A 57,671-nucleotide genomic window follows, 5' to 3' on the forward strand; every position below is an offset into this window, starting at 1 on the left:
CATTGCGATTGTCTTCATCACCCTGTTCCTCACCGGAGCCGGTATTCTGCAGGTGTACCTGCAGCGTGTGGCGGAGAATCCGCAGCCGTTCATCGCGGTGCAGGAGCAGCTTTCACTGTTCTACTGGTTGCGTGAGATTGCCGGCGTGATGTTCCTGATCGGTCTGGTGGTGTATATCGCCAGCTTCTTCATCGGTCAGGATGAGGCCGAGGCGGTCGCTTCGGACGCCTAACCGACATCCTCTGGAGGTTTTCCCCCTCCTCCTTAAGGCCGGCTCAATGAGCCGGCCTTTTTTTATGTCCAGGGAGGGACGTATGCCGCGGAGGCCAGGAGGAGTGGTACAGGGATGCACCGTTTACGGAGCCGAGGATGCCATGGTCGGGAGCGGCGATGCCAGGGAGGGTATGCGTTCCCACGCAGAGCGTGGGAACGAAAAAAATCCGGGTGGACACGGGGCCAATCCCCGCAAACCACTACTCAATGACTGGACACAATCGTTTACTTGACCAAAATAGTTGGATATTTTTCTCACTATTTAACATTTATCAATTCGCCACCCACCCTGTTTCTGGTAACTTAACAACCAATACGCATTAACTACCTGATTTAAAAGACCTATTGAATATTTTCATGCGAGGTCGGAAGGATCACCCAACGGAATTAAATTGATGACACAGGCCGTAGACGCACTCACGCTTGAACAACCCAACCACTACCCGCCCGGGGATTTGGCGATCTGGATATTTATCCTCGCCGAACTGTCGGTGTTCGCCGCTTTTTTTGGCGCTTACGCCTTCACCCGGATGAATAACGTCGCGCTATTTAACGAATTCCAACTCCACCTGAATCGTGAAGCGGCCCTGGTCAACACCCTCGCCCTGATCACCAGCTCCTACTTCGTGGTACGGGCCGTCGCGGCGATCAAAGAGAACCACAGCGCCGCCTGTTACCGCTGGCTGATTGCCGCCATGGGCATGGGCGCCCTATTCCTGGTCGTCAAGGTCGGTGAATACAGTCACCATTTTGCATTGGGCGTGAACCTCAGCACCAATACCTTTTATATGTTTTACCTCTCCCTCACCGTGTTCCATTTCATGCACGTGATTATGGGGATGGTGATCCTGGCTGCTATCGCCATCAAAACGAAACGGGGCGGGTATAGCGCACAAGAGCATACCGGTGTTGAAACCGGCGCGTCCTACTGGCATATGGTGGATCTGGTATGGTTGATCCTGTTTCCACTTGTCTACGTCATGCGCTGAGGTGATGATATGAGTAATAAACCTTTTCTTGGCCTACGCCCGTATACTTGGGTTTTCGTCACCTTGGTCACCCTGACCTTTGTTACTTTTTATATCGGAGAGAAGGGATTGGGTGGTCTCACCGTCGCCCTGTTCGTGCTGGGCATCGCCATGATCAAGGGCCATCTGGTTGGCGCCTATTTCATGGGCCTGGGCAATTTGCGTGGACTGTGGCGCTGGCCCGTTTCGATCTGGCTGATCATCCCTGGCAGCTTGATTACCACGGCCTTTATCTTATCTAACTGAACCTTGACCAATAACGGGATAGACCGCATGAGCAACGCTCCCCTGACTGCAGAACAAACCGTGCCCGAAATGCCCTTCTATAAGCCCCAGGGTAATGAAGTGGAGCTGTTCGAACACGCCTACAAGCATCAACTACCGATGCTGATTAAGGGCCCTACCGGCTGTGGCAAAACCCGCTTTATCAACTATATGGCCGCTCGCCTGGGCAGGCCGGTTTACACCGTGGCTTGCCATGATGATTTGACCGCGGCCGACCTGGTGGGCCGCCACCTGATTGGCGACAGTGGCACCTACTGGAGCGACGGCCCCCTAACCCGTGCCGTCCGGGAAGGCGCCATCTGTTATCTGGACGAAGTAGTGGAAGCCCGCAAGGACACCACCGTCGTGCTGCACCCACTGACGGACGACCGGCGCATCTTACCGATCGAACGCACCGGTGAAATCTTGCATGCCCCGGCGGAGTTTATGCTGGTGGTCTCTTACAATCCCGGTTACCAGAACCTGCTCAAAGGCATGAAGCCGAGTACCCGGCAGCGCTTCGTCGCCGCGCGCTTCGATTTCCCCAACGCCGAGCTGGAGCAACAGGTGATCATCGGGGAAACCGGCATCGATCCGCTGATGGCAAAGCGCCTGGTCAACTTGGCCAACAGCCTGCGCGCCCTCAAGGATCACGACCTGGAAGAGGCCGCATCCACTCGTTTGCTGGTCTACACGGCCACCCTGATTCTCGGTGGCTATGCGCCGGTTGAGGCTTGCCGTGCCGCGATGGTGGAACCGCTCACCGATGACGATGAAACCACCCGTGCATTGATGGAAGTGGTTGATATCGCTTTTGGGAACTGATCCGGTATGGGTCTGATCAAGCGTGCCACCAAACTGCAGAAAAACCGGTTCTGGTTTCAGGCCGGATTTTTTACCCTGTTTGTACTGGCGCCCCCGCTCGATCTGTTTCGGTTTGACCTGACACAGAACCATTTTTTCTTCCTGGGACAACACTGGACGCTGGGACTGGATGCCTTTATCGCCGGAGAGATCGGACCCGGGCAAGCGGCGTTTAATCTGATCTTTCGCGGATTTTTACCCATCGCACTGGTTGGAGGCGGTTTGATCTGGACCGCCTGGCGCTATGGGCGACTCTATTGTGGCTGGCTCTGCCCCCACTTCTCGGTGGTGGAGACCATTAACAAACTGATGGTTAAGGCCAGCGGTAAACCCAGTGTCTGGGAGAAAAATCCACTGCCTGAGCTGCAGCCGAACGGTACCATCCAGAAACCGGACCGGCGCCTGTGGCCGGTGACGGTACTGGCCGCACTCTTCTTCGCCTTTCTCTGGGCGCTGTCGCTACTGACTTATCTGCTGCCGCCGTTTGAGATCTACCACAATCTGCTGACCGCCTCCCTGACACCCAACCAGATGCGCTTCCTGGGTGTGGGCACAGGGCTGCTGTTCATCGAATTCATGTTTGCACGGCACCTGTTTTGCCGTTTCGGCTGTGCGGTCGGTCTGTTCCAGAGCTTGGCCTGGATGGCGAACGACAAGGGCATGGTGGTCGGTTTCGACCGCAAGCGGGCGAGTCTCTGTGCCGACTGTAACAACGCCTGCGATAACGCCTGCCCCATGCGATTGAAGCCGCGCTCAATCAAGCGAAAAATGTTTACCTGCACCGAGTGCGCCCAATGTATATCGGCCTGCGATCAGGTTCAGGCGCAGCAGGCAGGTCCCGGGCTGCTTAAATGGGTGGAAGACCTTGAGGCGCTCCCTGTCGTGACAGGGCGCGATGCCAATGGCAAGAAACCATCCCCGGCAGCACCGCCAGTCCGGTTGCGGCAACCTCAAGCCGTCACCCCGGCAAACTACCGGGAGCTATAGAGATGGAAGAGAAGGTCGGCGAACTGTGGCACCGTATGATCACCCGCATGGCGGATACCCGCTATCCGGAAGCAGCCGTGCATCTGGAAGAGATCGAGCTGACTATGGGGATCATATTCCGTGCGCTCGGCGGTGACGGCGGCCTGGAAGTCGCCGCGGCCAACGCCACGGAGCATGGAGCACGCCGTGGATTGCTGCAGCGTATCGCCGGCAGCAACAAACGTGTTGAGCTGGCCTGGCGGGACGAGCAGTCGCTGAGACTGCCGGCCGTCATCGATTATTTTCCGGACAAAATCCTCAACCACTATCTTTACACTTGGCTGGCCGCCCTGGCGGTGGGCGACCACCAGCAGGAAGAGCCCTGGATTAACAAGAATCAGCGCCTCACCCTAAAGACCCTGCACGACTATCCCGGAATAGGCCAACGTTATCGACGGTTGGTGGATGCCCACTTGGCCGAACGGATGCCACTGGAGAAGCTGTCCGACGCGGAGGCAGCCCAGGAACAAGCCATACGCCATGCCCTGCTGCATCCGGGAAGCGTCGAGCAATTGCCCGCCGCCAAGCGGCCACCGCAACCGGTCCCGCTCTGGCTGCACCCCTTTCCACCGATCTCCACCGCGTCCGCTGGTAGTTCGGGGGACGAAGAGGGTGAACGCGGCAGCGGCGAAACCAAAGAGATAGAGGACATGCAACGACACAAGTCGGAGCGTGCCAAGAAACCGGACAAGGAAGACCAGGGACTGATCACGATCCGCATGGAGAATATCTTCACCTGGGGCGAGTTCATGAATATGGACCGCGGCTCCGAGGAGAACGAAGATCTGGACAGTGCAGCAGATGCACTGAAAGATATGGACAATCTCAGCGTTAGCCGTGATGCCAAGGCATCCGCCGGCAAGCTGCGCTTTGATCTGGACCTGCCCTCAGAGGCCAATGACGATCTGGTGCTGGGAGAAGGCATCCTGCTGCCGGAGTGGGACTTCAAGAAACAGAAACTGATTCAGGATCACTGTCGCATACTGCCCATGATGGCCGCCGACGCACCCCCGCGTACATTGCCGGAGAATCTGTGCAAAACGGCCAAAAAGCTGCGCGCCCAATTTCAGCACTTGACACCGGCACGCATCTGGCACCGGGGACAGCAGGATGGCTGCGAAATCGACCTTGATGCTTACCTACGCTATGCCAGTGATCGCGCCGCCGGTCACACCTCATCCAGCGACGGCCTCTATAAAGACCTGCGTGTGGGTGCCCGGGATCTGGCCTGTCTGCTGTTGGCAGACCTCTCACTCTCCACCGATACCTGGGTAAACAATCACGCACGGGTGATCGACGTCATCCGCGACTCTCTGTTTCTGTTTGCCGAAAGTCTGGCCGCCACCGGCGATCAATTTGCCATGTATGGGTTCTCATCCCGTAAGCGGGATCCGGTAAGGGTTCATCAGTTGAAGACCTTTGATGAAAACTACTCGGCCACGGTGCGTGGGCGTATCGACGCGATCAAACCCGGGTATTACACCCGCATGGGCGCCGCCATCCGTCACGCCAGCAACCTCCTCAAAGAACGGCCCGCCGGCCGGCGCTTGCTACTCATTCTTACCGACGGCAAACCCAATGATCTGGATAAATACGAAGGCCGCTACGGTATTGAAGATACCCGCCGCGCCATCCATGAAGCGCGTCAACTGGGCTTGCAACCGTTCTGTGTGACCATTGATGCGCAGGCTAATGACTACCTGCCCCACCTGTTCGGTACCGGAAGTTATGTGGTGATCCATAAACCCTCACAACTGCCTCGTGAACTGCCGCTGCTGTATGCCAAACTGACAGCCTGAAAAAGTGTTCAAAAAGGGGGAAAACACCATTCAATTTTCTGATTGCAGCCCAGCAAATATCAATACCCAATAAACTCCTATTATAGAGCCAGAATATTCTCTTAAATATCAAATAGATAGAAGATAACCAAGCAATCTACACATACATTTTCAGACTGTCGTATCCGTATAGTGGAAAACCACTACCCGCTTTGCAAACACCCCCAATATCCCGTACTATCGTTGTGAATAATAAAAAGAAATTCTGTGCTTAGAGAGACATAAGAAACGGGATTCAAGCACTGCCAAACAGACAGGGAACCTGGTCAATAACAAAAATTTATCTATCCCTGCTCACGTATTCCGGCATGCATTAATCAAGATCCACTTTTTAAGTTCATAGAGAGTTTGAGGGTTGTGTATGACAGGCGGTTCCAACAGCGGAAGCACCTCGAGAAAAAAAACCATCATCATCCTCGTGCTGGTTTTCTCCGCCGGTGTACTCTTCACCGGACTGTTCAACATGGGTCTATCCTCCACCAATGAAATGGAGTTCTGCACTTCGTGCCATTCCATGAAAACCAACTTTGAGGAGTATAAAGAGACGATCCATTATCAAAATACATCGGGCGTTCGCGCCGTCTGCTCCGATTGCCATGTTCCTAAGGAGTTTGGCCCCAAGATGGTAGCCAAGATCCTGGCTTACAAAGATGTGCTGCATGAAATACTCGGCACGCTGGACACTAAAGAGAAGTATGAAGCCCATCGTTGGGAAATGGCTAGCCGGGTATGGGCCAAAATGAAAGCCTCCAATTCACGTGAGTGCAGAAGCTGTCATGACTTTGACCAGATGGATCTTAGCGAACAGAGCCGAATGGCCCGTAAGCGCCACTCCAAAGCAGTAGATGAAGGGCTTACCTGTATTGACTGCCATAAAGGTATCGCCCATACAGAACCCGATGAACCCGAAGAGAATACCGATAACAAGGGTTGATCATATTTCACGGTTCAATATAGGGAGACGGTAAAGATCATGAAGCAGAGTTGGATCTTCGCCATACTGTTAAACCTGATTGTTGTCGCTCCGGCGATGGCGGGAGATAGCGCCAAGGAGGCTGAATATCGTCTGGCGGCGAGTATTGGCGACATCGATACAGTCACCCGCCTGCTGAATGAAGGGGTAGACGTAAACAGTGCCAATCAATTCGGCGTCACCGCATTGATGATGGCCATCCAGAATGACAATTTCGAAACCACCGCCTACCTGTTAACCCGGGGTGCCAATGTGAACGCCAAGGCATCCGCCGGCTGCACGGCCCTGACCTTTGCCGCGGAGAACGGTCATTCAGCATTGACCGCCATGCTGTTGGAGCGCGGAGCCGATCTGAATGCCAGGACCCGTGCCGGCTGGGACTCATTGGCAATAGCCGCACGCTATGGCTTGACTGATATGGTCGAGCAACTGCTGTATAAGGGCGCCAATCCAAATCTGGGCGATCGGGATGGGCGCACCGCACTGATGCATGCGGCTGAAAAGGGGCATTCTGAAACCGCCGACAAACTGATCGAGCGCGGAGCCGACCTAGAGGCGCGTGACATACATGGCAGTTCTGCGCTGATTATTGCCGCCGATAAGGGAAACCTGGATGTTATGGAGGTATTGCTTGAAAAGGGCGCCAACGTGAATGCCAAAGACCAGGACGGTGCCACAGCGCTGATCTGGGCAGTGGGACAGGGACACCTTAAGGCGGTTGAACTCTTGTTAAGGCGCCAAGCAGATGTCAACAGCGCCGACAATGACGGCATCACAGCGCTGATGGAGGCCGCTACCCTGCGGGATGAGGCATTGGTCAAGTTGCTGTTGATCAATGGAGCAGATATCGCGCAAAAAGATAAAAATGGAAACACGGCGGCGGATATCGCTAAAAAGAAAAGAAATAAAAAAGTGATTTCATTGCTCAAGGGTGAATCCTAGACGGAGAATGATTTATAACAGCTTTGTATCCGGCATGCCGGTACATACAGACATGAAAGCGCCAGCCACCATCAGTCGTAGCACATCACGCCGGACAGCTGGGGAATCGAACTCTTTCGACTCTGCAAAGTGCAGTGTATTCAATTACACTGACGATCAGTATCGAAAAATCAACTAGGTTCTCCATAGCAACGGTGAAGTTGTCCTAAGCTGCCGGGTTGTTGAGGCCATGTCTATTAATGGATGCACGAGACGCCCAATCACTGGCTATCCTGCATCGTAAAAAAAAGGGGCATTTGAAGCCTCTTTATTGAAAAAAGCCTGAAAACCAAAGGAGGTATCATGGCGTATAAGACATTAACGAGGGCCACATTGGTCGCTAGTCTCGCGGTTGGCGCCGCATTCTCAGCGTCCGCAGCCGATAAACCCAAATTGATGATGGGTGCAGATGCGGCCATGTTGGCCAACACCTGTGCCGGTTGTCACGGTTCCAACGGTAGCAGCATGGGGCCGGCCTCCCCCACCATCGCCGGACTCTCCCCTACCTATTTCGAAGAGACCATGGCCGGTTTTGCCAGCGGTGAGATCCCTTCGACCATTATGGGTCGCATTGCCAAGGGTTACACCGAAGAAGAGATAAAGGCCATCGCCAAATACTATGCTGGAAAACCTTTCAACAAGGGAAAGCAATCCTTTGATGCGGACCTGGCGGCAAAAGGAGCCAAGCTGCATGACAAATACTGCGAGAAATGCCACGCCGATGGCGGTACGTCGGCAGAAGACGATGCCGGTGTATTGGCGGGACAGTGGACACCCTATTTAACCTGGACCATGGCTGACTTCAAAGCCGGTGATCGGGAAGCCACAAAGAAAATGAAGAAGAAGCTATCGGCATTGCTGGAGCGCGAGGGCAACGAGGGCCTCAACGCCCTTATTAACTACTATGCAAGCCAGCAGCAATAAGATAGGGGACAAATGAATATGAAGATTACACGTCGAGGATTTATTCAAACCGCCGGTGTAGCTACCGCTGCCGGCATGATAGGTATGCCCTTTATCGCGCTGGGTGCGTCAAAGAAAGTGGTCGTGGTCGGCGGTGGTACTGCCGGTGCCACAGCGGCCAAATATATCCGCCTGGCTGATCCCAGCACGGATGTCACGCTGATAGAGGCCAACAGCAACTACTACACCTGTTACATGAGTAACGAGGTACTGGGTGGCGATCGCTCCATGGATTCCATCAAGTTCGGTTACAGCGGGCTGGGCAAACATGGCGTCAAGGTGGTACATGCCAAAGTCACGGATATCGATGCCAAAGGCCGCATGGTAAAAACGGAGGACGGCAATACTTATCCCTATGATCGTTGTATCGTGGCCCCGGGTATCGACTTCCGCTGGGACAAGATTGAAGGTTATGACGCAAAAGTCGCCGAGACCATTCCCCACGCCTGGAAGGCTGGCCCGCAAACCGCGCTGCTGCGTAAGCAGTTGGAAGCGATGAAGGATGGCGGCACTGTCGTGATCGCCGCTCCACCCAATCCATTCCGTTGCCCACCCGGACCTTATGAGCGTGCCAGCCAGATCGCCATGTATCTGAAAGAGCACAAACCCAAGTCAAAGGTGCTGATCTTTGATCCCAAACCCAAATTCTCCAAGATGGGACTGTTTACCGGCGCCTGGAAAAAACTGTATAGCTACCAAAGCGACAACGCGATGATCGAATGGCACGGCCAGCAGGAGGAAGCCGGCGTGGTGAAGGTAAATGCCGCCAACAACTCCGTCATCACCGCTTTTGGAGACGAAATCAAGGCCGACGTGCTAAATGTCATTCCGCCCCAAAAAGCCGGTGCCATCGCCTTTGCGGCGGGCCTGACCAACGACAGTGGCTGGTGCCCGATAGATTTGGGTACGTTTGAATCGAAAATTCATCCCAACATTCATGTCATCGGCGATGCCAGTATCGCCACCGGGATGCCAAAGTCGGGCTACTCCGGCAATTCACAGGCCAAAGTCTGCGCCGCCGCTATTGTGGCCATGATGAATGGACACGAGCCCGGCACGCCTTCCTATGTCAACACCTGCTACTCCATTGCCGGCCGGGACTACGGGTTCTCGGTAGCCGCCGTCTATCGCTTGGCCGAAGACCGTTCGAAAATCACCTCGGTTTCCGGCGGTTTGACACCTGGAGACGCCAGCCCAGAGACGCTCAAACGTGAAGTACTCTATGCCCACAGCTGGTACAACAATATCACCCACGATATCTTTGGTTGATAACCTACCCTGAGAAAAATATAACGGGGCCAGATGGCCCCGTTATATTTTCTGTCCTAATACTTGCGCTGATTGAATAGCCGATTCAGGCCGGCTACCAACAGGTGATCAGGCTCTCGCCTTACCGCGCCATTTGATAGGCGGGAAGCGTCCGCCAGGAGTGGCGAACAAAATCGGGAAAGTCGGGATTCTGCCAACCGGGCTTTGCCAGTTTCTCTTCCGCCGGTCTGATCCGCGACACATAATCCAGCACAGCCAATTCATCACGCGATGTAAAGCGCTGGATCTGTTTAACCATTTTACTGTCGGCATTTCGGCGTTTACCGGAACGTATCCAATCAAACTGGCGGATCAGATAAAAGTAGTTCTGCCCCTGGATCAGCGGGATGTGGTCATCCTTATCGCCCTCACCGACCGGTCCGTGGCATTCACTACACTCATCCTTGAAAACCCGCTCACCCAATTCGAGGTCAAAGCCCGGACCGGTCATATGATTGGGATTCATCGGCAAGGCGGAGATATAGGCCGCTACATCGGCAATCTCTTGCGCCCCACCCAACAAGCGTGGTGAGGTAAAGGGCAACATGGTGGGGTTGTCCCGGTTCCTGGCCCGGATATCCGCCAGCTGTTTGATCAGCACACTGGCCTGCTGACCGGCGATCTGTGGAAACATTCCATCCGGACTCGCCCAACCTTCCGGACCGTGACAGACAGTGCAGACCATAAACACCTTCTTGCCATTCTCCACATCAGGAGTCAGGTGCAGGGCTTTTTCCACCTCGGCCGCGGCCTCTTCCGGGCCTTGAGCCATCACCCCGCCTGTACCGATCACCAACAGCACGAACACGATGAATTGTGCGCTTTGTTTAATCATTCCCGCTTCCCTCACGGCACTCTTCCAGAACCGCCTCATGGTGTTGTCCCGACGTTACGACGCAAACTGGGCATTGAAGATTAACTGTATAAAACTTTCCACATCAATTGGGTATTTCCCTTAACAGCGATTTCAATCACCCGATCAAACCTGCTTATCGTTTTTTCGGGCAGCCATGACCTCCAGCCAATCTGAATGTACACTACCACTTCCCGAACCCGGCCCCGGATCTAGCCGCACGATGAACATCCGCTGGAAACTTTTCACTACCATTACTGCCGCATTGGTCATCAATCTGGCAGTCGGCTATTACGCCTTCATCAGTTTCCGGCAAGCCACAGCGGATGCCACCCGGATCGCCGAGCACACCTTCAGTGTCGTCACCGAAAGCCTCACCACGCAGGTCCACTTTAAAAAACAGGTACAAGAGTGGAAGAATATTCTGATCCGGGGACAACAGCCCGAACTCTACACCCGCTATTTCACACAGTTCCAACTCGAAGAGCGATTGACGCAACAGAGCATCAAGAAACTGCTCAAGCTCCTGCAACCGGAGACGGCATCCTGGCAAGCCGCCAACGCCTTTCAGCAGGCCCACGAAACCCTGGGAAAGCAGTACCGGCAGGCATTGGACAACTATCGCCCCATTACCAGTCTCTCCTACATTGAGATCGATCGGGAAGTGCGGGGGATCGACCGGCAACCGACAGAACTGATGGATCAAGTGGTCAATAGTGCCGTCACTTACAAAGCGGCCCGGCTGGCTGAGATCACCCAACATCAGTCGGCCATAGAGCAACGCATCCTGTTTGCCGTCATCGGACTCCTGACGCTTACCGTCATGGTCCTGGTCTGGTTCGCCGATCGCACCATCGCCCATCCCATTGTGGAGGCCACCGATGTAGCCAGGCGCATCTCCAAAGGGAATCTTGACGGGGCCATCCCGGAACGGGGTAACGATGAAGCCGGCGAACTGTTGCAGGCGATGAAAACCATGCAGGAGAGTCTTGCCATCTCCCAGGGAAAGCTCAAACAGGAGCAGTCGCGGCTGGCCGAACGGGTAGAACGGCGAACCCGGGACCTGAATATCGCCAATGCCGAACTGGCCCGTGCCGCCAAGACCAAGGATATGTTTCTGGCCACCATGAGCCATGAACTGCGCACTCCCCTGACCACAATCATGGGATTAACCGAGATGCTGCAGGACCAGCTCTACGGCCCGGTGAACAGCGGCCAGAGCCGATCACTCGCCACTATTCAGGAGAGCTCCCGCCATCTGCTGACCCTCATCAACGATATCCTGGATGTGGCCAAGGTGGAATCGGGCAAGATGGTGTTGAAATGGGATTACCTGCCAATCGACCAATTGGTGGAAGCCAGCCTGCGCATGGTCCGGCAACCCGCCAACGGCAAGCGACACCAACTGATTCAGCACATCGACCCGGCGGTGAAGCTTATCCATGGCGATGGCCGCCGATTGAAACAGCTCCTGGTGAATCTGTTGGGCAATGCCATCAAATTCACCCCGGAACAGGGAACTATCGGTCTCGATATTACCGCCCTGGCGGCAGATCACGGCGTCGAGATTAGCGTCTGGGATAACGGCATCGGGATCGAAATGGAACAGCAACAGCACTTGTTCGAACCTTTTGTCCAACTGGACAATGAATCGACCCGACGTTACAGCGGCACGGGACTCGGGCTGACACTGGTCAAAAGAATGGCCGAATTGCACGGCGGCGAGGTTCGTGTCGAAAGCACTCCCGGCCAGGGGAGCCGCTTTACCGTCACACTCCCCTGGAGCAGCACAGACAATACCGCCCATCAGCAAAAGTTGGATCAGGAAGAGAATGCGGAATCCCTGCAACCGAAACAGGCACGGCAGGAGACCACGCTTATGTTGGTGGAAGATAACGCCGCCAACCGGGCGATGGTGAGTGACTTCCTGCACCTGCAGGGATTCAATGTCATCAGCGCCAGCAGCGGTATGGAATCCCTGAAACTGGCCTATGAGCATTTGCCCGACATCATCCTGATGGATATACAGCTCAGTGATATGGATGGATTGGAGGTGACGCGTCAGCTACGCCACCACCCGGTCCTCGCCAAGACCCCCATCATCGCCCTCACCGCACTGGCCATGCCCGGCGATCGCGAACGTTGCCTGGAGGCCGGTATGGATGACTATCTGAGCAAACCCGCCGGACTGAAGGAGATCTACCACAGAATACTGACCCACCTTTGAGTCGGCTGATTGCGGTCTCAATGATCGTTCAGGAAGCGGGTTTTGCCGCCAGGTGTTCGGCCACCAGCTCGGTAAGGCCGATCACGTCCACATCCATATCCCGGTCTTCAATACCCTCTTCAAGCACGATGCGACAGTTGGCGCAGGCTGTGACCAGGGTTTTTACGCCCAAGGCTTCGATCTGCTGCTGTTTTCGATCAAACACCTTCAGACGTAATCCGTCCGCCCGTTCGTTGGCGCTGACACCGCCACCCCCGCCACAACACCAGTTCATATCACCGTGGTCACCCATCTCGACAAAGTTGGCGGCCACTTTCGCTAGTAGATCTCGCGGCGGCTCAATGACGCCGCCGCGCCGTACAATCTGACAAGGATCGTGAAAAGTCAGGGGTATATCAGTACTGCCGGATAGCGACAGACGTCCGGCTTTTTGTAACTGATCAAGCAGCTCCAGGATATGGATAATCTCAAACTTGTACGGCCGACCGATGAGATTCGGTCCCTCCCAGCGAATTGCCGTATAGGCGTGTCCGCACTCCGGACTGATGACGTATTTAACACCGAGTGATTCGGCGGCATTGACCACCCGGCTGACCAACTCCTTGGCCGCTTCCGAGCTGCCGATCTGGATACCGCTGTTGGTCGCCTCAAAGGCTTGGCTGCTGATCGTCCAGGAGACTTGGGCGGCATCAAAGATACGCGCCACGCTCTCGATATATTCGGGGAAATTTACCACCTCCATGGAGGAGAACAGGGTCATGTAGTCGGCGCCCGGTTGATCCATCGGAATTTTCAGTCCGGTGTTCTTTTCCACATGGCTCAGTGCCGCCTGCAGGGTTTTCAGGGTAATACCCATCGGGCTGCCGATAGTCAGGGCACGGTGTGTCGCCTCCTGCAGTCCGGGAGGCGAATAGCCGGCGACCGAGAAACCCTCCCGCTCCTTGCGGATCATGTAGGTGATATCGTTACCTACCGGACAAACCATGGAACAGCGGCCACACAGGGTGCAACTGTCATATACCAACTCCTCCCAGTCAGCGAAATCCTGCTCCGTCAACGGTTTGCTTAACCCCAGTTTGATGGCGAACTTTCCCCAGAAGGTGTGCTTCTCCTTCCACAGGCGACGCATCGGTTCCAGCTTATAGATCGGGGTGTAACGGGGATCGTTGGTCTCGGTATAGAACAGGCACGCTTCGGCGCACAGACCGCAGTGGACACAGGAGGAGAAGTAGGCGGCGATTCTGGAATCGATCTGCCTATCCAACGCGGCTACCCCTTTGGCGAAATCATGACCCATGGTCTCTCCCTAGCTCAAGCATTGACACCCTTACGCCCCATGATGGCGCCGGTATAGCCACGGCTGAATACAAAGGTAAAGGAGTGCATCAGATTACTGAATGGGAAATAAATCAGCAGCAGTTCGGCAAGAAACAGGTGCAGCAACCGCAACGGCTCAAAAGCCTGGGCAAGCGCCAGACAGCCGGTCAACATAACCAGGAAAACCAGACTACTGCCGATATAGTCATCCAACGACGAGAGCAGGCGCGTTACCGGATGTAACAGACGATGCAACCAAAGCAGCAACAGTCCAATAAAGGCGATTTCCGCACTGACAATGAAGGCCCAATACGGTAGGGCCGGCCAATCGAAGCCGGTAATCCGTTCGGCGAAAAAATCCACGTGGGGGCGGGCAAAGAAGAGCAGTGCAAACAGCCCCAGATGAAACAGGTAACCGGCAACCAGGGTCAACCTACCTCGATTGGCCACATCCCGCCGCGGTATAAAGCGGCTAAACAAATTGCGTACAGCTCCGCTTGCCCCGCTGGACCGGGGTGACGCCAAATCCCGCTTGATACCGGCACGCAGGATTGAGAAGAGGCGAAACAACACACCGATACAGAATACAGCCAGTGCAAAATACCACAGCGGACCATCGATAAACTGACCTATCATTGCCCGACCTCCTGCACACCCGGCGGCGAGGCTTGCGCCATTCGCTCACCACGCAATCGGGCCACTTCGGACTCGGTCAGGACTTCACCCTCCTGCTCGCAACGAGCCGCCCATTCGGCATGATGTTCGCGGGCCCAGTTCAAATCACAGTACCCGGTGGTCATACCATCTAAGGCGCCTTCCATACCGACCGAACCGATATAGATGTGTCCCAGGATCACGGCGATCATCAGCAAGGTGGTGATGGCATGGGAGACATGGGACAATTCCATCGTCATACGCGCTTGCCCAAACACCGGGAAGACCAGGATCAGGCCGGAGCCGACGATGACCGCCCCCACCAGCACCAGAATCCAGAACATGCTCTTCTCACCCATATTGAAAAAATGGGACGGCACATGTCCCTTGCCGACAATCCCCCCGCCTTTCAGTAACCAGGTCAGATCACCTTTCTGATAGATGTTGCGCCGGACAAAACGGATAAACACCAGAAGCAGTGCCACGGCAAACACCGGACCAAACAGGTTATGGCCCTCCTTGCAGGCGGAGGCGAGCAGTGAAAAATACGCTTGCCCCATCACAGGAATCAGTAGGGAACGGCCAAACAGCAGAACCAACCCGGTTATCGCCAGAAACAGAAAAACAGACGCGATGAACCAATGGATCATCCGCTCATACAGGGTATAGCGGAACAGTTTCTTATCACCCAGCCCGGCGTTGACTTTGACCTTGCCGCGTACGGCATAAAACAGTGCGAGCAATATCAATACACCGGCCAGAAAATAACCTCCGTAAGGGATCAACTGACTCATTCGGAATTCACGCCATTGCTGTCCGTAAGGATTTATCAGCGTGCCGCTATCCACTCCCTTGACTTGCGATTTGCCCGAGATGAGAGCCTCTCTCTGACGCACTTCGCGCCATAAATCGGCGCTTGGATTGGGTATCTGTATCGCTTGTGATTTTTCCCCGGTTTCGGCTCCGGCAGGGAAAGCCGTGCACATCAGCAGCAGTGCAACCATCAGGCCAAGCATAAAAACACCTGAGAAGTTTACTGCCTTACATCCTGCAGATGAAAAACATGCCCGTCTCATCAATCTCTCCTAAAAAACCATCTGATAGGGTAAGGCTGCTGCGGCCACTATCCCTTATCCCTGCCGGCCAGTTGCCTCCAAACGGAGCACAACTGACCAGGCAAAGTGACTGAGCCACCGGCGGCTATTTCTTGATACTGCTCTTTCCCTCCATGCCGCGTGACGCACGGAATGCCGCATTCTGATAAGAGACGCCGCGATTGAGGACGCTGGCCCCACGGTTGATCACCCGTTCGCGGTATATATTTGAGATCACGTTCGCATCACCGGCCAGCAGTGCTTTGGTAGAGCACATCTCGGCACAGAGCGGCAACTTGCCATCGGCCAAGCGGTTGGAACCGTATTTGCGCCGCTCATCGACGCTGTGATCCTCCTCGGGACCGCCGGCACAGAAGGTGCATTTGTCCATCTTGCCGCGCGAGCCAAAGGCCCCCTCCTGCGGGAACTGAGGCGCACCAAACGGACAGGCGTAGAAGCAGTAACCACAACCGATGCAGATATCCTTGTTATGCAGCACCACCCCGTCGAGGGTGTCGTAGATACAGTCGACGGGGCAGACAGCAATACAGGGGGCATCCGAGCAGTGCATACAGGCCACCGAGAGCGAACGCTCACCCGGCTCACCATCCTTGATGGTCACCACCCGGCGACGGTTCACCCCCCAAGGCACTTCGTTTTCGTTTTTACAGGCGGTGACACAAGCGTTGCACTCGATGCAGCGTTCAGCGTCACAATAGAATTTCATTCGAGCCATTATATTTTCCTCTTGTTTACGCTTTGCTGATCTTGCAGAGGCTACACTTGGTCTCCTGCATCTGGGTAACCGAGTCATAACCGTAGGTCATGGCCGTATTCGCGGCCTCGCCCAAGATGTAGGGATCGGCACCTTCCGGATATTTGGAGCGCAGATCCTTGCCTTCAAAGTGCCCGCCAAAGTGGAACGGCATAAAGGCCACACCGGCGGCGACACGGCGCGTCACCAACGCTTTCACCTTCAACCTGGCCCCCTCGGCTCCCTCCACCCAGACATCGTCGCCATCCCGCACACCGGCGTTATTGGCATCGCGCGGGTGGAGCTCCACGAACATCTCCTGCTGCAGCTCGGCCAGCCAGGGATTGGAGCGGGTCTCATCACCGCCGCCCTCGTACTCCACCAAACGTCCGGAGGTGAGGATGATGGGATAATCCTTGGAGTAATCCTTGGCCTGGATCGATCCATAGCGGGTCGGTAGCCGATAGAACGACTTGCGGTCCTCGTAAGTGGGATATTTTTCCACCAGGTCACGCCGACTGGTGTAGAGCGGTTCACGGTGTATCGGCACCGGATCCGGGAAAGTCCAGACCAGGGTGCGCGCCTTGGCATTGCCGAACGGGGCACAACCATGCTTGATCGCCACCCGCTGGATGCCACCGGACAGATCGGTTTTCCAGTTTTTGCCTTCCGCCATCTTCTGCTCTTCCGGCGACAGATCTTTCCACCAACCCAGTTTTTTCAGCAGTTTATCGGTAAATTCCGGATAACCATCCTTGATCTCGGAACCCTTGGAGTAGGAACCGTCGGCCAGCAAACTTTCACCATTCCGTTCCACACCGAAGCGGGCACGGAAGGTAAGACCGCCATCGGCCACCGCTTTGCTGGGGTCGTACAGATTCGGTGTACCCGGATGCCCCATTTCAGCTGTTCCCCAGCAGGGCCAGGGAAGTCCGTAGTACTCGCCGTCACAGGCGCCACCTTCGGCGCGCAGTGAATCGTAGTCAAAGGTGCCCCAGTTCTGCTGCTGTTGCTTCATCCTTTCGGGGCTCTGGCCGGTATAACCGATGGTCCACATCCCCTTATTGAACTCCCGGGTGATATCTTCAATCAGTGGCTCTTCGCCATTCACCTTGATGTTTTTCAGCAACTGTTCTGCAAAGCCCAGCTTCTTGGCCATCTTGTACATGATGGTGTGGTCAGGCAGTGATTCAAACAGCGGATCGATTACCTTGTCACGCCACTGCAGTGACCGGTTGGAGGCGGTCACCGACCCATAGGTCTCAAACTGGGTCGCCGCCGGCAACAGATAGACGCCGTCAGTGCGATCGTGCATCACGGCAGAGACGGTCGGATAGGGGTCGATAATGACCAGCAGATCCAGCTTCTCCATCGCGCTCTTCATCTCTTTGCCACGGGTTTGACTGTTGGGCGCATGGCCCCAGAACACCATCGCCTTCACATTATCCTTTTGCGCGATGTTCTTCTTGTCTTCCAGTACCCCGTCGATCCAGCGTGACACCGGGATGCCGTTGGTGTGCATGGTGCTGATATCCTTGCCACCCTTCTGCTCATAGCTGGCCGGATCAAAGCGCCCCTTCACCCATTCAAAATCCACATCCCAGACTTTGGACCAATGTTTCCAGGCACCGGCCGACAGGCCATAGTAACCCGGCAGGGTATGGGACAGCACACCGAAGTCGGTCGCTCCCTGAACATTGTCATGACCGCGGAAAATGTTGGTTCCACCGCCGGAAACCCCGACATTACCCAGGGCCAATTGGAAGGCGCAGTAGGCGCGGGTATTGTTATTGCCGATAGTGTGTTGGGTTCCCCCCATACACCAAATGAAGGTGCCGGGGCGGTTGTCCGCCATCGCCTTGGCGGCAGCAAGAACCTGGTGCTCCGGCACGCCGGTTACCCGTTCCACTTCGTCCGGTGTCCATTTGGCCACCTCTTTTTTCACCTCATCCAGTCCATATACCCGCTGGCTGATGTACTCCTTGTCCTCCCAGCCATTCTTGAAGATATGCCAGAGCATGCCCCAGATGATCGGCACATCGGTACCGGGGCGGATTTGCAGAAAATGGTCTGCATGCGCAGCGGTACGAGTGAAGCGCGGATCGATCACGATCACCGGCGCATTGTTCCGCTCCTTGGCCCGGAAGATATGCTGTAGCGCCACCGGGTGCGCCTCGGCCGGATTGCTGCCGATCAACAGGATCGCCTGGGAGTGGTGAATATCGTTGTAGGAGTTGGTCATCGCCCCGTAGCCCCAGGTGTTGGCGACACCGGCTACGGTGGTGGAGTGACAAATGCGAGCCTGATGGTCGACATTGTTGGTACCCCACATAGCGGCAAATTTGCGAAACAGATACGCCTGCTCATTATTATGTTTGGCAGAGCCGAGCCAATATACCGAATCCGGTCCCGAGCTTTCACGGAGCTGCAGCATCTTGTCGCCGATCTCGTTAATCGCCTCATCCCAGCTGACCCGCTTCCATTTACCGCCCACCAATTTCGTGGGGTACTTCAGACGCCGTTCTCCATGGCCGTGCTCGCGTACCGAAGCGCCCTTGGCACAATGGGAGCCACGATTGAACGGATGATCGAACGCCGGCTCCTGGCCGGTCCAAACACCGTTCTCCACTTCCGCCACAATACCGCAGCCGACCGAACAGTGGGTGCAGATCGTCTTCACCTGTTGTGAGGTACCGCTTGCCGCGGGCGTATTGGCCTCGACCCGCTTGATCATACCGGGCGTGTAACCACCGGCTAACACCGCACCACCCGCCATCAGGCTGGAATTGCGCAGAAAGGCACGGCGGCTGATGGCGTTGCCAGCGGACGGATTGGTCCGGCTCCGCTCATCTACCGGTTGCTGAGTGGTCTGATCAGATCTTTTTGTCAGTTTCATTGCATTCCCCCTGATGGGCTACGGGCGCCGATCAGCTAGCCGTGGTTTTGTAGTATTCAAGAATGTGCGCTGTCAGACGGTAGCCTTGCTGCACTTTTGTCTGTGCCGAGGAAGTCTCTTCCGCCGCCATTACCGTGCCTGGTAAGACGGCAGCGGTTGCCACTCCCACACCCGTCACTAACGAACCGCGAATGAATTCGCGGCGACCGCTATCGAGGGTTTTATTTGAATCGTCTTTCATTACATCTCCTCCCATCGAGGGCAAAAGTAGTATGTCCATTAAACCTGCATTGCCAGGTATCGCGTCTCCAACTCGATAAACGCAATGCCAAACCGGCCCACCGCTCGATAAAACACGGCAGATCTTGCCTCACTCAGATCAATAAAAAAGCGCTTCAGCCAACCGGCCATATGCGCGTTGAAGAAATGTGCTTGACGTTCATGCGCGAGCGCATCGGAAATCAGCAGCTGCATCACCTCACAAAGTGCTGCGACATGATCTTCCGGCTCGTGCACATCAGGATCACGCTGAAAACCCAGTGTCGCCAGATCATCCCGCAAACGTCCTAGCGGCCGCTCCATCAAAAACCCGGTGAGATACCAGGAGCCATAGGGCACCAGCTCACCCCGGCCCAAACCGATAAACAGCTCATGATATTCATCACTGATGGCTTCCGGCTGACAGGTGGTGGCGGCCAACCCAAGCATGGACATGGCGAGCGTCATATCGTTATCGGTCTGAGCGACCGAGGTAAAACCAGACACCCGATCAAGCATCGACTGATCCGGCGGGCGAACCAGCAGTGAAGCCAACAAACCATAGGCACCGGCGCGGTATTGCTGCTCCGGAGAGAGCCGGCCGTCACCGGCTGCGACCGCCGCACCGCCCGACTTGGTTTGTTGTTCTAATAGCTGGGTCTGCATAGCTTCAACCTGATTCACCATCAACGCTTCCTCGTATTAGCTATGAGCAATGAGCGGGCCAACAGACCCGGTAAAAAAATGACCAAAAAGGAGCAAATACACTAAGCCAACCGCACTACTGGAGTGTTTTACCCGAGATCCCCTGGGCCATGGCCTCCGTATCCTGGGCAATATCCACCACCCGGCAATCTTCACACAGGGTCAAGCGCTGCCGTGCCCGCCCGTCCTGGAACATCCAGTGCCCTTCCAGCTTCTTCAGCATGTTTTCGATCACCGACCGGGTCGCGAACGGTTTGCCACAGCCGGTACAACAGAAGGGGGGCTCGTGATGCAACAGACGCGTCTGGTTGCGCTGCTCACGATCGAACAACAGCCGCGGTGTAATCCAAATCGCATCTTCCGGGCAGGTCCGGGTACAGATGCCGCACTGCAGACAATTGGCCTCGATAAAACGCAATTGCGGCTCATCCTGACCGGACAGCAGCGCCTTGCCGGGACAGGCGCCGACACAGGCCAGGCAGAGGGTGCAGGTATTAGCATCCACTTGTGCGGTACCGAACGGCGCCCCCACGGTGAGGCTCGCCATCGGTCGTGAGCGGGGGGCCTGTTCATACAGGTGATCGATCGCCATATAGGCCACTTGTCTTTTGCTGCCGTTGGCAGAGAAATTGGCCGGCGAAACGGTTATTTTCGCCCCATCCGATTCAGCCCCTTGATCGGCGTCGCGTACCCGCCGAATCGCACTGTCGGGATAACCCATGGCAGACAAGATCTCGCCCGCGGTCAGCAGCTGTTGTTGCAGAGCGGACGCGACAGAAGGCGGCGTATCTCCCCGATCCCACAGCAGCACCGACTCAGCCCCGTAAGCCAAAGCCGTGAGCCAGACTTCCAGGCCGACGCTGGCCAGCTCTTCGACCTGCAGCGGCAGAGTGTTGGCGGGAAACCCGTACAACGCCCCTGCTACATCGGTCGTGATAACCAGCACCGGCTGGCTTCCCCCAGACTGCCGATACGTCTTCAAAAGCAGACGCACCTGTTCCAAGGTGTCCCGGGGTTGTGGATAGCTGTAACGTATCGCGCCGCTGGGACAGACCGTGGCACAGACACCACCCCCCTGGCAGCGGTGGGCATCCACGCTGATCCGTTCCAGCAGTGAACTGATCGCCTCGGCCGGACAGGCGTCCATACAGCGGGTACAGGCAATATGTCCGGCCCGGCCATGGGCACAGATCGAAGCGTCGTAGCTGAAGTAGCGCGGTTTATCGAAGGTCCCTACCAATTCGCGTAACGACTTGATGGCACCACCCAGACTGGTCTCATCGATGCCACTGTGCAGATAACCCGGCGGCTTCATCGGCATGCCCAGTTGCGGAACGGCCCCCAAATCCAGGACCAGATCCGCGGTGAGCGTCTCGGCGTTGGGTTTGCCCGGTTCACCCAGCTGCAGGCGGAAAGCCCCCAGATGTCCGAAGATCTGCAGTGGCCGGCCGGCCTGTGAAATGACCGGCACCCCGGGCAGCTCTTCACCCTCGGTCAGCAACACCTGCGCCCGCAAGGGCGCTTCCAACCGGGGCGCGAACTCCAGCGCCTCGGCACCGCCGATGATCACCACCCGCCCCTGGGATTGGAATTCGATCAGATCGGTAGAATCGACAGGCACGCCCTTGAGCGCGGCCAAGGCCACCTCCCGGGCACGCTGGTTACGTATTTCGGTTGAATCGGTTATCTGTTCGTTCATATTGCTGTTCTGTCATCCGCTGTGAGATTAGGTGTGCCGGGGCGCCGCGCGGACACGATTCAGGTCGGTGCCGTATCATCCCGATCCGTTTCCTCAGGTGCCGCCTGCTCGACGACCGGCGGGACATCGCTATTCGCCGATACGGGATCGTCCGTAGCCGACAGGTCGGCCGTGCTATCGGAATCCAAGGCGGCCGTTAACTTCTCTTTGGCTAACGCCAGTTGGTGCCGCATATCCGCGGTCACGATGTCTCCCAGGGCGGCAAAACTGGTGAAATCACCGGCATAATCATCCAAACCGTCGCAGACATTGAATGCCTCGCTGTGGAACAACTTCCTCAGCGCCTGGCGGCGCAAGGCTTCGCTGACCTTTTCCGACAGGAAGCCGGTGTAATCGGAGGTTTCATCCAGGGAGTCGATGGGTGGCATATCTGCATCGGTCGGCAACCGGGTCTCCTTTTCCGCCTCCACCGGAGCGGGAGGCGATGCCTCCTGGTTACCCGCCGGCGTTTGCGCTGAAGCGCGTTTCAGGCGGGACCAGCGAGAGACAAAGTCATCGGTCGCTACCACAGGTGTCGGCTTTTTGGGTTCGCCGCTCATGGCCTGACGCCCCCGTCCGCCTCTTTGCGCCAGTCGGTCAAGTGACGCTTTTTCTTCTTTTCCGGTACATAGTGGTTCAGTACGAAAAGTTCACACCAACGATAGAGTTCAGGCGGCATGGCAACCGTATAGACCTCTTCATCCCCCTCCTGATAGGCATTCGCTTCATCAAAACTGAGGCTGACCAAAAAAGGTACGGGCACGCCCTCGCCGTTGTTATTGGCAATGACGAAACAGTGTGGGTCGGGTGCGCACAGGTTGTGGTAATAACTTTCGCACTCATCGGCATACAGCCGCAGCCGGAATCCGGGATAGAGATACTGCCGGATCTCACCCTGCTCATGCACCAGCGAGACCGATTCAGCCTTGCCGGCCAGATCCCAGCGCTTAGCGGTAACACCGATAGCCTCCCAGCGATCGTCCTGCCAGGGGCTGGCCGAAGGCGAGCGCTGCATCAACACGGATAGCGAGAAATCGGTGGGGACCGCTCCATCCAGATCGTTGGCGGGTCTATTTGTCATGGCGTCGCCTTTTTCCAGCATTCATTGACAACTGCTTCGCAAAGAACATACCAGCCGCGACGCTGCCGCGCCGACCAACCTACCAAGGCCCTGGCGACGACCAGCAGGAATTAAACGCCCTGAAAATTGCGGCAAAATGTCACAACTAAATATGGAAGATGGGACAAATGACACCAGTTACCGCCTGACTCGCTCCCACCTGGTTGCGACAATCTGTTCAGAAGCTGGGAATTTAATAACCCTAGTAAATAGGTATGGTTTTTGCGGACAGCTGCCTCTAAACTTTGCGTTGAGGAGCAGCTATGGAAGATCAGCACAACATCACCACCCACAATCCATCCGCGAGCCAGCGGCTGATTGACCGATTTGGCAGAGAGATCAAATATCTGAGGATATCGGTAACCGATCGGTGCGACCTGCGCTGTGTCTACTGCATGTCGGAAGAGATGCAGTTTGTCCCCCGCTCCCAACTGCTGACTTTGGAAGAGCTCTACCGCATCGGCAAGACATTTGTGGAACTTGGGGTCAACAAGATACGCATCACCGGCGGTGAGCCGCTGACCCGGCGCAACATCATCCAGCTGTTTCAGTCTCTTGGCCAACTGGGCGGACTGCGCGATTTTACCCTGACTACCAATGGCACCCAGTTACCGCAACACGCCGCAGCACTTAAGGCGGCCGGCGTTACCCGAATCAATATCAGTCTGGATACCCTACAGCCGGACCGTTTTCACGCCATCACCCGCACCGGTGAATTGCAGCGGACCCTGGCCGGTATCGACGCGGCACTGGATGCCGGCTTCCAGCGAATCAAGATCAATGCCGTGATCCTCAAACATCGGAATCACGATGAAGTGGTCGATTTGGTCCGTTTCTGCCAGGAACGGGGCATGGACATCAGCTTTATTGAGGAGATGCCCCTGGGGGTCATCAACGAGCACGACCGGGCCGAAGCTTACTATTCAAGTGATCAGATTCTGCATGACTTGCAGCAGGTGTATTCGCTGCTGCCCACCACCGAGACCACGGGCGGACCCTCGCGTTATTATCAAATCTGCGGCAGCGATACCCGGGTCGGTTTTATCTCGCCCCACAGTCACAACTTCTGCGACAGCTGCAACCGGGTACGGATGACGGCGGAGGGCCGGCTACTGCTCTGTCTGGGTCAGGAACACTCCATGGATCTGCGTCGCGTGTTGCGCGCCCACCCGCTGGACGACGAACCGTTGCGAGCGGCCATTATCGAGTCCATGAATATTAAGCCTAAAGGACACGATTTCGACTTGACCAGCCAACCGGTTTTGTTCCGGCACATGAACGCCACCGGAGGCTAACTCATAAGATCCGTCAACCGTCCCACGCAACACCCAACCGCCTGATGTGCATCAACGCAATGACGGCGGTCATCTGCGATAGTTAACATTGGAGAGAAACTAACGGGAGGGATCGTATCATGCTAACCCTTGAAGATTGTCTCGGCCTCTGTGAACTGGATGAAGAGGAGATCATGGCGATTGCCGAGCATGAACATATCCCCGAGATTGTTGCGCTTGAACTGGCCCAGTATCTGGTCCATCTACCGGAAGGAACGGTGGTAATCAAACGCATGATTCTGGACGATATCGATCACGCTAAAAGCTGCCAGAATTTTGCTCATGCGCAGGCACTGGAGAACGCGCTGAAGCATTTTGTTGCCAGCCACCCGGAGTTCACGGTTCGCCAGTAACCCGAAGCGGGATTAACAGATGAATTGGCCTCCGCCACCGGGGAGACTAAGGAGCAGGGGTTGTTATATTTTGCTCTTCCACCATCCGGTCAATCAGTTCCATTACCTGGTCACTCGACGCTTCTGCCGACTCAAAGGCCGTTAATATCTGATCCTTGACGGCTTGATCCTGCTCCCAATCCTGGCCGATATGCTGCATCGCCTGATGGATAGCTTGGTGTACGCCGGCATGGTGCGGCTCGAGTGCCTTGAAAGCCGCTGTGTGGGCAAATTTCTCCCGTCCTTCCCCCGCGTCATACCATTTACCCAAGCGGCAGTTGTGATGGTCGACCTGCACCACCAAAGCCTCATCGGCCTCGGCACCCTTATTGACGGCCATGTAGGCATTCTGCTTGTACACCAGATGGTCCAGTTTCACCAAAGAGGCAAAATTGACCGACTGGGCGTAACTGATCTTCTGCAATGTCGCTTGAGAGGATTCAGCAAAGCCGGAGTATTTTTGCTTGAAATCGATCAGCTCACTCTGGGAGTCATGGGCCATGGCGCCCATCTGCTCCGCATCCACCAACATTTTCTCGGTGTCTGCAGTGATCGTGGAGATCATCTGGGTAATCTCATCCGTTGCCTTTTTTGTGTTCGCCGCAAGATTTCTCACTTCATCGGCCACGACCGCAAAGCCACGCCCATGCTCCCCGGCCCGTGCCGCCTCAATGGCCGCATTCAGCGCCAGCAGATTGGTTTGATCCGCCACCCCGGCAATCAGGGTGATCATCCCCGTCATCTCGGCACTCCGTTCATTCAGTTTCCGAATCGCCTCACCGGTCAGATCGACTCGGCTCATAATACCGTCCAGTACATCGGTAATCCTCGTCAACGCCTGCTGCGCCTCGGCAGCCACCTCGCTGTTTTGCGCGGCGATATCCACCACCCCACTCATCTGTTCGGTGATGTTGAGCATATCCTGCTGATTGAGCTTTAGATTCATCAGCATTTTTTCCGTATTGAGCGTACTTAACCGTGAAAGCAACTCATTACGGTTCACATAGCGGGCATCCGATTCCATAGCCTGCAGTGATTCATTGATACGAATAAGCGACTGCTTGAACTCCCCATGCAGCCCGTCCGGTTGTGTCTTACGATAAAACTTCCCCGCCACGGCATAACTGAACGCCGTATCCACCTCTCTGAAGAACGGCTCCATCTGGTCCAACATGTCATTGATATGCCATGACAGGTCATGCAACTCCCGCGTCGCCGGTGCACCGGTTATGCGGCGGGTAAACTGCCCCTTGGCGGCATCCTCCAAAACCGCCGTCAACGCCTCTACCAGCCGGAATGGTTCCCTTATCGAGACCAGTGCATACACGCCAAACAGGCTGGCGACAACCCAGAAACCGAGATACCAGATATTGAATCCATGCTGGATAAAGAGCGTGACCAATAGCGAGAAAAGCAGAAAGTTGAAACCGTGGATCAGCAGTTTTAATTTAGATTGCAAGGATAAATTCTTCATAACTCACCCCCTTGCTGTTCAATGCATCCACCAGGAAACGGATAGAGTGATCCATCTGCTCCTTTACCGGGTGCTGTTTTTCGATACTGAGCATCTGCTGATAGATGGGTTCGATAATACCGATAGCCTCTCGACGCGGCTTACGCCGCACCGAGAGGTAGCTGGTCATGTTGCCGGCCGCATCCCTATCCGGGGTAATATTGGCGAAAACCCAATAATATTGACCGTCTTTGGCGAGATTCTTGACGTAAGCGAACACCTCCTGGCCCTGAGCAATGGTGTCCCATACCAGCTTGAACGCTCCCCGCGGCATATCAGGATGGCGGATAAGATTATGCTGAACACCCAATAATTCCGACTCTTCATAGCGGGCGATATCCATGAAGATGCGGTTGGCGTAGGTAATCCTGCCCTTTAGATCGGTCTTGGAAACAATGTAGGAGTCGTCAGGAAGCTGTCGTTCCTGGTCCAGCGGTTGAACGGTATATTTCACCTTGCCCCCTTCCCGGAAATCCTGAAATAAATGACCGTATCAGGAAATATTTTTCTGCCTATAACTCTAGTAGTTTATTCGGCCAACTTTTCCATTACTTGAGATCAAGTCTAGAAGCAGATCTAAGCAAATAAAGGGGAAAGAGAAATACTACTTTCAGTCTCACTCCATCAATAATGATTCACGCAAAGCGAAATTGTCAGCTACATATAGATGTCTGCCTTGGCCGCTTGCGCAATCGGCCGTACCGGTTCGGCGCGGATGACAAATCGCTCCCTGCCGCCCGGTATCAAGGCATCGAAGGGGTAACAGGTAATCAACGTCAAGCGCGACGCATCCTGATTCAATAACCAAACATCGTCCTGCGAATGCACCTCCCTGCGGATAACGGCATAGATCAGCGACCTGCCGTTGGCCGGTGTCAGCTCTATCCAGTCTCCCGGTTGCAGATCCCGGAGAAAGCGAAAATGGGTATCCCGGTGCCCGCTCAGCACAACGTTGCCGGACTCCCCGGGCGCGGCGGTTCCTGCGATATGCCCCGGCCCAAAGGCCAGGTTGCGACCACTGGCACCGGACAACACAATCTGGTCAATACCGAGCCGCTTTACCCGTAGGCGGGCAACCGGCCAGGTATCGGCCCAGGGCCAGGGATATGTCCGTTCCCCGCCTGTCAACGTAGTGTCCCAAGCGGACTGCAGCAACTGCTGCGCCAGCCACGCCTTCGCTTTGATATAGCCACCCTCCGCTATCTGCCAGGTACCAACCAGCACGCACAGGATAATCAGCAAGCGGATGAGATAGCCCCTTGACCGGTTCATGTTCGATACCCCCTCCCCGGTCCGGCAAAGGAGGTCGATGGCGACAGCCACCTAATATGGCGAAAGCGCGACAGCAAACCGGCTCCAATCAACAGCAGCATCCCAAGCAGCAGATTCAACTCGGCCGCCGTCGCGGTTTGCGGCAGGTGGCCAAACACTTTTCCGGCACTCCAGCCGTGCGGCAGGTTAGTCGGCATCGCTTTTTCTGCCAGCCCCTCCGTTTGCGGTCTTGAAGGGGTCTTATCCACAGCGACCAGACTGGTATAACGGCTGACCAGTTGGTGGGTCAACGCCACATCCAGTACCGCCTGGCGCACCTCGGACTCGGCAACACCCTGTGCCTTGCGATCCATCAATTCGGCTATTTTCCGCCGCGCCCAGAGCTGATGCACGCCGGCGCGAGCCGCCCCACCGTGTAAAGTGACCTGTTGCTGCCAGGTGTTACCCGCCGCTTCCCCGGTCAACCTCAGCTGCAGATTGGGCTGGGACATTTTCAGTGCCACCAGAACCGGTTCGCCCTGATAAAGATCGGGTATTCGCGCCGGCCACATCTCCACCTGCTGATCGGCCGGCCAATGCAGTTTTATTTCAGTCAAACGCGGGGTTTCCAGTTTGGCAAACAGCGCCGCCATCTTTTCCCCCACTTCGGACACCTTGCCGATGTAGGTGAACGTACCCCGCCCAAACTGGGCAGCACGGGTCATAAAGAAGCTGTTGGGTGCCGAACCGATGCCCACCGTGAACAACCGGCTGTTACCCAGCCGTTGATGGATCAGCTCAAACAGCGCCTGCTCATTACCCACGCTGCCATCGGTGAGGAAGATGATCTGGCGCAATACACCTTGCTCGGCCTGTCGACTGAGGGCCTGTTGCAGGGCCGGCAGCATTTCGGTTCCGCCATCCGCTACCAGGCCATCCACATATTGTCGGGCCCGCTGCAAATTGCCGGGAGTGGCCGCCACCGCCTGCGGAAAAAGGGTGTGAGTTTGGTGATTGAACTGGATGACATTGAAGCGATCGGCCGACGTCAACCGTTGCAGCGCCAACTTGAGTGCAGCACGGGCCTGGAGAATGGAATTTCCATGCATCGATCCCGATGTATCAATCACGTAGATCGCTTCCCGGGGAATGCGTTGCGTTTGGGTCGGTGCTGCGACCGGTGGCACCAGCATCAGCAGCGCGTATTCATCACCTTGCCACGATTCACTGAACAGTGCCGCCTGCGGAGCGGCGCCTGTCTTGGGCACCCACAACAGTTCAAAGTCCCGATCCGCCGGCACCTGGCTATCTTTCAGAGCAAGATGGATAACACCCTGTGCATCCTGCTCTTGGGTCACGGCATGGTAACTACTCTCCAGGCGAGCCAACGGCATACCCGCATCGAGCCGGATGCTTATTGTTACCGGGTTATTCGAACCTTCCTGCGGATCCACCACCGGCGGCGTGATGCGGGAAGCATCGGTTACCTGATCGGTATTCTCCGCCCATCCGCTGCCCTGGAATGCCACCACCTCGGAACGGCCGACGGGATTCCCCGGGATATAGCGGGGTGCCACCACCAGTGGGAAACGCAACCTGAACTGACCCTGGTCGTAGGGGATGCTCTGCTGGTACTCGATCTCCACCTGCACCGTCTCACCGGGAGCAATATTGGCTATCGCCGTGGTAAAGATGTTGGGTCGTTCCTGACTTAACAAGCTCGCTTTCTTGCCCGCCCGCTTAGCCGACTCGTAATGTTTTCTAGCCTCTTCCTTCTCTTTGATTTCACCTTCGATCACACGCTCCCCGATACGTAACCGCATGCGGTCTACCGCCGCGCTTTCCGGCAGTGGGAAGACATAGGTCCCTTCGACCCACTCCGTACCGGGATTCTTAAAACGCTGCCGAACCTTGACCCGCGCCAGCATACCGCTGACCTGCATCGCCACATCGGTATGCAGCATCGGCGCATCTAACACCGCACCGCCGCTGGCCAATCTGAGCAGCAACGAACCGTGCTGCACCGAATCAGGCCGGATTACCGAAGACGTCTCCATCGGAACCGTCTCCGCCGCCTCCACCGGGGCAATAAAAAAGAACACCAGCAATCCCATCAGGATGGCGGTGAGCACCCCGGCCAACAGCGAGGCGAGGGAGGTAAACCAGACATCCTTCATCAAATAATTAATCGGTTTTTGATTTGCCATGACGTTCCCCTTTAGTTTTTTTCTGATTCTGGTCATAGTCGGTCCGCGGATTCGGACTGAGTCGGTAAAGCTCCCGGTTCATCGCCTCCGGAGAGCAGTAGAGAAAGTGCTCACTGAGCGGTTGCATCAAGCGGTTCATGGCACCTCCCGGTACTGCATACGGATAACCACTTGCCGGTCGTAACCCAGACCCTCCGGATCGTCCGCCGGATAACGGGCGGCATCTTCACCGTGTGCCAACTTGACCAGGCGCCCGGCCGTTACACCGTGCCGAATCAGCGGACGTATCACGGCCTCGGCACGGGCTTCACTCAAACGTTGATTTTGCTCAGTCCGTCCCCGACGATCCGCGTAGGCGTCCAACGTCAGGACTAGATAGGGGAGAGGAGCCAGGGCCTGCGCGAGCTGCTCCAGGTCATGTTGCGCTTCCGGTTCCATGACAGACTGTCCAGTTCGAAAGCGAATGCGGAAAACAAAGCCGTCGGCGAGCGCCTTTAACTGCCCTCGATAATGCTCCCGCTCGGCGCTCAATTGACGGCTGAGTGATTCACGCTGCACAGACGCTTCACGCTGTTGCCGTGCCAGCCGCTCCACCTCCTGCCGCGCGGTGTGCAGATCGGATTCCAGACCCGCATTCTGCTCGACCAGCACACCGCCTGCGGCACCGACAATAAATCCGGGCGGACCACCCAGCAGGGCGCCAACGATCGCGCCGATGCCGACACCACGCCAGGGTGGTGGAGAACGATCGGCGTCTTGCGCCGCGCCACCACCTTGCCACTGCTCCAGCCCTAATTCGGCCCCTGGCCCCATCGCCGGGGAAGCGCCGACAGTGGCTGTCAGTACCATGCCGGCGACCAGAGATATTGCTGTTGTCTTGTTCATGTCCGACTCCTGCTTGGCCCAGCGCACCGTCCCTGGTGAGAGCGTCTTCCTGACTGGCGCCGGTTGCTTGTTGTGTTGCAGGCATTAAACAGGAACAGAATGGCAGGCAGCTTTCACGCATCGGGCGATGCCGTGACAGATTCGGGCAAAAATGTGGCAATTTGTCCAAATGACTTGTCCACGGTGGGACAAATCGGACCAGCCCCGTTACCGTGGCGGTACGATTTGACACAGTCAGGGTTGATCGCTTGAGCGCTAGAGCGGCAGAGTGGGAGAACCGGGGTTACGGTATGAATTTTGCCTGATTAACCAGGATCCAGTAGGCAGCGCAAGAGAATTCACAGATGGCAGCCGTTATGTCAGCCCATAGCGATGTATTCATGAGTGTCAAACAGGTGGCCGAATACCTGCACCTGAATGAAAAAAAGATCTACGCCCTGGTCAATGAAGGCGGTATCCCCGCTACCAAGATCACCGGCAAGTGGATGTTTCCACGCGAACTGGTGGATCGCTGGATGCTGGACTCCACGCATGGCGGACTACTGACCGACAGATTGGTCATATCGGGCGGCGACGATCCCCTACTGTTTCACCTGATCCAGGATTTTGCGCGCGAGACCGGTGCGCATGCCCTGATCAGCTATACCCCGACCAGTACCCGCCTGGGACTCGATCTGCTGCAAGCCAACCGGGTGGATGCCTGCGGGGTCCATTGGGGCCCGGATGCCGAGAGTCATATGCGCCATCCGGCTCTGTTGAGCCAATATTCCCAACATCGTCAATGGGTGCTGATTCGCGCCTTTAAGCGGGAACAGGGATTGATCACCACACCCTCGCTCGCGCGGGAAATCGAGGATCCTCAGCAACTGTTCAACCCTCATTACCGCTGGGCGCTACGCCAGACCGGATCCGGCGCACAGCGTTTCCTGCTGGAGCTGCTGAGCCACTATGGGATTAACAAGGATCAGTTAAACGGTACGATCACCGCACTGTCAGAACGCGAAGCGGCCGCGGCCATTACCATGCAACGCGCCGACATCGCGCCCGGCACCCGGGCGACAGCCACCGAATACGGCGTAGGATTCATTCCCTGCGGTTGGGTCTCTTTCGACTTGGCACTGCCTCGGGCCATCTGGTTTAGACGCTTGTTCCAGGAACTCCTGGCCCGACTGAAATCCCAACCCTGCCAAGCGATGGCGGATATATTGACCGGCTACAATCTGGATGGCGCGGGAGATCTGGTCTGGGGAGATGAGTAGAAGCGGCCGTCGTCAGCGACCGCCATATCGATTTGGCAAGAATCGCTATTCGGGATTTTTCAACCCCTTCAGAGCAATATCCAGTCGTTCACCTTCGAGATACTGAAAGCAGCGGGTACTCCATTCATCGACCGTCATGCTGCCATCCGCCAGCATGGCCGACACCACCTGCCCCCACTGAACCAGATAAGCGTTTTTTTCAAGCAGCTTGGTATGCTGGTCCAAAAGCTCCCGTCTTTTTTTATCCAGTCTCTCAAGCTCTTGTTCAACAAACAGCCCATGCTCATCTACCATAACCGTACCTTCGATCATTCATTAGTGTTAAATCAATTGCCTGGATAATAGCCCGATGCACCGCCCCGCGCCTACCCTCGACCATCACTCATCTCTAGAAACTATAGCCGAAATGCCCATTTAGGAGTCTTGCGGCCCCCTTTACAACGGGTGCATGGCATGTAATTGCTCCTCGATGGTCTCTTCATCACTCGCCATGACCGGATGACTCAACAGCCAGACGGAGAAGCGGGCCCCCTGACCCGGTTGTGAGGTAACGGTAATGTTGCCGCCGTACCGGCGGATTAATCCATAGCTGACCGATAATCCGAGACCGCTCCCCTCTCCTTCCCGCTTGGTGCTGTAAAACGGGTTGAATACCCGACTGATTGCTGCCGCATCCATACCTTCGCCGTTATCCTCCACCTCGATGACGACTCCCTGATCATTCCAGTCCCGAGTACTGATCTCGATCACACCACCCGCTGCCTGTATGGCATGCACGGCATTCACCACCAGGTTGACCAGCACCTGCTGCAGCTCTTGTTCATTAATCTCGACCGCGGATGTCGCCAGTAGTGATAACACGATATCAAACTCGGCCTTTTTTCGCAGATGACGCACCAGCGCCAAAGTATGCTCTACCACCCCATTGACATCCACGTGACTGAGGTAACCGGCGTATTCGTTCGGACGGGCATACTGCAGCAAATTATTGACGATATCCTTGATTCGGTAGATCTGTTCCATCACCAACCTGATCTCATGCTCCACCGGCTTAACCGCCGGCCCCAGTTCGGCGGCAATGACATCCAGATTACCCAGCATGACCGCGGTCGGATTGTTGATCTCATGAGCTACGCCGGCTGTCAGTTCACCCAGTGCCGCCAGCTTCTCGGCCACCACCAACTGTTGCCGCGTTTCGCGCAAGGCATGGATAGTCCGTTGCAGGTCCTGGTTCTTGCTCTGCAGTTCGGCCGTGCGCTCCCTGACCTTGTCTTCCAACTGATCGGCCCAAAGTTTGATCTGTCGATTGCGTTCCGCGAGCAGATCCAGCATGGCGTCAAACTCCCGGGCCAATTCACCGATCTCATCTCGGGAAGCGATCACACCCACCCGCTTCGCTTCACCCTCACGGGTAGCCCGCACCACTTGACTCATCTTTTCCAGCGGCTTGAAGATCGACTTGGCACCCACCACCGCCAACAGGGACGAAATCCCCATCAGAATCAAAAACAGCAACACCAGGATACCCAGTGCCTGCCACAACTCTGTCCTGAATGGCTCCTCCAGAAAACCGGCATAAAGCATACCCACCCGTTTACCCTGGACGTCGACGATAGGTTCATAGGCGGAGAGATACCAGTCATTCACCACAAACGCACTGTCGATCCACACCTCACCATGATCCAGCACCTGGGTACGCACCTCGTTGGAGACCCGCGTACCCAACGCCCGCTCACCGGGACGTAACGGTACGTTGGTACTGATCCGCACATCATCGAGAAATACGGTTACCGTACCGATGCTGCCTTCCGGCAAGCTCCCGGGTCCATATACGAGATCACGTATAGTATCGACAAAGGCAAAATTCCCATTCAGGGAGACCGCCCCTTCCAGCACCGCTACCAGTTCTCCCCGCAGATCGTGCACCGGATACACGGCACGAATCATCATGGCCCGATCCTCGATCTTGCGGCGGGTGGGACGGGCCTTATCGGTGTCGATCAGCGGCAGGTGATATCGCCTGGCCAGAGCCGGGGACAACCGCGCCAGATCCGCTTGGCTAAAAATCTCCACACCGACCTGCGGTTCTCCGTTTAGCGCGGCCAGCAACGAGGGGGATGGCTTTCCCGCTTTCCCGTCAGCCGCCGGGACAAAGGCTTTTCCGTGGCGATCCAACAGACGCAGATAGCTGAATCCGGACGCTTGCTTCAAAGCCTGAAGTTGCGACGCAACGGAGTCGAGGCGGTGCTCTTCCAGCGCCGTGCGGAATGGGTAAGACTCACTCAACCGCCCAAGCTGGGTCAGGTAATCCTGCCGCAGGCGACGAAAGATATCATGGGATACGGAGAGATCGGTGTTAACCTTGAGGTAGAGTTGATCGTAGGTGGCGTTGGCACCCCAGTAGATCGCCATCACCAGGGCGATCGGCATAATCAACAGAATCGGGAACAGTACCAGAGTCAGCAGCTTATAACGCAGCGTCCCCTGAATCCGCTCGATCGCTTTTAAAATGAGTCTCACTGCAGCAGCGGCCTATCCACCCATCTCCCAGGCCTGTACCTTGCGTTCCAGGGTTTTGCGCGAGATACCCAGCAGCCGGGCGGCCGCCGATTTATTTCCCCCTTCGCTCTCCAGTACCCGCAGGATATGCCGCTTCTCCACGCTCTCCAGTTCCAGGTCATGGCTACTCTCCGCCATTTCGTCGGCGGTACCGACCGGGACGGGACGAGCCAGACACTGACTCGGCGTGCTGTTGAGCAGCAGACAACGCTCGATCACATTCTTCAACTCGCGTACATTGCCGGGCCAGTCGTAACTACCAAGACAGCCGAGATCGGCTTCACTAAAACGTGGCGGTTCAACGCCCAGTTCAGCCGCCAGCGACTTGCTGAAGTATTCGGTCAGCATGGGGATATCGCTCAGGCGTTCACGTAATGAGGGCATGCGGATGGAGAGCACATTCAACCGGTAAAAGAGGTCTTCACGAAACTCACCGCTACGCACCAGTTCACTCAGATCCCGGTTGGTCGCGGCAATAATCCGTACCGCTACCGGCACCTCTTTATTTGAGCCGACCGGTCGCACCGTGCGCTCCTCCAGTACCCGCAGCAGATGCGCCTGCATGGAGAGCGGCATTTCGCCGATCTCATCCAGGAACAGCGTCCCTTCATTGGCGTAGGTAAACAACCCTTCGCGCGCCTGGTGGGCGCCGGTAAAGGCCCCCTTGATATGACCGAACAGTTCACTCTCCAGCAGCTCGGCCGAGATGGCACCACAATTAACCGGTACAAAGCTGCCGGAACGGCCGCTCCATTCATGAATCGCCCGCGCCGCCAGCTCTTTTCCGGTACCCGACTCGCCCTCGATCAGTACGGTGGAGGGCATCGGTGCCACCCGCTTGATCACCTGGCAGAGATTCTGGATCAGCTCGCACTCCCCCACCATGCCGGATTTATCGAAGAGGTGATCCACCTGGCGGCGCAGCACGAAATTCTCCCGCTGCATCTTTTGACGTTCCATATAGCGTTTGACTGAGGCCATCATCTGCTCCATGCGAAACGGTTTCATGATGAAATCCTCCGCACCCGCCCGGAGCGCCGCGATGGCGGTCTCCAGATCGGCGTAGGCGGTCATGAATATCACCCCGGTTGCCGCTCCCTGCTCACGCAATTCGGTCACCCACTCCACACCGGTGCGGCCAGGCAGGCGGATATCGGCAATGATCAGGTCGAAATAGCAGCGCTCATGCAGGATCTCAGCGGCGGTGGCACTCTCGGCCGTCTCCACCAGTCCGAAATATTTCTGCAAACCCCGCTGCAAAAAACTGCGGATACCCGGCTCATCATCCACGATCAAGACCGAGGTCATTCGGGTGTTTGACTCCGCCTCAAGTGGCTCCGTTACGTGCTCTCCCACTGCCATCACCTTCTGTTGGATTTAAAAAACTAAACACTGTGCGTGCCCTTCAGGGCATCTGGTTATTCAACTGCAAAAGAGTGACTGATCTGGACACACCGATCCTTTCGAAGAAGAAAAGATCATCGTGTTATCACAGAGTATGGGACATTTTGACTCAATTGCCAGCCGTCACACTAGGACAGATTGACCGTAATTCGGCCTTCTCGGGCTACTTCGCCAGGCAAATATGGCTTTGATTTAGCCAAACAGACCCATTCATCCTGACAAACAGCCCCTTTTATTGATTTTATTCTGACCCAGTCAGAGAATACGCTACGCAATAATCGCACCACCCCGAATCTATCCGTTGGCACCCTTATTGCTGAGATCCTGTAACAAGCATCGATGACATGCCCTGGCACTGCCCGGGGGCAGGCATCATCAAATCAGCTGGTCCGAACCAGGAGAGACACCGCATGATTCAATTCCCGATCCCGCTCATCGGATTCAGCGCCCTCAGTGGCACCGGGAAAACCACGCTGTTGACCCAGATATTACCGATTCTGAAACAGCATGGCCTACGCATCGGTGCCATCAAGCATGCCCATCATCAATTCGAAATCGACCACCAGAAAAAGGACAGCTATCGCCTGCGCAAGGCGGGGGCGGAGCAGATGCTGGTGGCATCACGGGGGCGGGTCGCCTTGATCACTGAACTGCCGGAACAGCAGGAAGAACCCACCCTCGAGGTACTGCTTAAGTCCCTCGATCCGACCTGCCTGGATCTGGTACTCGTGGAGGGATTTAAGAAAGAGCGCTTTCCCAAGATCGAGCTGCACCGACCCAGCCTCGGCAAGCGGCTCCTCTACCCCGATGATCCCGACATCATCGCTATCGCCACCGACGACCATCTCAGCACCCGGCCCTGCCATATCCCGGTATTGAACCTCAATCAACCTCTTGCCATCGCCGACTTCCTGCTCGACTACTGTTTCCACCAGGAGCGGCAACCGCTATCCCGACTGCCGTTGCGGGAGCAGCGACAACTGCAGTAACCCCGGCGCCACAACGTAAACCAGCCCGGGTGATCCCGCTCACTTATTCCCGATCCCGATATGGTGTAGAGTTAACGGCAAAAGCCGTTAGCCGACACCATGAAAAAACTGATTGCCATCGTTGAAGATGAACCCGCCATCCGGGAAAACTACACCGACCTGTTACGCCGACACGGCTATGAGGTAAAAGGGTATGCCACGCGTGAGGCGGCGATGCGCGCATTCCAGGAGCAGTTGCCGGACCTGGCCATCCTGGATATCGGCCTGGACGATGAGATGGAAGGGGGATTTACCCTGTGCCGTGAACTGCGTGCCCGCTCGCAAACGCTGCCAATCATCTTTCTCACCGCCCGGGACAGCGAACTGGATACGGTTTCCGGCCTGCGCCTCGGCGCCGACGACTACCTGACCAAAGATATCAGTCTGGCCCACCTGGCGGCGCGCATCTCAGCCCTGTTCCGCCGCATGGAAGCTTTACAACAACCGATCCAGGTAGAGAAGACCCTGATCCGCGGTGCACTGAGCCTGGATCTGGATCGCTTGTCGGTCAGGTGGAAAGCCCAGCCCATCGACCTGACCCTGACCGAGTTCTGGTTCGTGCATGCGCTCTGTCAGCGTCCCGGCCACGTACGCAGTCGTGACCAGTTGATGGAGGCCGCCAATATCCTGGTGGATGCCACCAGTATCAGTACCCATATCAAACGGATCCGGCGTAAGTTCGAAGAGTGCGACCGGCAATTCAGTGCCATCGAAACCGTGTACGGAATCGGCTACCGCTGGAACAGCCCCGCGGCTTCCGCAGCAGAATGACCCGGAAGCGCCGTTTTTTTCAAAGTATCCGCTTCAAGCTGCTACTGGTCTCGCTCTCCCTGCTGGCCATCCCCTGGGCCGGTTACCGCTATATTCAGGAGACCGAACGCTTTTTACGCCAGACCCAGGAGAGCACGCTTCTAAGCACGGCCCAGGCCGTGGCCGCCCTCCTCCACAACAGCCCGGCCATCGTCAACGCGACCCAAACGGCTGAAAGCAATCACCCCGGTGAGCCGCTGCAGTATGTCAATCAGCTGGATCACCCGGTCCAGCTGGATGGTTACACCGAAGAGTGGCGGCCTTTTCTGGGCAATCTGCAGCGCTATCCCGCTACGGACCCCTGGCTGTTCGAGAGTATCCTGGGCGAATACGGCGGCTACCTCTATCTACTGATCAGTGTGCATGACCAGCAGGTTCTGTACCACCCGCCAGGCAGTGACCGGCTGGATCTGGGGGATTACATCGATATCACACTGACCGCCCCGGATGGGGCGCGAAAGCGCTACCGCATCGCCTCCACCGCTCCCGGCTGGGTCACCGCCCGCACCCTGACGGACCGATCCGGTACCCCTTATCCGATCGGCCGCGAAGACCGTATCCAGGGGGAGTGGCAGACGTCGGAGAGCGGCTACACCCTGGAGCTTAGGATCCCCCGCTATCTGTTGGGAGACCACATCGCGATCACTGTGTCAGACCTGGACGATGCCGCACGACCGCTCTCCGCCCGTCTGGTCAGCACTACCGGCGACGGCCCACCGACTCAACTGGGTCGCATCGTTCGCCCCGACCCGGCCATCGGCCGCCTGATAGGCGGCATGCAGCATGAAAATGCCCGTATCTGGGTGGTCAACAACCAGCGACTGGTTTTGGCCAGACGCGGGCGTCTGCAACCGCCCGAGGCGGCGATTGAAACCGAGATACCGGTCCCCGCCTCCCCCCTGCAACCGTTACTGCGGCTGATCCTGGACCAACCCAGCGAGCATTTCCAGGACGACCTCAGCCGTAGCGCCCGCCTGCAGGGCCGCGAAATCGATGCAGCCCTGGCCGGCCAACCGCAATCACGCCGCCGCAGTACGCCGGACGGACGGGCGATGATCCTCTCCGCCGCCTGGCCGATTCAATCCGCGGACGGTGTTGCCGGTGCAGTACTGGTGGAACAGACCACCAACCGGATACTGAGTCTGCAAAATCAGGCACTGGAACAGATCACCGGGATTACGTTGGTCCTGTTCCTGTTCGTCGCCCTCGCCATTCTCGGTTTTGCCAGTCTGCTGACCGGACGCATCCGCCGGCTAAGTCGCCGAATAGAGACCGCCGTGACGCCCGACGGCAGGATTCAAGGCGCGCTGCCGGCGGATAGATCAGCCGACGAAATCGGTGACTTGAGCCGCCACTTTTCCAGTGTGCTCAATCGGCTGGCAGAATATAACCGCTACCTGGAGGCGATGGCATCCCGGCTCGCCCATGAATTCAGAACCCCGCTCAGCATCGTCAAATCGTCACTGGAGAACTTGCAGAGCGATACCGTGGAAACAGACCGGCAACGTTATATCCTGCGAGCCCAGCAGGGGATAGAACGGTTGGGTCTGATACTGCACCGTATGCGTGAGGCAACCCGACTGGAACAACAATTGATACAGACCGAACGGGAACCGTTCGATCTCTGTGTTCTGCTGGACCAGGCGGTGGAAGGCTATCGAAGCGCCTTTCCGCAGGTCGCTTTCGAGCTCGAGCGCTGTACGGGTCCGCAAACAATCAACGGGGCGCCGGATCTGATCAGCCAGGCACTGGATAAATTGATCAGCAACGCCGTCGATTTCCACCAACCCGAGTCGATAATTCAGCTACGCTTACAAAAAGCCGACGCGCGGCATATCCGGCTCAGCGTTCGCAATGCGGGCCCGCCACTCCCGGAGGGAATGCAGCAAGAGCTGTTTGCATCCATGGTTTCGATACGCGGGAAAAGCGGCAGCGAACCCCATTTGGGGCTGGGGCTCTATCTGGTCAGGCTGATCTGCGAATTCCACGCCGGTCACGCTGAAGCGCAAAACCTGGTGGGAGAATCGGCTGTCGAATTCACGCTCTGGTTGCCGGTCGAGCGTGAATCCCGGACAGAGGGAAATGATTAACCCGGCAAGATCGATTGTCGGGTTAATACGCGGCACCGGAATATGCCGCCATTGGCCGCAGGCCAATGAAAGCCCGGCAAAATCAAACAGGTATGCGCACTTGCGCCCGGTTTTCCTGGACGCGCGACAAACAGGCCGGGACGGCCCGTTTTGTTGCCAGGTTAATAGCTATCAACATTCCGGCATAACAGCCGCCAACCGTTCATACCAACCAAAACCGTATAGGGGCCAACGCTATGTTTCGTTCCACCCTTCGCCAACAATTACTGGGATTGATATCCCTCATGCTACTAATGGGCATGGCTGTCAGCAACGCCGCCACCGCACCCACTGAGATCGAATACGCCTATCCGGACCAGTCTGTATGGACCACCCAGGTGGATGAAAACGGCATCCTGAAAAACCCCTTGCTCGACTTTGCCGAGCGCCTGTTCAGCCGTGCCGGCATCCCCTGGCATTCAACACCCTATCCGGCAAAGCGACTATTCAGCAATTTGAAGCAGGGCGTCTCCAACTTCTCCATGCTGGTTCGGGCAGCCTCCCTGGAGAGCTGCTGCCTGTTCAGCCAGCAACCCGTTACCCACACGGAACTGCGAGTATACCGTCTTGCCGATGCGGCACCGATAACGGATAAAGAGGCACTGAAGGGCAAGCGGGTAATTACCATCCACGGTTACAGTTATGGGGGATTGGGGCGATTTATCCGGGATCCGGCCAATAACATCGAGATTATCAACACCCCTCGGCATGAGAGTGCCTTCGCCATGCTGGCCCATCAACGGGCCGATTATCTGCTGGACTATACCGGACCCTCTATGGAGGTCCTCGCGGCGGAGCCCATCCCCGGGATAGAGAATCACATCCTGACGACGCTAAACGTCTATCTGGTGCTGCACAAGGATTATCCGGACGCTGAACAGGTGATGAAAAAACTGGATGCCATTGCGCAAGAACTTAACCGCGAACAGTAACAAGCCCAGTAAAGGTTAACTCTTGATGCCGATGCCCCGATTGAGCAGATAGAGGCTGAATCCGGTCAGCGCCACGATAAACAGGATGACGATACTCAGAGCCACCCCCATGGAGATATCGGATACCCCGAGCAGACCATAGCGGAACGCGTTGACCATATAGAGTATCGGATTGGCCAAAGAGATCTGCTGCCAGAATGGCGGCAACAGGCTGATGGAGTAGAAGACGCCCCCGAGATAAGTCAGGGGAGTCAGGATAAAAGTCGGCACGATCGAGATGTCGTCAAAACTGTTGGCATACACCGCGTTGATGAAACCGGCCAGGGAGAAGAGAATGGCGGTCAGGATAAACACCGTCAGGGTCCAGCCATAACTCTGTACCTGGATGTCGGTAAAGAACAGGGAAACCGCGGTAACGGCGATACCCACCATCACCCCACGGGCCACACCACCCGCCACATAACCGGCCAGGATCACCCAGTTGGGGACTGGTGAAATGATCAACTCCTCCACGTGACGCTGGAACTTACTGCTGAAGAACGACGAGACCACATTGGAGTAGGCGTTGGTGATCACCGCCATCAGGATCAGACCGGGCACAATGAAATCGATATAGCTGAAGCCATCCATCTCGCCGATACGTGAACCGATCAGATTGCCGAAGATAATATAGTAGAGCACGGTGGTAATCACCGGTGGCAGGATGGTCTGCAGCCAGATCCGGGTGAAACGCAGCAGCTCCTTGGTAAAGATGGTTTGAAAGGCGGTCCAGTAACGGCTATAGCGGATCATCGGGCCGCTCCGTTACGCGCACTCTCCACCATGTTCATGAACAGTTGCTCCAGGCGGTTCTGCTTATTGCGCATCGAGGTCACACCAATCCCCTGCGAAGAGAGTTGTTCAAAGAGTTGGTTGATGCTCTGCTCGCTGCTAACCGCCACTTCCACCCGTTGCTCATCCAATCGTTTGAGCTGGAAGCCCTGCAGTTGCGGCAGCTCGGCCATCTCATCGCGCAGATTCAATACAAAGGTCTCGGTATGCAACTGGTGTAACAACTGGTCCATGCGTGAATGCTCCACGATGCGCCCTTGGTTGATAATGGCGATATTGCGGCAGAGGCTCTCCGCCTCTTCCAGATAATGGGTGGTGAGAATGATGGTGGTCCCCTGGCGATTCAATTCGCTCATGAACTCCCACATGGAACGGCGGATTTCAATATCCACCCCGGCGGTCGGTTCATCCAGAATCAGCAATTTTGGCCGGTGCACCAACGCCCGGGCGATCATCAGGCGGCGCTTCATACCGCCCGACAGGGTACGCGACATCTGCTGGCGCTTGTCCCACAGATCCAGTTGCCGCAGGCTCTCCTCGGCGCGTCGCCACGCCTCTTTTCGGGGAATACCGTAAAAGCCGGCCTGATTGACCACTATCTCACCGATCGGCTCCCACATATTGAAGTTGAACTCCTGCGGCACCAAACCGATGCAAGACTTAACCCCTTCAGGGTCATTGTCCAGATCGTGACCAAACACCTCCACCCTGCCCGAGGTCTTGTTGACCAGGGAGCTGATAATTCCGATAGCGGTGGATTTGCCGGCTCCGTTGGGTCCCAACAACGCAAAAAAGTCGCCTTCCTGTACGCTAATGTCGACACCTTTCAGCGCCTCGAAGCCGTTCTTGTAAACCTTATGCAGGTCGGTAATGGAGAGTGCATTCATGGGTTTTCAATCAATCCGGTAGTACGCCGAGGACAACAGATGAACAGTAGCTGATAGGCCATGACCGGATCAACCGCCCGGATACCTCCGGCATCCTCCACCAGAGCCATTGACCCTATATGGAGTCGTTACCGATGAAATCAACAAGATCGTTCGGGTCTTTAGCGGGTGGCATTGGACCGGTCGCCTCCTGCGACAGCATTGAATCGACTAAACCCCGAATTTCCCAGGGAGACGATCCACCCAAAACCGATATAATGGCGCCAAAGCGCCCGGGTAGCACCGCGGGCAATAACAATATCCTTGAGGTATCGCATGAACAGAATCACCATTGTCGGGGCCGGTTTCGCGGCGCTCACTGCCGTTCAGAAACTGCGCGCCGCCGACCCGACAGTTAAGATCACCCTGGTCGCCCCCGCGCCCGAGTTCTCCTACCTGCCCGGTACCATCTGGATCCCGAGCGGACGGCGTCAGCCGGAAGACCTGAAGATCGACCTGAACAATTTTTTCCGCCGCATGCAGGTGCACTATCACCAGGGCTCGGCCACCGGCCTTGAAGACGGGGGACGCCGCCTGCTGACCGATCGGGGAGAGATCGAGAACGATGGCCTGATCATCTGTTCGGGTGGCCGCTTCATCAAGAAACTGCCAGGCATCGAATACGCCATCACCCCCTGCGAAGGCATCCCCGCCGCCATCCGAATCAGAGACCGGTTGCGCGAGATGACAAGCGGTTCCATCGCTGTCGGCTTTGCCGGCAACCCCAAAGAGCCCTCGGCCATGCGTGGCGGACCGATGTTTGAGTTCCTGTTCGGTATCGACCAACAATTACGCCAGGAGGGACGCCGCGACCGTTTCAAACTGGTGTTTTTCACGCCAGCCCCGGAACCCGGCAAGCGTCTCGGCCCCAAGGCGGTGCAGGGCTTGCTCAGGGAGATGAAGCGACGTGATATCGAGACCCATCTGGGACACAAGATGAAACAGTTCACCGATACGCAGGTGATCACCGAAGGCGGGGCCTTCGACGCCGACCTGATCCTGTTCATGCCGGGCATGACCGGTAACCAGTGGTTCGATAATACCGAACTGCCCCGATCGGAAGGCGGCTTGATCAAGGCGGATGCCCAGTGTCGGGTGGAGGGAATGGAGCGCGTCTACGTCGCCGGTGACTCCGGCAGCTATCCCGGTCCCGACTGGATGCCGAAGCAGGCCCATATGGCGGATCTGCAGGCAGAGGCCGCCGCGGCCAATCTGCTCACCGAGCTGAAGGGCGGACAACCCGACAAGACCTTCAAGGTGGAGCTGTTCTGCATCGTGGACAGCCAGACCCGTGGCAGCCTGGTAGCCAGGACGACCCACCACAACATCGCCCTGCCCCAACTGCGGCTCTTTCACTGGATGAAGCGACTGTTCGAATGGTGGTATCTGCGCCAGTACCGCTAGGCACCCGACCGACTATTTGCCCGGACGTACCAACCCGCCCAGTCCCATTTCGTCGAAGGACTTTTCCATCAGTTCGCGTACCTGGCTCGCATCGGTCATGCGTAGCGCCGCCTGCAGCAAGCTCTTGGCCCGGGAACGACTATAGCTGCGTATGACCCACTTGAGTTTGAGCAGGCTGCCGGCACTCATACTCAGGCTGTCGACCCCCATGCCGAGCAGGAGCACAGCAGCCAGGGGATTGCCCGCCAGCTCACCACAGACGCCCACCGGTCGGCGATAGATAGCAGCCCCTTCGACAATCTGCACCATGGCACGCAGCACGGCCGGGTGCATGTCATCAAAAATAGCCGCAACACGGGGATTATTTCTGTCCACCGCCAACAGATACTGGGTCAGATCATTGGTACCTACAGAGAGGAAGTCCACCCGCCGCGCTATCTCATCGATCTGATAAACCGCCGCCGGCACCTCAATCATGACCCCGACTGGTGGCATCACGACAGCATAGCCCTCTTCCACCAGTTCATCATGAGCTCGCCGGATCAACATGTGCAGTTCGTCGACCTCCGAGACTTTGCTGATCATCGGCAACATAATCTGCAGATTATTCAATCCGATATTAGCCCGCATCATGGCGCGGATCTGGGTCAGGAAGATTTCCGGATGGTCCAGCGAGATGCGCACACCGCGCCAACCCAGGAACGGGTTCGATTCGGAGAAGGGAAAATAGGGCAGCGGTTTGTCGCCGCCGATATCCAGCGTTCGCAACGTCACCGGGCGCGGTGCAAACGAACTCAACAACTGCTGGTAGCTCTCGACCTGAATCTCTTCGCCGGGAAAGCGATCGCGTACGATATAGAGCAGTTCGGTGCGGTGCAACCCGACACCCTCGGACTCTTCCAGTCCCACGGTCATGACATCCGATATCAATCCGGTATTGAGATGCAGGGGAATCACCACGCCATCGGTGGTCTCCGCCGTCAACCCCTTCATCACCTCCAGCTCTTTGGAGATCTCCGAATCTTCCTTGGCCAGGCGGGCATACTCATCACTGACCGATGGATCGGGGGAAACGTAGACCCGACCGCGGTACCCATCAATAATGATCGCCAAGCCTTCCAAGCGGCCGACCGGGAGATCCGTCACACCCATCACGGCGGGAACACCCATGGCGCGCGCCAGAATGGCCACGTGGGAAGAGCTGGAACCTTTGGCGGAGACGATACCGGCCAACCTATCCGCCGGTACCTCGGCCAGCTGCACGGCACTGATATCGTCTCCCACCAGGATAGTCTTGTCCGGGTAGTGCATCTGCCGCGGTTTATCCAATTGCAGGTGCATCAGGACACGTCGCCCGAGATCGCGAATATCGGAAGCGCGCTCCCGCAGGTAGACGTCATCCATATTGTCAAACACCCGGGCATGGGTTTCGATGGTATTGCGCAGTGCAGTTTGCGCCCATTGACCCTGCTCTATCCGTTCCACCGTCTGACTGACCAGCGTATCGCTGCCAAGCATCAGCAACAGGGCATCGAACAGCGCTTGTTCCTCCACCGGCAGCTCTGACGAGAGCCGCTCCTTCAGGCGCTTCAGCTCTTGCTGCGTCATGGCGACCGCTTCCTTGAAGGCAACAATCTCCGCCTGCGGATTATCGGTCGTACGATCCGGCACGGCGTCGAGATCCGCCATTTGATAGGCGACTACCGCGTCACCCGTCGCTACACCCGGCGCACTCGGCTGACCGCTGAGATAACGGTTCAACGGACTACGGGAAGGTTGCAGTTGGGTCAGCTCGCCGCTGGCCCGAGCATGGGTGATGGCACCGGCCAACTGGGCGGCCAGGGTAAACAGGAAGGTGACTTCGTCGTCGTCAAATTTGCGCGAATGAACCTGCCGCACCACCAATACACCCAGCACCTTGCGGTTCTGGATGATCGGAACACCGAGAAAACCTCGGTACTCGGTTTCACCGGTGGCATGAATAAACAGATAGCGGGGGTGTTCCGTAGCATCATCCAGGTTGACCGGTTCCGCCCGCTCACAGACCAGACCGACCAACCCCCGGTGCATCGGCAAACGCACCTTGCCAACCGCCTCCTTGCGTAAACCCTCGGTGGCCAGCAACACATGTTCGCGTCGATCGAAATCGGTCAGATAGACCGAACAGACATCGGTCTTAATCGCTTGCTTCACCCGCTGCACAATCAGCTCCAGCGCCTCTCCCAAATTGGGCGCGGCATTAACCTCATGTACGATCCGGTGAAGTATTTCAAGCATTGTCTTAATCAGTTCAGGCTATGGAAAGAGTGGGATATTCCGAAGTCCGCCTGCGGCGCAGTGCCGCTCAGCCGAACACATCCGCTATGGACAGGAACCGACCCTATAGCCGCCTGCGGTATCAGAACGGCTATTTGGAAAGGGTCGGGTTAATTACGCCTATTCTGGCGCAGGTAGTTGGCCTGGGTCCGTGCCGGTGCCCCATCGGGAAACAGCAATGGTGCCAGCTCCTCAAGTGCCTGCACATAGACCTTGCGCTTGAAATAGACGACCTCACGCAGAGGATGCCAATATTTTACCCAACGCCAGCTGTCGAATTCCGGTTTGGGCGCGTGATCCAGACAGAAATCTGTCTCATCACACAATACCCGTAGCAGATACCACAGCTGTTTCTGGCCAATGCACAGCGGTTTGCAGTGGTGGCGCAGAAACCGCTTAGGTAATCGGTATCTCAGCCAACTGGACGTTACACCGACAATCTCAACCTGGTGCTGTCGCAGTCCCACCTCTTCCTCAAGTTCGCGAAACATCGCCTGTTCGGGTGTCTCGCCTTCGTTGATACCACCCTGAGGGAACTGCCAGGCATCCTGCCCTACTCGTCTACCCCAAAATAGTTGCCGCTGATTGTTGCAAAGTATAATGCCGACGTTAGGTCTATACCCTTCTGAATCAATCAAAGGAAAACCTTTATAAGAATCAATAAACTGTCTTGATTGTTCCACAATCCACCGCACTCCGGCAACCATTAGCGATCCGCCGGCCTATTCGATCCAGCCTATTTGGCAAATCCCTGCGCCGTGAATTGTTATCGTGCAGGGATTGTGGGGTAAAATGCCCGACTCTCTCACTCAGGAGCCAAGACCTTGCCACTAGCCATATTTGATCTGGACAATACCTTACTCAACGGCGACTCCGACCACCTTTGGGGTGTTTTCCTGTCCGAGCAGGGTATCGTCGACGGCGACTGGTATGAGCGTGAAAACGACCGGTTCTACCAGGAATATAAAGAGGGTCGACTGGATATTTTTGAATTTCTGCGATTCTCCCTCAAGCCATTGAGTGAACACAGCCCGACACAGCTGAAACAGTGGCATCAGGCATTCATGCGGGAAAAGATCGAACCCATTCTGCTGCCGGCCGGCCGCGCCCTGGTGGAGCGCCACCGTACCGCGGGGGATACCCTGATGATCATCACGGCGACCAATGCCTTTGTGACCGCACCCATCGCCGCCGCCTTCGGTATAGAACACCTGCTGGCCACGGAACCGGAGATGATCGAGGGCCGCTATACCGGTGAAGTAGCCGGCACACCCTGTTTCCGGGAAGGGAAGGTGACACGCTTAAACCAGTGGCTGGCACAACATCAGCAAGACTTGACAGGTAGCACCTTCTACAGCGACTCCCACAACGACTTGCCGCTACTGAACCGGGTTGCGCACCCGGTCGCGGTCGATCCCGATGACACCCTGGCGCAGCATGCCCGCGAGCAGGGCTGGCCGATTATCACCCTACGCCAGTAGCCGCGTGTTATAGTTTAAGAAAATACAATACGGTTACTCAGGCGGTAGATATGGAGCGGAAACCTTTTCTTCTTATACTGGCCGTGCTGATTGGCGTCGTCATCTATGCCTACTATGCCCCGAAGGAGTCCCCCGAACGGGCCACCACCCTGACACCCAAGCAATACATCGAGTTGGTGGAACAGAAAAAGCAGGAACGCAAGGCGCAGGCAGAAAAGGAAGCGAAGCCGTCCGAGGCGGAGACCCCGCAGAAATAGCCCACCCGCCCGATCTACCGGGGAAGACGGACCGCCCCATCGCGACAGATACGCCTCACCAAACCGGACACCCCGCGCCCTATTTCAGCGATGCGACCTACAGCCTGCGACAGACGGAACGTTCGTCGGGGTGCTCCACAGCATCCACGATGGAGTTAATGAACTGCCCCAGTTCATCCGTACTGAGTACGTCGAGAATCCGGTTCAGCAGGGCCGGATCCACCAGCGCCTGCACCGAGCGACCGTCGCTTAGATTGACGCTGACGCCGGCGGCATGTACGTGGTCGGCGGCATCGGCCTGTTCCACAAACAACGCCTCGTTCATATCCAGCATCTCGTCGTAATAGGCTTCGATAGCATCCATCAGGCTATCGTCGGTGTCGTCCGGCAGCCGCACCATAAAGCCCTGGTCTTCCTGGGCAGATTGAGGCTGCAGCCCCTTCTGTTGCAGAAACGCAATGAATTGCTGCCAAGGACGTTCGTCAAAAAAGATATATTCCAGCATAGAGGATACAACCTGATTCCTAGCCAATACTCCTGAGCGGAAACATTTTCACATTCGTGAGCGGAATGCAAGAATCAGCTGATTGCGCAAGGTTTTGATCAGATTCAACTGTTTGGCCGTCAACACAATACCCTCCGGTTTTGCATGATCAGCATAGATCAAGCCCAGCGGACGCTGCTTAATGACCAACGGAAAGATAAGAAACGAGCCGGCGCTGGATATCTTTTTATACCAGGCCGGCAAGTCATCCTTAATCTTCGGGTCACTGGTATTGGATATCGCCAGATCGACACCGTTTTTCAGCGCGGCATGAAAGACATCCGCGTTGTATTGGCGGGAAAAATGGAAGCCGGGCAGGAAGGTATCAATATCGCTACCAAACCCCAGCTTGGCCTTCATCTCATGATTGCCACGGTCCTGTAGGCAAAGCACCACCCGACTGAAAGCCAGCGCCCGATAGATCGTCTCCAACACCACGTTGAACACCTGGATGATATTGGTATTGTCATCCAGCAACATATCAGTCACTTCCTGCAACCCTTCAGTCAATACAATTTCAGCATTGATGGCCGGGTCCTCCGGCGTAATCTCACCGACCGATGCCTCTTGCGGAGGCTCCCGCATGGGCTCCAGCGCCAGCGTGGTGGTGATATCCTCTTCGTGCGTCTTGCCCTTCTTGGTAACATGCGAGGTGTCAGGATTGGACGGACGGGAAAGACGGCGCATAAACGGATCGTTGGCGGACTTGGCCGTCAGGCTCCCACTCAGCTCGACAAACTCTTGCCTCGCCTCTTCGAGCATATTTTCAAAGCGACGTTCACTGATTGCCAGTCCGCGGCGAAAACGCTTGAGTAGCTGTTTGATCTGTTGCTCGCTGCCCTCTTCCGATTCACCAATGATCCGCGTCGCTTCATTGGAGAAATTGGCGATCAGTCGAAGCTTTACATCGGTATCCTTCAGATCCCCCGGTGCGGCCGGATCAACTTTCACCATCCCGCGGGTAATGGTGGCGGGGAAATTCCATTGCTCGGCAATCGCCACGCCCATCTCCTGGAAGGTCATACCCAGGACCCGACGCTCGGCTTTTTCCTGAGGCACCGATTCCGCCTTCACCAGGCGCTGTATCTCTTCACTTTCGTCATTGAGATAATAGGTGACCAGTATCTTGCCCAGGGTGTGCAACATACCGCACAGGAAACCCTCTTCCACATGTTCCAGATCCGCGTCTTCGGCCGCCTGCCGCGCCAGGGTGGCGCTGAAGATGGCCGCCGCAATCTCATTTTTCAGCTTCACCGCCTGAGTCTTGTTATGCAGGTGTTCGAAAAATATCAGTGAAGCGGCGATGGAGCGGATAGTCTGAATACCAAGCACCACGATAGCTCGTGAAATGGTGCCAATGCGGCCGGCAAAACGGCTGTAGTAAGCGGAATTAACCACCTTGAGAATCTTGCTGGCCAGGGCAAAGTCACGGATGATGATACTGGCCAGATGATCCATCCCCTTGTCGTCTGAGGCAGTCAGTCGATTCAGGGTGCGGATAGATTCGGAGAGCACCGGGAAATCGCTCTTGTGCTGCATCCGTCTAAGCAGAAAATCGACCGTGCCTTTACTGGCCTGCCCAGTCAGTTCGTCGACACTTTTCCGGTACTCGACGATCGCCGAGAGCATCTCCCCGGCATCGGCAAATCGCGAACTAGGCTCCTTCTCCAGTGCCTTCTGTACAATGGCATCGAGCTGCTCACTCACCTCCGGATTGAAGCTGGAGGGGTTTTCCACCGCCTTATCCCGAATACTCTTTAGCAGTGTCGCTTGATCCCGTGAATCAAATGCCAGTTTACCGGTCAGCAACTCAAACAGGATTGCGCCCAGGGCAAACACATCCGCCTGCGGGCTGACTCTTCCCTGACCGATATATTCGGGCGCCATGTAACGCGGCGTGCCGGTCAACTCGACATCCGGCTTGATCCCGCCATCAAGCAAACGGGCAATACCAAAATCCATCACTTTTGGCGTGCCATCACTGTTGAGAATGATATTGGCCGGTTTGAGATCTCGATGCACGATACCCTTTCGATGCACCTGATCGATCCCCGATAAAATCCCGGTGATGATATCCAGCGCTTCGTGCAAATTCAGTGTACCGCGCCGTAGACGATCCGAGAGCAATTCTCCCTCGACAAACTCAAACACCAGATAGGGGCGTTTACGTTCATTGCCCACATCGAAAATTGAGACAATATTGGGATGTTGAATCTGGCTGATGGTGCGCGCCTCGCTCAGCAGACCATCCACCTGTGACGAGGCACCCGGCATCACCCGGTCAAATAATTTTATCGCTACAGGTCGACGTAACTCGGAATCGACACATCGATAGACCGAGCCCTGGCTCCCGGCGCCCAACTTCTCCTTGACTTCAAACCGACCTATCTGTGGCATAGACTGAACTTACACTCCTCGACACTGTGTACTATGAGTTAACGGCAAGCGAAATGATTTCTTCTGATTTTAGTCATCTTATCTCGAATAAACACACTATAAGCTATAGTGACCCGAGCTAAAGAGATTGCCGTCCTTTCATATCAGTGAAATCCATGGACCCCATAATGGCACAGGACAATGCACAACAGAAAAACCCGCTTATGAACACCCGCTGGGAATCTGATCCAGCCCACCTGTTGCAGATATTGAATGATCTGCAGCAGGCATTGCGTTATATCCCGGATGATGCCATAGATCATCTGGCGGAATCACTTAAACTGAGCAAGGCATTTATCCTGGGCGTCATCGATTTCTACAGTTTTCTACACCGCACCCCGCGTGGTGAATTCGACGTCCTGTTCAGTGACAATATCACAGATCAGATGCAGGGTAGCCGGCTCTTGGCGGAACTTCTCTCCAGGCGACTGCAGGTGGAAATAGGCAGCACACGTCCGGACCAGCGGGTCAGCCTGGGTTTCACCTCCTGCATCGGCATGGGCGATCAGGGACCGGCCGCGCTGATCAATGGCCGAACCGTTACCCGCTTAAGCGCCGAGCGCATCGAACAGTTGGCCGAGCTGATCGAACAGGCAGTACCACTCGATCAATGGCCGACAGCACTGTTTCAGGTCGGTACAGAAGTAAAGCGACGCGATATCGTGCTCGACACGCCCTATACGGCGGGTGCCGCCCTTCAATCCTTCCTGCAAACGGATCGCGACACTATTCTGGACCGATTGGAACAGGCCGGTCTGCGCGGCTGTGGCGGTGCCGGCTTCAGCACGGCGAAAAAATGGCGCTTCTGCGCCGCCGCCAAGGCCGCGGAACACTATGTTGTTTGCAATGCCGACGAGGGGGAACCGGGCACTTTCAAAGACCGCTATCTGCTACAAACCCACGCCGACCGGGTGTTTGAGGGCATGACGCTGTGTGCCGCGGTAATAGGCGCACGCCGCGGTTTCCTCTATCTTCGTGCCGAATACCGCTATCTGCTGGAACCGCTGCAACAGATCCTGCAACAGCGGCGCCACAACCATCTGCTGGGTGACCATATTCTTGACCAGGCCGGCTTCGACTTCGATATAACCATTCACCTGGGAGCCGGCGCCTACATCTGCGGCGAAGAGTCGGCACTGATCGAATCCCTGGAGGGCAAGCGGGGTATCCCGCGCAACCGCCCCCCCTTCCCGGTCACGGAGGGCTACCGGGGCATGCCCACCGTGGTGAACAATGTAGAGACCCTGGCCAATGCCGCGATGATTGCCCAGCAGGGGGCAAAGTGGTTTCACTCCGTCGGCACAGAACAATCACCGGGGACGAAACTGCTCAGCATTTCCGGCGACTGTGCACAGCCCGGCATTTACGAATTCCCCTTCGGCACATCCATCAGCGACATACTCACCGCCTGCCAGGCACAAAATACCCAGGCGGTACAGATTGGCGGGGCCGCCGGGCGACTGATTCCGCCAACTGAGTTCAACCGTACCCTTGGCTTCGAAGACCTCTCCACCGGCGGTTCATTCATGATCTTCAATCAGAGTCGTGAACTGCTCAATGCCATCGATAACTTCAGTCGATTTTTCAGCCATGAGAGCTGCGGTTTCTGCACCCCCTGTCGGGTCGGCACCTCCTTGATGGTCAAGCAGTTGAGTAAAGTGATGGTGGGCCACGCTACGCGTAAAGACTTGGATGAATTGGGTATTCTCGGCAATCTGATGCAACAGGCGAGTCATTGCGGACTGGGTCAAACCGCCGCCAATCCGGTGCTGGATGGTTTGGAGAAATTTCCCGGCATTTTCCAGTCGCGCCTGCGCTCCACCAGCTTTGAGCCGGCCTTCGATCTGGATGCGTCACTAGAGGAAGCGCGCACCCTCACCGGCCGCAACGACCCAGGCGCCCATCTGGAGGGAGGCGGCGTATGAGCGGCAAATTCACCATCGACGGGGTAACGGTTCCCTTTGAAACGGGCCAGAGCATCATGGATGCCGCACTGGCGGCAAAGATCTATATTCCCCACCTCTGCCATAACCCGGAGTTTCACCCGCACGGCAGTTGCCGTCTCTGTTGCGTCAATGCTGACGGGCGTACGGTCGCGGCCTGCACGACACCGGCAGCAGAAGGCATACAGGTGGAAAACGAGACCCATGAGATCACTACCCAACGCCGCCTGCTGCTGAAACTGTTGTTTGTCGAGGGTAACCATGTCTGTCCCGCCTGCGAGAAAAGCGGGGCTTGCCAGTTGCAGGCGGTGGCTTATCACTGCGGCATGCTGGCACCTGAATTCGTCCACTTCTATCCCAAGCGCGCGGTAGACGCCTCCCATCCGGAGACCATCATCGACTTCAATCGCTGTATCCTGTGCGAACTCTGTGTCCGGGCCAGCCGGGAGTTTGATCACAAGTCGGTTTTCAATATAGGCGGCCGCGGCATTCAGGCCCATCTGATGATCAACTCACCCAGCGGTAAATTGGGAGACTCCGCTTTCAGCGCCCGTGACAAGGCGGCCCGGGTCTGCCCGGTGGGGGCCATCCTGCCCAAACACCGGGGCTATAACATTCCCATCGGCAAGCGGCTTTATGATCAGGAATCGATCAGCCAGGTCGGTGACGTGGCCAGTCACCTGGAGCACGACGATGACCGATAAAGTGAGGATTGCCACCGCTTCTCTCGCCGGCTGCTTTGGCTGCCACATGTCGCTGCTGGATATCGATGAGCGGCTGATTGACCTGGTTGCACAGGTGGAGTTGGATCGCACCCCCCTGACCGATATCAAGCATATCGGGCAATGTGATGTGGGCCTGATTGAAGGCGGTGTCTGTAACGCGGAAAATGTCGAGGTGCTGAAGGCGTTCCGCCAACACTGCAATATCCTGGTAGCAGTCGGTGCCTGCGCCATCAACGGCGGGATACCGGCGATGCGCAATCAGTACACCCTGGCGGAGTGTCTGGAGGAAGCGTATCTCGCCGGTAGCGGTATCGATGACCCGCAGATCCCCAACGACCCGGAATTGCCGCTGCTACTGAACCAGGTGCACCCGATCCACGACGTTGTCTGGATCGATTACTTCCTGCCCGGCTGCCCGCCCTCGGCAGATACCCTCTTTACCTTCCTGGATGAGCTGCTTTGCGGTAAGCCGATCCAGTTCGCCTATCGGCAGATACACTATGACTGACAACAGCCCCATCGATATCCGCCGCCTGGAGACGGCGGAACACCCGGAAACCCTGCGACGGATCGCCATTGAGCCCCTGACCCGGGTAGAGGGACACGGCAAGGTGACCCTGCTGCTGGACGACGATAACCGGATCCGCCAGGCACGCCTGCATATCGTCGAGTTCCGGGGTTTCGAAAAATTCATCCAGGGCCGACCCTATTGGGAACTGCCGGTCCTGGTGCAGCGACTGTGCGGCATCTGTCCGGTGAGCCACCACCTGGCGGCCGGCAAGGCGATCGATCAGTTGGCCGGCGTGGACCGTTTGACACCCACCGCCGAAAAAGTACGGCGTCTGATGCATTACGGACAGATCCTGCAGTCCCACGCCCTGCACTTCTTCCACCTCTCTTCACCGGATCTCCTGTTCGGCTTCGACAGTGATTTGTACCAGCGCAATGTGGTCGGACTGATCAGCCGCTATCCGGATCTGGCCAAGCAGGGGGTACTGCTGCGCAAATTTGGCCAGGAGGTGATTCGCGTCACCGCCGGCAAACGCATACACGGTACCTGCGCCATTCCAGGCGGGGTCAATAAGTCACTCGACAGCGACGAGCGCGACTATCTGCAGCAGGATATCCGCCAAATGATCGACTGGGGGCAAGGCGCCCTGGAGCTGGCCCGGCGACTGTTTCTCGAGGCACGCGAGCAGCATCGGCAATTCGCCCGAATCAACACCCCCATGCTGAGCCTGTGCCGCGATGACGGCGCCCTGGAACTTTACCACGGAGGTCTGCGCGCCCTGTCCAGCGACGGCCAAGCGCTGTTGGATCATATCGACTATCGGGAATATCACCGGCATATACGGGAACAGGTCAAATCCTGGAGCTACATGAAGTTTCCCTATCTGCAGTCGCAAGGACCGGAAACCGGCGCCTACCGGGTCGGCCCACTGGCCCGGATCAACACCTGCGATTTTATCGATACACCGCTGGCGGAGCAGGCCCGGGTCGAATTCCGCGCCCTGGAACCAGATGGGCTGGTGCAATCCACACTGGCCTACCACTGGGCGCGTATGATCGAACTGCTGCACTGTGCGGAAAAGATTGAGCAACTGCTGGCGGACCCGGACCTGTTGGGCCAAGAACTAAAGCAGTCTGGTGATATGCGTCCCCGTGGCATCGGCGTCATCGAAGCGCCGCGCGGCACCCTGATCCATGACTATGAAATCAACCCGGACGGGCTGGTCACCCGCGCCAACCTGATCGTCTCCACCACCCACAACAACCGGGCTATGAATGAGTCGGTAAGAACGGTGGCGGCAGATCTGTTCAACGGCCGGGAGATCACCGAGGGCATGCTGAACCAGATTGAGGTGGCCGTGCGCGCTTACGACCCCTGTCTCTCCTGCGCCACCCATGCCTTGGGCAAGATGCCGCTGGTGATCGAGCTGCAGACAGCGCAGGGGCATATCGTCGACCGTTTGATCAAGAACACACAGGGCGAACTCAGCCGGTGAAGCGGGCAGTCGTTGCGGTGATCGGCTACGGCAATCCCTCCCGGGGCGACGATGCCATTGGGCCCTGCCTACTGGATCTATTAACCGAATACAGGGAAGACCTGCAACAGCACTACGAAGCCATTACCGACTTCCAATTGCAGATCGAGCATGTTACCGATCTGCAGCAGCGGGAGCTATTGCTGTTTGTCGATGCCTCGGTATCGGCGCCGGCACCATTCGGATTCTCCCGCCTGACACCACAGCGGGATCACAGCTACAGCAGCCACAGCTTGAGCCCGGCCACCCTGCTATCGGTGTACACCGAGGTTTACAAAGTGACGCCACCCCCGGCCTACCTGCTGGCCATCCCCGGCTACCGTTTTGAGTTAGGCACGCCCCTGAGTCATCAGGCGGCCGGACATCTGGAGCAGGCGGTTGATTTTGTCCGCGCTTTGCTGGACCGTCCAGACGTAGCGTTCTGGGACGCGAAGGTGGATTGGGTGGCCAACCCGTAGATGGGAGTAGGGCACAGAAGACGTGCCCTCTCTTATGTTAACCGACCGCAGGGGCAGGCCTCTGTGCCTGCCCTTTTCCAACGAAATACCAATATCCGGGCAACCACGGGGGGTTGCCCCTACGATTCATCAGGGTTGGCGTACGCCTGCAAATCCCAGCCCTGATGCCGGCAACCAATCACCCCTTGCTGAAACGCAAGCCCTGTTCCGATACATCCACGTGGATGGTATCCCCGGGACCGAAACGTCCCCCCAGGATCTCCTGTGCCAGGGGGTTTTCCAACTGCTGGCGAATCGCCCGCTGCAATGGCCGGGCACCATACACCGGATCGAAACCGGCCTCGCCCAATCGATCCAGGGCGGCGTCGCTGAGTTGCAGTCCCATATCGTGATCCGCCAGGCGTTTCTCCAGGTAACGGACTTGGATCACCGTGATCGCGCGGATCTGTTCGCGGCCCAACGGATGGAAGACCACGATGTCATCCACCCGGTTGATGAACTCGGGCCGGAAATGCTGACCGACCACCTCCATCACCGCCCGTTTCATATCTTCATAACGCTCCTCTCCCGCCATGGTCTGGATCAGGTCCGAGCCGAGGTTGGAGGTCATAATAATCACGGTATTGCGGAAATCCACCGTACGTCCCTGACCGTCGGTGAGGCGCCCGTCATCCAGCACTTGTAGCAACACGTTGAACACATCCGGATGGGCTTTCTCCACTTCATCCAACAGGATCACCGAATAGGGCCTACGGCGCACCGCCTCGGTCAGGTAACCGCCCTCTTCGTAACCCACGTAGCCGGGAGGTGCGCCGATCAGTCGGGCCACCGAGTGTTTCTCCATGAATTCCGACATATCGATCCGCACCATGGCATCTTCGGTGTCGAACAGGAAATCGGCCAGCGTCTTGGAGAGTTCGGTCTTGCCCACGCCGGTCGGACCCAGGAACAGGAACGAACCGTTCGGCTGACGCGGGTCGGAGAGACCGGCACGCGAACGGCGAATGGCGTTGGAAACCGCGGCGATGCCCTCGGCCTGGCCGATCACCCGCTTGCCCAACTCCTCTTCCAACCGCAACAGCTTTTCCCGTTCCCCTTCCAGCATCTTGCTGACCGGGATCCCGGTCCATTTAGAGATCACATCGGCGATCTCTTCCTCAGTCACCTTGTTGCGCAGCAGTTTCATCTCCTGCATTTCAGCCTGGGACGCCATATCCAACTGCTTCTCCAGTTCCGGGATACGCCCATACTGCAACTCCGACATACGCCCCAGGTCACCGGCACGCCGTGCCGTCTCCATATCCAGACGAGCTCGCTCCAACTCCTCCTTAATGTGGGCGGTACCTTGCAGCGCAGCCTTCTCGGATTTCCAGATCTCATCCAGATCGGAAAATTCACGATCGGACTTTTCGATCTCCGATTCCAACTGCGCCAACCGTTTCTTGGAAGCCTCGTCCGACTCCTTTTT

Annotated in this window: 52 protein-coding genes and 2 pseudogenes (1 of these 54 running past the window's edge); 26 read left to right on the forward strand and 28 right to left on the reverse strand. The window is 56.6% G+C overall.

The window, feature by feature from the left end; all coding sequences use genetic code 11:
* The 10 genes and pseudogenes from ACQY5R_RS14760 to ACQY5R_RS14805 form a co-directional block, all read left to right on the forward strand.
* Positions 1–232: pseudogene (locus tag ACQY5R_RS14760) on the forward strand (nitric-oxide reductase large subunit); the annotation flags it as partial.
* A gap of 436 nt (positions 233–668) precedes the next feature.
* A complete protein-coding gene (locus ACQY5R_RS14765; RefSeq protein WP_428609742.1) occupies positions 669–1,262 on the forward strand; it encodes a cytochrome c oxidase subunit 3 family protein in 594 nt (197 codons plus the stop codon).
* 9 nt (positions 1,263–1,271) lie between these two features.
* Positions 1,272–1,547, forward strand: coding sequence for a cytochrome C oxidase subunit IV family protein (locus ACQY5R_RS14770; RefSeq protein WP_428609743.1), 276 nt, complete (start codon positions 1,272–1,274; stop codon positions 1,545–1,547).
* 27 nt (positions 1,548–1,574) lie between these two features.
* Positions 1,575–2,390, forward strand: a complete 816-nt coding sequence (locus ACQY5R_RS14775) for a CbbQ/NirQ/NorQ/GpvN family protein (protein WP_428609745.1) — start codon at positions 1,575–1,577, stop codon at positions 2,388–2,390.
* A gap of 6 nt (positions 2,391–2,396) precedes the next feature.
* On the forward strand, positions 2,397–3,416 hold the full coding sequence (locus tag ACQY5R_RS14780; RefSeq protein ID WP_428609747.1) for a 4Fe-4S binding protein: 1,020 nt from the start codon (positions 2,397–2,399) through the stop codon (positions 3,414–3,416).
* 2 nt (positions 3,417–3,418) lie between these two features.
* Positions 3,419–5,254, forward strand: coding sequence for a nitric oxide reductase activation protein NorD (locus ACQY5R_RS14785; RefSeq protein WP_428609749.1), 1,836 nt, complete (start codon positions 3,419–3,421; stop codon positions 5,252–5,254).
* Positions 5,255–5,654: 400 nt separating this feature from the next.
* Positions 5,655–6,227 (forward strand): NapC/NirT family cytochrome c, encoded by a 573-nt coding sequence (locus ACQY5R_RS14790; RefSeq protein ID WP_428609751.1) that lies wholly within the window; start codon positions 5,655–5,657, stop codon positions 6,225–6,227.
* 39 nt (positions 6,228–6,266) lie between these two features.
* The gene (locus tag ACQY5R_RS14795) at positions 6,267–7,208 is read left to right on the forward strand and encodes an ankyrin repeat domain-containing protein (RefSeq protein ID WP_428609753.1); all 942 of its coding nucleotides are present in this window, start codon (positions 6,267–6,269) and stop codon (positions 7,206–7,208) included.
* A 342-nt stretch (positions 7,209–7,550) separates the two neighbouring features.
* Entirely contained in the window at positions 7,551–8,171 is a 621-nt protein-coding gene (locus tag ACQY5R_RS14800; RefSeq protein ID WP_428609755.1) for a c-type cytochrome, read from the forward strand.
* 18 nt (positions 8,172–8,189) lie between these two features.
* Entirely contained in the window at positions 8,190–9,479 is a 1,290-nt protein-coding gene (locus ACQY5R_RS14805) for an FCSD flavin-binding domain-containing protein (protein WP_428609757.1), read from the forward strand.
* A gap of 121 nt (positions 9,480–9,600) precedes the next feature.
* On the opposite strand, the gene ACQY5R_RS14810 is transcribed toward ACQY5R_RS14805, so the two are convergent.
* A complete protein-coding gene (locus ACQY5R_RS14810; protein ID WP_428609759.1) occupies positions 9,601–10,353 on the reverse strand; it encodes a c-type cytochrome in 753 nt (250 codons plus the stop codon).
* 241 nt (positions 10,354–10,594) lie between these two features.
* On the opposite strand from ACQY5R_RS14810, the gene ACQY5R_RS14815 reads away from it, so the two are divergent.
* Complete coding sequence (locus ACQY5R_RS14815) at positions 10,595–12,598, forward strand: ATP-binding protein (protein ID WP_428609760.1); 2,004 nt, start codon at positions 10,595–10,597, stop codon at positions 12,596–12,598.
* A 28-nt stretch (positions 12,599–12,626) separates the two neighbouring features.
* Here the strand turns inward: ACQY5R_RS14815 and ACQY5R_RS14820 are convergent, their stop codons facing one another.
* The 10 genes from ACQY5R_RS14820 to ACQY5R_RS14865 form a co-directional block, all read right to left on the reverse strand.
* On the reverse strand, positions 12,627–13,895 hold the full coding sequence (locus ACQY5R_RS14820; protein WP_428609762.1) for a (Fe-S)-binding protein: 1,269 nt from the start codon (positions 13,893–13,895) through the stop codon (positions 12,627–12,629).
* 14 nt (positions 13,896–13,909) lie between these two features.
* Complete coding sequence (locus ACQY5R_RS14825) at positions 13,910–14,551, reverse strand: hypothetical protein (protein ID WP_428609764.1); 642 nt, start codon at positions 14,549–14,551, stop codon at positions 13,910–13,912.
* Positions 14,548–15,585 (reverse strand): formate dehydrogenase subunit gamma, encoded by a 1,038-nt coding sequence (locus tag ACQY5R_RS14830; RefSeq protein ID WP_428609766.1) that lies wholly within the window; start codon positions 15,583–15,585, stop codon positions 14,548–14,550. Before ACQY5R_RS14830 ends, ACQY5R_RS14825 begins: the two co-directional genes overlap by 4 nt.
* Before the next feature lie 184 nt (positions 15,586–15,769).
* On the reverse strand, positions 15,770–16,399 hold the full coding sequence (gene fdh3B / locus ACQY5R_RS14835; RefSeq protein WP_428609768.1) for a formate dehydrogenase FDH3 subunit beta: 630 nt from the start codon (positions 16,397–16,399) through the stop codon (positions 15,770–15,772).
* Positions 16,400–16,415: 16 nt separating this feature from the next.
* Complete coding sequence (locus ACQY5R_RS14840) at positions 16,416–19,313, reverse strand: formate dehydrogenase subunit alpha (RefSeq protein ID WP_428609769.1); 2,898 nt, start codon at positions 19,311–19,313, stop codon at positions 16,416–16,418.
* Positions 19,314–19,344: 31 nt separating this feature from the next.
* Positions 19,345–19,554: a twin-arginine translocation signal domain-containing protein gene (locus tag ACQY5R_RS14845; RefSeq protein WP_428609771.1), complete on the reverse strand. Its 210-nt coding sequence runs from the start codon at positions 19,552–19,554 to the stop codon at positions 19,345–19,347.
* 38 nt (positions 19,555–19,592) lie between these two features.
* A complete protein-coding gene (locus ACQY5R_RS14850; RefSeq protein ID WP_428609773.1) occupies positions 19,593–20,258 on the reverse strand; it encodes a TorD/DmsD family molecular chaperone in 666 nt (221 codons plus the stop codon).
* Positions 20,259–20,352: 94 nt separating this feature from the next.
* A complete protein-coding gene (locus ACQY5R_RS14855) occupies positions 20,353–21,975 on the reverse strand; it encodes a 4Fe-4S binding protein (RefSeq protein ID WP_428609775.1) in 1,623 nt (540 codons plus the stop codon).
* 59 nt (positions 21,976–22,034) lie between these two features.
* Positions 22,035–22,574 (reverse strand): DUF3306 domain-containing protein, encoded by a 540-nt coding sequence (locus ACQY5R_RS14860; protein WP_428609777.1) that lies wholly within the window; start codon positions 22,572–22,574, stop codon positions 22,035–22,037.
* Positions 22,571–23,095, reverse strand: coding sequence for a DUF3305 domain-containing protein (locus ACQY5R_RS14865; protein ID WP_428609778.1), 525 nt, complete (start codon positions 23,093–23,095; stop codon positions 22,571–22,573). Before ACQY5R_RS14865 ends, ACQY5R_RS14860 begins: the two co-directional genes overlap by 4 nt.
* 302 nt (positions 23,096–23,397) lie before the next feature.
* Between ACQY5R_RS14865 and moaA the strand changes: the two genes are divergently transcribed.
* Positions 23,398–24,429 (forward strand): GTP 3',8-cyclase MoaA, encoded by a 1,032-nt coding sequence (gene moaA / locus ACQY5R_RS14870; RefSeq protein WP_428609780.1) that lies wholly within the window; start codon positions 23,398–23,400, stop codon positions 24,427–24,429.
* Between the two features lie 119 nt (positions 24,430–24,548).
* A complete protein-coding gene (locus ACQY5R_RS14875) occupies positions 24,549–24,821 on the forward strand; it encodes a hypothetical protein (RefSeq protein WP_428609782.1) in 273 nt (90 codons plus the stop codon).
* Between the two features lie 46 nt (positions 24,822–24,867).
* Here ACQY5R_RS14875 and ACQY5R_RS14880 read toward each other — a convergent pair whose 3' ends face one another.
* The 7 genes and pseudogenes from ACQY5R_RS14880 to ACQY5R_RS14910 form a co-directional block, all read right to left on the reverse strand.
* Positions 24,868–25,425: a CZB domain-containing protein gene (locus ACQY5R_RS14880; RefSeq protein WP_428609853.1), complete on the reverse strand. Its 558-nt coding sequence runs from the start codon at positions 25,423–25,425 to the stop codon at positions 24,868–24,870.
* 3 nt (positions 25,426–25,428) lie between these two features.
* Positions 25,429–26,334 (reverse strand): annotated as a pseudogene (locus tag ACQY5R_RS14885) (methyl-accepting chemotaxis protein); the annotation flags it as partial.
* Complete coding sequence (locus tag ACQY5R_RS14890; protein WP_428609784.1) at positions 26,309–26,827, reverse strand: PAS domain-containing protein; 519 nt, start codon at positions 26,825–26,827, stop codon at positions 26,309–26,311. The pseudogene ACQY5R_RS14885 and the gene ACQY5R_RS14890, both read right to left, overlap by 26 nt.
* Positions 26,828–27,030: 203 nt before the next feature.
* Positions 27,031–27,645, reverse strand: a complete 615-nt coding sequence (locus ACQY5R_RS14895) for a class GN sortase (protein ID WP_428609786.1) — start codon at positions 27,643–27,645, stop codon at positions 27,031–27,033.
* The gene (locus ACQY5R_RS14900) at positions 27,642–29,831 is read right to left on the reverse strand and encodes a marine proteobacterial sortase target protein (RefSeq protein WP_428609787.1); all 2,190 of its coding nucleotides are present in this window, start codon (positions 29,829–29,831) and stop codon (positions 27,642–27,644) included. The genes ACQY5R_RS14895 and ACQY5R_RS14900 overlap by 4 nt, the downstream gene beginning before the upstream one ends.
* Positions 29,809–29,970, reverse strand: a complete 162-nt coding sequence (locus tag ACQY5R_RS14905) for a hypothetical protein (RefSeq protein ID WP_428609789.1) — start codon at positions 29,968–29,970, stop codon at positions 29,809–29,811. Before ACQY5R_RS14905 ends, ACQY5R_RS14900 begins: the two co-directional genes overlap by 23 nt.
* Positions 29,967–30,716: an OmpA family protein gene (locus ACQY5R_RS14910; protein WP_428609791.1), complete on the reverse strand. Its 750-nt coding sequence runs from the start codon at positions 30,714–30,716 to the stop codon at positions 29,967–29,969. Before ACQY5R_RS14910 ends, ACQY5R_RS14905 begins: the two co-directional genes overlap by 4 nt.
* Positions 30,717–31,060: 344 nt before the next feature.
* On the opposite strand from ACQY5R_RS14910, the gene ACQY5R_RS14915 reads away from it, so the two are divergent.
* Positions 31,061–31,975, forward strand: coding sequence for a substrate-binding domain-containing protein (locus ACQY5R_RS14915; RefSeq protein WP_428609792.1), 915 nt, complete (start codon positions 31,061–31,063; stop codon positions 31,973–31,975).
* Between the two features lie 45 nt (positions 31,976–32,020).
* Here the strand turns inward: ACQY5R_RS14915 and ACQY5R_RS14920 are convergent, their stop codons facing one another.
* The 3 genes from ACQY5R_RS14920 to ACQY5R_RS14930 form a co-directional block, all read right to left on the reverse strand.
* The gene (locus tag ACQY5R_RS14920) at positions 32,021–32,287 is read right to left on the reverse strand and encodes a hypothetical protein (protein ID WP_428609793.1); all 267 of its coding nucleotides are present in this window, start codon (positions 32,285–32,287) and stop codon (positions 32,021–32,023) included.
* 123 nt (positions 32,288–32,410) lie between these two features.
* Positions 32,411–34,495, reverse strand: a complete 2,085-nt coding sequence (locus ACQY5R_RS14925) for a sensor histidine kinase (RefSeq protein ID WP_428609795.1) — start codon at positions 34,493–34,495, stop codon at positions 32,411–32,413.
* 12 nt (positions 34,496–34,507) lie between these two features.
* A complete protein-coding gene (locus tag ACQY5R_RS14930; protein ID WP_428609796.1) occupies positions 34,508–35,842 on the reverse strand; it encodes a sigma-54-dependent transcriptional regulator in 1,335 nt (444 codons plus the stop codon).
* Positions 35,843–36,348: 506 nt separating this feature from the next.
* Between ACQY5R_RS14930 and mobB the strand changes: the two genes are divergently transcribed.
* The 4 genes from mobB to ACQY5R_RS14950 all read left to right on the forward strand — a co-directional run bounded on the left by mobB (position 36,349) and on the right by ACQY5R_RS14950 (position 40,837).
* Complete coding sequence (gene mobB, locus ACQY5R_RS14935) at positions 36,349–36,927, forward strand: molybdopterin-guanine dinucleotide biosynthesis protein B (protein WP_428609797.1); 579 nt, start codon at positions 36,349–36,351, stop codon at positions 36,925–36,927.
* 99 nt (positions 36,928–37,026) lie between these two features.
* Positions 37,027–37,737, forward strand: a complete 711-nt coding sequence (gene pdsR, locus ACQY5R_RS14940) for a proteobacterial dedicated sortase system response regulator (RefSeq protein ID WP_428609799.1) — start codon at positions 37,027–37,029, stop codon at positions 37,735–37,737.
* Positions 37,734–39,866: a proteobacterial dedicated sortase system histidine kinase gene (pdsS, locus tag ACQY5R_RS14945; protein ID WP_428609801.1), complete on the forward strand. Its 2,133-nt coding sequence runs from the start codon at positions 37,734–37,736 to the stop codon at positions 39,864–39,866. Before pdsR ends, pdsS begins: the two co-directional genes overlap by 4 nt.
* Before the next feature lie 236 nt (positions 39,867–40,102).
* Positions 40,103–40,837 (forward strand): substrate-binding periplasmic protein, encoded by a 735-nt coding sequence (locus ACQY5R_RS14950; RefSeq protein ID WP_428609802.1) that lies wholly within the window; start codon positions 40,103–40,105, stop codon positions 40,835–40,837.
* Between the two features lie 15 nt (positions 40,838–40,852).
* Here ACQY5R_RS14950 and ACQY5R_RS14955 read toward each other — a convergent pair whose 3' ends face one another.
* Complete coding sequence (locus ACQY5R_RS14955; protein ID WP_428609804.1) at positions 40,853–41,629, reverse strand: ABC transporter permease; 777 nt, start codon at positions 41,627–41,629, stop codon at positions 40,853–40,855.
* The gene (locus tag ACQY5R_RS14960; protein WP_428609805.1) at positions 41,626–42,555 is read right to left on the reverse strand and encodes an ABC transporter ATP-binding protein; all 930 of its coding nucleotides are present in this window, start codon (positions 42,553–42,555) and stop codon (positions 41,626–41,628) included. Before ACQY5R_RS14960 ends, ACQY5R_RS14955 begins: the two co-directional genes overlap by 4 nt.
* Positions 42,556–42,870: 315 nt before the next feature.
* Between ACQY5R_RS14960 and ACQY5R_RS14965 the strand changes: the two genes are divergently transcribed.
* Complete coding sequence (locus ACQY5R_RS14965; RefSeq protein ID WP_428609807.1) at positions 42,871–43,998, forward strand: NAD(P)/FAD-dependent oxidoreductase; 1,128 nt, start codon at positions 42,871–42,873, stop codon at positions 43,996–43,998.
* Between the two features lie 12 nt (positions 43,999–44,010).
* Here the strand turns inward: ACQY5R_RS14965 and ptsP are convergent, their stop codons facing one another.
* Positions 44,011–46,275 (reverse strand): phosphoenolpyruvate--protein phosphotransferase, encoded by a 2,265-nt coding sequence (gene ptsP, locus ACQY5R_RS14970; protein ID WP_428609809.1) that lies wholly within the window; start codon positions 46,273–46,275, stop codon positions 44,011–44,013.
* A 149-nt stretch (positions 46,276–46,424) separates the two neighbouring features.
* Positions 46,425–46,952: an RNA pyrophosphohydrolase gene (locus ACQY5R_RS14975; RefSeq protein WP_428609811.1), complete on the reverse strand. Its 528-nt coding sequence runs from the start codon at positions 46,950–46,952 to the stop codon at positions 46,425–46,427.
* Positions 46,953–47,138: 186 nt separating this feature from the next.
* On the opposite strand from ACQY5R_RS14975, the gene ACQY5R_RS14980 reads away from it, so the two are divergent.
* Together ACQY5R_RS14980 and ACQY5R_RS14985 are read left to right on the forward strand one after the other, a co-directional pair.
* A complete protein-coding gene (locus tag ACQY5R_RS14980) occupies positions 47,139–47,795 on the forward strand; it encodes an HAD family hydrolase (RefSeq protein ID WP_428609813.1) in 657 nt (218 codons plus the stop codon).
* Between the two features lie 50 nt (positions 47,796–47,845).
* A complete protein-coding gene (locus tag ACQY5R_RS14985) occupies positions 47,846–48,052 on the forward strand; it encodes an aldehyde dehydrogenase (protein WP_428609815.1) in 207 nt (68 codons plus the stop codon).
* 97 nt (positions 48,053–48,149) lie between these two features.
* Here the strand turns inward: ACQY5R_RS14985 and ACQY5R_RS14990 are convergent, their stop codons facing one another.
* Both ACQY5R_RS14990 and ACQY5R_RS14995 read right to left on the reverse strand, forming a co-directional pair.
* Entirely contained in the window at positions 48,150–48,557 is a 408-nt protein-coding gene (locus tag ACQY5R_RS14990; protein WP_428609817.1) for a hypothetical protein, read from the reverse strand.
* Between the two features lie 48 nt (positions 48,558–48,605).
* Positions 48,606–50,993, reverse strand: coding sequence for a protein kinase domain-containing protein (locus tag ACQY5R_RS14995; RefSeq protein ID WP_428609819.1), 2,388 nt, complete (start codon positions 50,991–50,993; stop codon positions 48,606–48,608).
* Positions 50,994–51,160: 167 nt separating this feature from the next.
* On the opposite strand from ACQY5R_RS14995, the gene ACQY5R_RS15000 reads away from it, so the two are divergent.
* The 5 genes from ACQY5R_RS15000 to ACQY5R_RS15020 are packed head-to-tail and all read left to right on the forward strand — an operon-like array spanning position 51,161 to position 56,203.
* On the forward strand, positions 51,161–52,957 hold the full coding sequence (locus ACQY5R_RS15000) for an NAD(P)H-dependent oxidoreductase subunit E (RefSeq protein WP_428609821.1): 1,797 nt from the start codon (positions 51,161–51,163) through the stop codon (positions 52,955–52,957).
* Entirely contained in the window at positions 52,954–53,679 is a 726-nt protein-coding gene (locus tag ACQY5R_RS15005; protein WP_428609822.1) for a 2Fe-2S iron-sulfur cluster-binding protein, read from the forward strand. The genes ACQY5R_RS15000 and ACQY5R_RS15005 overlap by 4 nt, the downstream gene beginning before the upstream one ends.
* On the forward strand, positions 53,669–54,208 hold the full coding sequence (locus ACQY5R_RS15010) for an NADP oxidoreductase (RefSeq protein WP_428609823.1): 540 nt from the start codon (positions 53,669–53,671) through the stop codon (positions 54,206–54,208). Before ACQY5R_RS15005 ends, ACQY5R_RS15010 begins: the two co-directional genes overlap by 11 nt.
* Positions 54,201–55,706, forward strand: a complete 1,506-nt coding sequence (locus ACQY5R_RS15015; protein ID WP_428609825.1) for a Ni/Fe hydrogenase subunit alpha — start codon at positions 54,201–54,203, stop codon at positions 55,704–55,706. Before ACQY5R_RS15010 ends, ACQY5R_RS15015 begins: the two co-directional genes overlap by 8 nt.
* The gene (locus tag ACQY5R_RS15020) at positions 55,703–56,203 is read left to right on the forward strand and encodes a hydrogenase maturation protease (protein WP_428609827.1); all 501 of its coding nucleotides are present in this window, start codon (positions 55,703–55,705) and stop codon (positions 56,201–56,203) included. The genes ACQY5R_RS15015 and ACQY5R_RS15020 overlap by 4 nt, the downstream gene beginning before the upstream one ends.
* Positions 56,204–56,381: 178 nt before the next feature.
* On the opposite strand, the gene clpB is transcribed toward ACQY5R_RS15020, so the two are convergent.
* Positions 56,382–57,671 carry the 3' portion of an ATP-dependent chaperone ClpB gene (gene clpB, locus ACQY5R_RS15025; RefSeq protein ID WP_428609828.1) on the reverse strand. 1,287 nt of this gene lie beyond the right edge of the window, so only the last 1,290 of its 2,577 coding nucleotides appear in the window; its start codon lies off the right edge, out of view; the stop codon is at positions 56,382–56,384.

It is taken from the genome of Sedimenticola sp., from assembly GCF_050289425.1.
GTDB lineage: Bacteria > Pseudomonadota > Gammaproteobacteria > Chromatiales > Chromatiaceae > Sedimenticola.

Bases quoted from the DNA above. Each gene is read 5' to 3' on its own strand.
- ACQY5R_RS14900 (WP_428609787.1), bottom strand. From the start codon at position 29,831: ATGGCAAATCAAAAACCGATTAATTATTTGATGAAGGATGTCTGGTTT.
- ACQY5R_RS15010 (WP_428609823.1), top strand. From the start codon at position 53,669: ATGACCGATAAAGTGAGGATTGCCACCGCTTCTCTCGCCGGCTGCTTT.
- ACQY5R_RS14770 (WP_428609743.1), top strand. From the start codon at position 1,272: ATGAGTAATAAACCTTTTCTTGGCCTACGCCCGTATACTTGGGTTTTC.
- ACQY5R_RS14880 (WP_428609853.1), bottom strand. From the start codon at position 25,425: ATGATCTCCACGATCACTGCAGACACCGAGAAAATGTTGGTGGATGCG.
- ACQY5R_RS14895 (WP_428609786.1), bottom strand. From the start codon at position 27,645: ATGAACCGGTCAAGGGGCTATCTCATCCGCTTGCTGATTATCCTGTGC.
- ACQY5R_RS14865 (WP_428609778.1), bottom strand. From the start codon at position 23,095: ATGACAAATAGACCCGCCAACGATCTGGATGGAGCGGTCCCCACCGAT.
- ACQY5R_RS14930 (WP_428609796.1), bottom strand. From the start codon at position 35,842: ATGACCTCGGTCTTGATCGTGGATGATGAGCCGGGTATCCGCAGTTTT.
- ACQY5R_RS14905 (WP_428609789.1), bottom strand. From the start codon at position 29,970: ATGAACCGCTTGATGCAACCGCTCAGTGAGCACTTTCTCTACTGCTCT.
- ACQY5R_RS14950 (WP_428609802.1), top strand. From the start codon at position 40,103: ATGTTTCGTTCCACCCTTCGCCAACAATTACTGGGATTGATATCCCTC.
- ACQY5R_RS14985 (WP_428609815.1), top strand. From the start codon at position 47,846: ATGGAGCGGAAACCTTTTCTTCTTATACTGGCCGTGCTGATTGGCGTC.
- ACQY5R_RS14765 (WP_428609742.1), top strand. From the start codon at position 669: ATGACACAGGCCGTAGACGCACTCACGCTTGAACAACCCAACCACTAC.
- ACQY5R_RS14780 (WP_428609747.1), top strand. From the start codon at position 2,397: ATGGGTCTGATCAAGCGTGCCACCAAACTGCAGAAAAACCGGTTCTGG.
- pdsS (WP_428609801.1), top strand. From the start codon at position 37,734: ATGACCCGGAAGCGCCGTTTTTTTCAAAGTATCCGCTTCAAGCTGCTA.
- ACQY5R_RS14910 (WP_428609791.1), bottom strand. From the start codon at position 30,716: ATGAACAAGACAACAGCAATATCTCTGGTCGCCGGCATGGTACTGACA.
- ACQY5R_RS14790 (WP_428609751.1), top strand. From the start codon at position 5,655: ATGACAGGCGGTTCCAACAGCGGAAGCACCTCGAGAAAAAAAACCATC.
- ACQY5R_RS14915 (WP_428609792.1), top strand. From the start codon at position 31,061: ATGGCAGCCGTTATGTCAGCCCATAGCGATGTATTCATGAGTGTCAAA.
- ACQY5R_RS14850 (WP_428609773.1), bottom strand. From the start codon at position 20,258: ATGGTGAATCAGGTTGAAGCTATGCAGACCCAGCTATTAGAACAACAA.
- ACQY5R_RS14960 (WP_428609805.1), bottom strand. From the start codon at position 42,555: ATGAATGCACTCTCCATTACCGACCTGCATAAGGTTTACAAGAACGGC.
- ACQY5R_RS14955 (WP_428609804.1), bottom strand. From the start codon at position 41,629: ATGATCCGCTATAGCCGTTACTGGACCGCCTTTCAAACCATCTTTACC.
- ACQY5R_RS14820 (WP_428609762.1), bottom strand. From the start codon at position 13,895: ATGGGTCATGATTTCGCCAAAGGGGTAGCCGCGTTGGATAGGCAGATC.
- ACQY5R_RS15015 (WP_428609825.1), top strand. From the start codon at position 54,201: ATGACTGACAACAGCCCCATCGATATCCGCCGCCTGGAGACGGCGGAA.
- ptsP (WP_428609809.1), bottom strand. From the start codon at position 46,275: ATGCTTGAAATACTTCACCGGATCGTACATGAGGTTAATGCCGCGCCC.
- ACQY5R_RS14785 (WP_428609749.1), top strand. From the start codon at position 3,419: ATGGAAGAGAAGGTCGGCGAACTGTGGCACCGTATGATCACCCGCATG.
- ACQY5R_RS14995 (WP_428609819.1), bottom strand. From the start codon at position 50,993: ATGCCACAGATAGGTCGGTTTGAAGTCAAGGAGAAGTTGGGCGCCGGG.
- ACQY5R_RS14815 (WP_428609760.1), top strand. From the start codon at position 10,595: ATGAACATCCGCTGGAAACTTTTCACTACCATTACTGCCGCATTGGTC.
- mobB (WP_428609797.1), top strand. From the start codon at position 36,349: ATGATTCAATTCCCGATCCCGCTCATCGGATTCAGCGCCCTCAGTGGC.
- ACQY5R_RS14830 (WP_428609766.1), bottom strand. From the start codon at position 15,585: ATGCTTGGCCTGATGGTTGCACTGCTGCTGATGTGCACGGCTTTCCCT.
- ACQY5R_RS14860 (WP_428609777.1), bottom strand. From the start codon at position 22,574: ATGAGCGGCGAACCCAAAAAGCCGACACCTGTGGTAGCGACCGATGAC.
- ACQY5R_RS14990 (WP_428609817.1), bottom strand. From the start codon at position 48,557: ATGCTGGAATATATCTTTTTTGACGAACGTCCTTGGCAGCAATTCATT.
- ACQY5R_RS14965 (WP_428609807.1), top strand. From the start codon at position 42,871: ATGAACAGAATCACCATTGTCGGGGCCGGTTTCGCGGCGCTCACTGCC.
- moaA (WP_428609780.1), top strand. From the start codon at position 23,398: ATGGAAGATCAGCACAACATCACCACCCACAATCCATCCGCGAGCCAG.
- ACQY5R_RS14810 (WP_428609759.1), bottom strand. From the start codon at position 10,353: ATGATTAAACAAAGCGCACAATTCATCGTGTTCGTGCTGTTGGTGATC.
- pdsR (WP_428609799.1), top strand. From the start codon at position 37,027: ATGAAAAAACTGATTGCCATCGTTGAAGATGAACCCGCCATCCGGGAA.
- ACQY5R_RS14775 (WP_428609745.1), top strand. From the start codon at position 1,575: ATGAGCAACGCTCCCCTGACTGCAGAACAAACCGTGCCCGAAATGCCC.
- ACQY5R_RS14795 (WP_428609753.1), top strand. From the start codon at position 6,267: ATGAAGCAGAGTTGGATCTTCGCCATACTGTTAAACCTGATTGTTGTC.
- ACQY5R_RS14800 (WP_428609755.1), top strand. From the start codon at position 7,551: ATGGCGTATAAGACATTAACGAGGGCCACATTGGTCGCTAGTCTCGCG.
- ACQY5R_RS14825 (WP_428609764.1), bottom strand. From the start codon at position 14,551: ATGATAGGTCAGTTTATCGATGGTCCGCTGTGGTATTTTGCACTGGCT.
- ACQY5R_RS14840 (WP_428609769.1), bottom strand. From the start codon at position 19,313: ATGAAACTGACAAAAAGATCTGATCAGACCACTCAGCAACCGGTAGAT.
- fdh3B (WP_428609768.1), bottom strand. From the start codon at position 16,399: ATGGCTCGAATGAAATTCTATTGTGACGCTGAACGCTGCATCGAGTGC.
- ACQY5R_RS14875 (WP_428609782.1), top strand. From the start codon at position 24,549: ATGCTAACCCTTGAAGATTGTCTCGGCCTCTGTGAACTGGATGAAGAG.
- ACQY5R_RS14855 (WP_428609775.1), bottom strand. From the start codon at position 21,975: ATGAACGAACAGATAACCGATTCAACCGAAATACGTAACCAGCGTGCC.
- ACQY5R_RS14805 (WP_428609757.1), top strand. From the start codon at position 8,190: ATGAAGATTACACGTCGAGGATTTATTCAAACCGCCGGTGTAGCTACC.
- ACQY5R_RS15000 (WP_428609821.1), top strand. From the start codon at position 51,161: ATGGCACAGGACAATGCACAACAGAAAAACCCGCTTATGAACACCCGC.
- ACQY5R_RS14845 (WP_428609771.1), bottom strand. From the start codon at position 19,554: ATGAAAGACGATTCAAATAAAACCCTCGATAGCGGTCGCCGCGAATTC.
- ACQY5R_RS15005 (WP_428609822.1), top strand. From the start codon at position 52,954: ATGAGCGGCAAATTCACCATCGACGGGGTAACGGTTCCCTTTGAAACG.
- ACQY5R_RS14920 (WP_428609793.1), bottom strand. From the start codon at position 32,287: ATGATCGAAGGTACGGTTATGGTAGATGAGCATGGGCTGTTTGTTGAA.